We start from the raw sequence: 45,767 nt of genomic DNA, 5'->3' as shown, positions 1-45,767 counted from the left end.
CCGTTTTGTGTGATCTTCCATTTCACATTCTTGATTTCTGTATTTCCTAACACACTGCCATCTCCATCCACTACCACGGCTGCATAGGTAAATGGTGTCGGATCATTGGCCATTAAGGAACCTTTTGGGTCAACAAACAGCACTTTATTCTGAATGTGATATTTTGAGGTATCCGCAGTAAAAGAAACGGAGTGTGCTGCGTCAACGGGAGCATCACCTTTGATGGAAAGCGAAATTTGTAGACCTTTTATAGCCCTATGACTTGCCAAAGTTGCCGTTAGTTCTCCGTCGCCATTTGTCGTATCACCTTGAGATTTAAAAACGAGATCTTTATTTTGGCTTTCATCTTGGCCATTCTGCTTGATGCCCCATTTCACCTGAGAAATTATCTTATTTCTTACTGGGTTATTTTGGGCATCATAAACAACTCCTGTGAAGGTATAGTCATCATGACCATTGGCAATCAAAGGACCTTGTGTGTTAACTGCCAGTCGATCCTGAATATGATAGCTTGCAGAACTATCACCAAAACTCACTGTACCGACTTGCGTTCTAGCTAACCCATCCATTTGCAGGAATACTTTCACGTTTTTTTGTGGTTTGGCACTGACTAATTCTGCCTGTAATTGCCCTTTTTCGTTAGTTATCAATGTTTGTCCAGATTTCACCCAATTTAATCCTGATTCTTCACCAATTGGAGGTTCAGTTGTCCATTCAATATTACTCATCAAGACATTAGGTGGTAGTGGTTTATTATTAACCGTATCGTAAGTAATGACGGGAGTAAAAATATAGGGAGTTTTGTTGTCAGCAATAATAATTATTCCCTCAGGTTTAACCTCTTTTTCTTTGATGAAAAATGGCCTAACAATCGCTTCCATTGTCGTATTATGTGTTTGTTGCGGGTTACCATTTTCGAATACTTTAAAATTCAATGGATAAGTATTGATTGCTTCTGGATTCAACAGATATTCAGGAAAAATAATAATAATTTTATTTTCAGCATTCAGTGTGATTTCCCCACCATTTTGGATAAATGCATTATTTTTCAACCACTCAATTTTATAATTGGGATCAGAGTTTACTGAAATAACTTGTTCTTTATGGGTATATCCCGTAATGACGGAGGGCAAAGAGAGTTGTAAAGTGGGGCGCTTTTTGTGGTCGAGGATAATATTGTTATTTCTTTCCACTAAATCATAACGACTGCCTTCTAATGTCCGCATAGAGGCCACGTTTTCTGGTGATAATTGTACATTAAGAGGGACACCCAGTTTATAATTTAAACTTGCCAGGAATTGGGTTTCAGTATGTCCACTTTCTCCCTGTTTATAATCAATCCCCATTGTAAAGAGCGGGGCAGGGGTATAAGTCAGGCCCAACTTAGCCAAGCTAGGGTTTTTCTGTTTAGTATCGCGATTGAATAAGGTTACGTTATCGCCAAAATATTGCTCATAGGCCAGTTTAGCACCCAGATTGGGATAAACAGGGAGGAAAAACTCGCCATTAATGTCATAACCATTAGCAGGACGCTCATAATAATCTTGAAAATGCTGTGATTTTCTCCAATCATTTAATCCATAATAAGCATTGGCGGAAAGTTTAATATAATCTGCCCAGATTTCGCCTCCCAGCCCCAAACGTTGGTTTTTACCTGTTAAATCACGATCATAAAAAGTGTTCAGGCCATACATCCAGTTTTGGTAAAAATATCGTCCCCCCAATCCCACGTTAATGGTATTTCGGCTATCTTTATTGCGATAACCTAATTGAGAAAAGAGTAACCAATCAGTTTTATTATCGTAAATCGGTAACAACAGATCGACTGAAGTATTTTCTAACGTTCCTTTTTTATCCAAGCCAAAGTTAATTCTGGTCGTCCCAAATTGAGATAACCATTTTTGTACTTCGGAGGTAACGGTGCTATTGACTTTCCCTAAAGCGTAGGATTTTGCTTGCTCAGTCAATTCTGATGGAGAAAATGACAAAATCTTGCTGACTGTTCGGATATTATTGGCGATGAGATTTTCGGTCTTATTGTTTAAAGTATTGTTGTCCTTTTTTTTAAAAGTATCTGCTTTATTATCAATTTGTTGTGAGAAAGGGCTTTTTCCAGTTGGGTTGTCATCAGCAAAGGCATTTGTCACTGTTGATGGTATCATCAATGTATACAGGACAGAAAAAATAACAATGGCTCTACTGATATATGATGACATTTATAAGTACCTCAATGATGTTAATACTCACTCAGTCTGAGATTGTGAGATAATTTTCTATCAATGGTGATTTTGATTTCTTAAATAAGGCTAAAAGTATTCTTAGTATGATACTAGATAGATATTTGAAGTTTTGTCATTTAAAATAGTTATCAGCTGATAACTATTTTAAATGACAGATATACGTTGTATTGAAAATTGCATATTTTTGGATGTGTTCATTGAAAATAAGTGATTTTTCACGGGATAGTCTGCTTCATTCATTTCTCCCATAAAAACGTAAAACCACGCTTTAACTGCGAGGTTTTACGTTGAAAGTGGATGTTTTTCAATTTAATGAAATTTATCAGATATAATAATAAATAATTTATATCTCAAAAAATATTTTATAAGACTCTTCTTAATATATGTGAGAAATTATATCTATCTCCATTTATATCTCCAATAGCATAATCGATCAGTACCAGATGCCCACGGTTTTCTTCTGCCCAGTCATTAGGGATATCGATTACCATATTCTGTAGATTATCCACAGTTTGTAAATCAGTTTGAACCATTGTCTTACCTACTAGACGGACTTCTATCGTTTGTTCTGTGGTCATTCCTGAATAGCTCACGATAACTTGAATAGAGCCATCGTCATAATTATAAGCAAGACTGGGGGCAGGTAAATCCAGAGATTGTCCTTCAATGCTAAGATGCAAGGTTCCTGAAAATTCAACAATGTTATCCGCTGATCTTTCCACTGAGAACAGTACCTTCACCGTATCGCTGATGTTGTCAATAAATTCAAAACGGGGAACATAGAATGTCATCGGTGCAGCAACGCTGACTGTCTGAGGAGGGGTTTTATATATAATATCTTTGCGACGTCCTTTCCACAGCACACGAACAGTATGCCCGGGAGCCATATCGTCATAAACAGGAACATTGACTGTTAATTTATCTAATCGATAATAGTCATCTTCTGTCAATAATGTGCCTTGGTCACCTGTAGCGTTAGGAACACTGGGAATGTAATCTGATAAGCTAGACGAATTTTTGGATATAAGATTTATATTCACTGCTGGTGAGCTACGAGTATTGCCGTAGCTAGTTATTGTATATTGAGCCTGATAAGATCCATACTGAGAAATGTCATTTAAAACAAAGAGTAAATAATATGGAGACTCGTGTGTTTTATCAGGTGTTATAGTATATGGTATTGATTTTAGAACACCAGTTTGGTTACCAGATGAACAATCGCCATTTAAGCAAAGTTGACCAACTATTGAATCTCCAGTTTGCACATCATGATAGCTGGGGACTGCCATTAATAAATATTGAATTTCCATGGCGCGAAGATCGCTTATGCTAATGGTATTATTTCCATCTGCTTGTGGAAGGGTTGGTGGAGAAAGCGTTATATTTTCTGAAATATTCATTTTTTCCTCTTTTTATTAAATGTCAATTTTTAATTTTATTTTTACATTGTGTTTCAACAAAATGTATATTTTGAAGAATGCGGTTTATATAAAGTGTCTTTTTTGTTTTGTTAATTCAAATTTCTTTTTTTTATCAGCTAATAATTAAAAGTCATCAATAAATAATTTATTTTTTATTGTGAATAATTTATTGAATTATAAATCAAGGTTAATTCTTTTTACTAAAATATAACAAGTTTAATTAAAACATGATTAATCACGGCAATATCGCAAACGAGCGAACAGGAAAACCTGATGCATTTTTAGGTTTAGCGACGATATTGAATATCACTGCTCCACGTGTCGGCACTTGATCCAGATTAGCCAGAAGTTCTATTTGGTAGGTATCTTGTGCCAATACGTAATATTCACTAAATAACGCATTATTCTGCCTGACATCTTTGGCTGAGTCAGTATCAAAGGTTTCATGACCGATCGCCTTGATTTTCCGCTCTTCAAATAGGAATTTCAAGGCATCTATTCCCCATCCCGGGATTTGGTTATTTCCTTGTGTATCTTTATTATCCATTCTTTTCTGAGATGGCCAGCGCTTACTCCAGTCCGTTCTTAAGGCGACAAATGTATCAGCTTCTATGATGCCATGTTCAGCTTCAAATTTAACAATATCGTCTTTAGACAATGCGAAGTTAGGGTCTTGTTTGGCTCTTTCTGACTGGTCAATAACGATTAAGGGTAATACCAGCTCTTTCAATTCCAGTTCATTAAGAGTACGGGCATCAGGTACGAAGTGGCAGGGAGCATCAATATGTGTGCCATATTGTCCGGTGAAGGTGAAATTTTGCACAAAAAAACCATCTTTGTAATCAAATAGTGTTTTAAATTCTGCGGGTTCAAACATAAAAAAATGGGGAGAGTTTTTGTCAAAACTGTGAGTGAGATCAACCCATTTCTTTGATTTCAGTATGGTGAGTGCTTGCAGAATGTCGCTTGTCATAAACACCTCATTTTTGGTTTTTTATGATTAAACATTCATCATTTTTTGTTCGCAATGTGTTTATCAATTATCTCTGGACTCTGAGGAGAGCTTCACAAATTTAGGCTGTTTTATCATCGGATAGGGGCTGGGAGAATCCATCTTTCAGGTGTAATGTTAATATAAGAAGGCTCAGTCAATGAACACTCTTCTGTTGAGATGATTGAAGTAGCAATAAAAATCACAGGAGATTTTTGTTTATCAAAAAAAGGAATGGATATTTCTATTGTTTGGGTGTAGAGATGTCCCCAATCGGATAGTGTTATCGGTAACTTATCTTTTGCCAATGGATATCTGGTGATCAATATTGATGTCGCGTTGTATGGGTCAAGATATTTATTTTCTGCAGCAGCATGTTGTATGATTTTTTGTGCCACCCATGATTCATTTTTAGCACAATAATTCAGACTTTCATTGACCGAAGAAAACCCTATTTCAGGAATTAATAACATCGTAATAATAATGGATGTATTTGAATTTTTTATTAACATAAAATTTTTTCAATTAAAAATAATAAGTGATGATGATATCTCCTGTTGATTGCTTGAAAAAGTTTCTATTATCATTTTTAGGTTAATTTTTTGTTAAAAAATATATGAATTTTCTTGATTGTTTACCAATTATGAATAAAATAAAATGCCGAAATAGATTAACCGAAAAAGCGATGGTGACGAATTGACACCACCTAAAATGAAAACAAATGAATGAATGACACCGTTAATCAGTGTTATTATAAATAGAATTACTGGTGTCGTTATTATATTTATTTTGGTTCCGTCGTAGTTAACTCCATTTCATAGTCGCTGGCAGGAAACTGCCCATAAGTATCATGTAAAAGTTGTTTACAGCTTTCCTGTTTAATCAGATCGCTGAGTTCATCTAACCGTTTTCGCAACAATCTTTTAGTTTCTTTTTCATTATCCAAGACAGTTTGCAAAATTTTGGTTAATTGCTGCTGTAATGAAATAGGGGTGTCTGAATTTTCCGATAGAGAAGTCACCACTTCGACTGCCTTCAGATAAGTGATCTCCATGTCAATAAGTTCATCCCACTTTTCATTTCTGGCTAAATTAATCATTTGCTCACTTAAACTAAGGATCTGCTGATAAGCTGACAAAAGATCCATATCATTTTTCATTAAACAATATCCTGACTGGCGTTGTAATGAGGACCTATTTGCCGCCAAGAATCTGAAATCTCGGTAAGTAAATTAATCACTTCGGTAATAGCCTTTTCATCATTGCGTAAATTAGCATGGAGTAGGCGGCGACTCATATATTCATATAAAGCAAAGAGATTCTGGGCAATTTCGCCGCCTTTCTCGAAATCTAATCCCTCTTTGAGACCATTATCAATGATATTGATTGCCTTTGAAATAGCTAAACCTTTTTCCGGAATATTGCCCTGTTGCATCAGAATAATTGCGCGGCGTAGGGCGCTGAGCGCCCCATTGAACAATATCTGAATCAACTGGTAAGGAGAGGCATTCATAATTTCGCTCTCAAGATCTACTTGAGCATATAACTGGCTTGCCGAACGTTGATACATAATGTCCTTTATTATCTTAAAAGCTGGAATAGAGATGAACCTGTATTATTCAATGAATTGACAAGTTTACCTAATTCTGTAAATTGACGCTTATAGCGCTCTATCGTGGCATCAATATTATCATTCGTTCTTTCAACTTGCTTTTCAATTGTTTTCAGACGCTTGTTGATGCCTTCGGTTGCTGTGGCGATAGTCCCTTCGTGACTATCCAGCGTTTTCTTCAATAGATTATAAGTCTGGGTTGCAAAACCAGTTTTTTCACCATCTCCCATAAAGAAAGCCTTAACATTAGCCGGTTTTTCTTTCAGGTTCTTTTCCAGTTTTTCATTACTGATTTCCAGTGTGCCATCCAACTTTTGTTTAATACCCAGTTTATTTAGGGTGGCAATATCAGTAACATCTTGCGAAGCAAAAAGCTGGTGTCTTAGCTGGCTTTGAATGCTTTTTAATGTACCGTCACCGAGCAGATCGCCATTGTCTTTTGAAGCAGCCTCACCTTTTCCAACTGCATTGAATTTGGTCAGCGAGTCAAAGGTAGTTTGCAGTTCATTATAAGAATCAACCCACTTTTTGATTGCCTCTTTCATGGGTTCGATATCGTGGGAAACCACCAGTGTTTCTGATTTAACCACGTCTTGTTCTTCGGGTTTACCATCTTTTCCCGGAACTTGTTCCTTAACTTTTTCCGAAACCTTTTTCAGATTCAGCGTAATGCCTTCTGGCGCATCTTTGATCTCATTGGTCTGGCGCTCAATCGCAATGCCATTGACGGTTAATTTTGCATTGGCCGGAGCCATCATTTGTGTCATTGCACCGGAACCGCCACCTTTATCATCAGACTGATAGTTCAGCAGGCCATTCAGCGTATCATCACCTTGAACCTCAATCGTCATCACGGATTTTGTACCGGCTTTTTTGGAAGTCAGGATCAGATAGTTTTCATTATCTTTCCCTTTCATGATGTTGGCATTCACGTTGCCTTCTTTTTTCTTAATGGCTTCACGAATTTCAATCAGGGAGGTTTCATTATCTTTCAGGGAAATACGCATCGGCTCTTTTTCACCGGGCTGCGTGATAATCAGGGTACGGGTGCCTTTACCGGCTTCTCCCAGCGGTTTTTTTGCATCAGGAAATGCTTGGGAACTCAAAGATTGCGACTTTGCAAGCTGTTCGACAGTAATATCATAGTTACCCGGGCTGGCTTTCGAATCCGTACTCGGAGTAAATGTTTTATGATCTTCACTTGTTTTAGTGGTATTGAGTTTATCGAATTTTTTTAGTTCTTCGGAAGCTGTTTTAAGTTTTTCTAAACTTCCTTTCAACGAACCAAAACCGGTCAGTTTCGCTTTATAGCTGGTTTGTTGTTGTGCTAATGGTTCTAAACGTTTTCTTTCTGCTGCCTGAAGTTTATCCAGTATAGAACCCATATCCATCCCGGACCCGGCTCCTAATGAGGAAATGCTGGCCATATTGACTCCTTTATTAGTAAAGCATCACTGGAGAGGTTATCGGACTCATTTGGGAAAAGTTTACTGATAAAATGATTTTTTTGATGGACAGAATAATTGCTGAGAATAGGCGCTGTTTGGGTTATCGGGGCAAATAGCGAAAAAAATAAAAAAGTTTTTTCAAGAAATATTAAAGGTTCTTTTTAAGGGGCCGATAAAACTGTTGTCGGTGATGAACACCGTGAGCAAACAGGCTCAAACTAATTATATCGGCTTGATTTTAAAAAGGAACTCTACTATGGCATCAGTTATCAATACTAACTACTCATCTCTGCTGGCTCAGAACAATCTGACCAGATCTCAAGGCACTTTAAGTACTGCTATTGAGCGCCTGTCCTCTGGTTTACGTATTAACAGCGCGAAGGATGACGCAGCTGGTCAAGCGATCGCTAACCGTTTCACTGCTAACGTTAAAGGTCTTAATCAGGCATCTCGTAACGCAAACGACGGTATCTCCATTGCTCAGACTACCGAAGGTGCTCTGAACGAAATCAATAACAACCTGCAACGTATCCGTGAACTGACTGTTCAGGCACAAAACGGCAGCAACTCTAAGAGCGATATCACTTCTATTCAGGACGAAGTTAAACAGCGTCTTAGCGAAATCGACCGTATCTCTGAACAAACTCAGTTCAATGGTGTGAAGGTATTAAGCAAAGATAGCAAAATGACTGTTCAGGTTGGTACAAATGATAACGAAACTATTGCTATTGATTTGAAAAAAATTGACAGCAATGTTTTGAAATTGAATGAGTTTGATGCGACTAAATTTAAAAATCCTCTTGTTGGTAACGAATTAACTACTGTAAAAGTTACAACAGGGACAGGAGCAACTGCAAAAACAGAAGACAAGACGGTTGATACTAAAGCTATCGCTGATGCCAGTGATGTCAAAGTTTTCCAGAAACTGGATGCTAAAGGTGAAGTTGAAAAAGATAAAGTTATGCTTACCTATACTAAAAATGGTAAGAATTATACTGCTGAATCAACCATTAAAGATGGTGTAGTAGCAAAACCTGGTGCTGAAACAGAAGCAACTGTTAATGAACGTCCTCTGGACGCACTGGATAGCGCTTTGTCTACAGTCGACAGCCTGCGCAGTTCCCTTGGTGCGGTTCAAAACCGTCTGGAATCGACTGTTAACAACCTGAACAACACGGTTAACAACCTGAGCGCAGCGAAGAGCCGTATCGAAGACGCTGACTACGCAACTGAAGTGTCCAATATGAGCCGTGGCCAGATCCTGCAACAGGCTGGTACTTCTGTTCTGGCTCAGGCGAACCAAGTGCCACAATCCGTTCTGTCTCTGCTGCGTTAATTTTTATTTTCCAGTTGAGCATTTATGCAGGGCAACCTGCATAAACAACACTTATAAAATAAGGATCGGCTTGCCGATCCTTATTTTTTAGCCACTTTATGGCTATTGTCAGGGACAGCCTGAAACTTGCCAGTCATTTGGGCGGACAGCAAAAATTTCGCATAGGTGAAAAAGAAGGGCTTTTACTTCATTGTTCAAACGATTGTACCGGTTAGGGGATTGGATAATGGTATCCAGTCTCTTATCCAAAGGTGTCTGTTGTTGTGAGCGATTTGTATACCGCCGAAGGCGTGATGGACAAAAATAGCCTCTGGAAGCGCTATGTACCACTAGTTCGCCATGAAGCATTGAGGCTACAGGTAAGATTACCTGCCAGCGTAGAACTCGATGACTTGCTTCAGGCGGGTGGCATAGGCTTACTTAATGCAGTGGAGCGTTTTGATTCCATGCAGGGAACCGCGTTTACCACCTATGCGGTACAGCGCATCAGAGGTGCAATGTTGGATGAGCTGAGGAGCCGTGATTGGGCTCCGCGTAGTGTGCGGCGTAACGCCCGCGAAGTCACTCAGACCATCCGTAAACTTGAGCAAGAGTTAGGCCGTCCAGCCAGTGAGCAGGAAGTTGCTAAAGAATTAAAGATTAATCTGATAGAATATCGGCAAATACTGTTAGACACAAATAACAGTCAACTGTTTTCTTATGACGAATGGCACGAAATTCACGGTGAAAGTTGTGAACCAGTTATGGAGGAAGAGCATGAGAAAAATCCTCTCCAACAAGTACTGGAAGGTGATCTTCGTCAGCGGGTAATCGATGTTATTGAATCGCTGCCTGAACGGGAAAAGATGGTTCTGACGTTGTACTATCAGGAAGAACTGAATCTTAAAGAGATCGGCGCAGTGCTTAACGTGGGGGAATCCCGCGTAAGTCAGCTTCACAGCCAGGCGATAAAAAGGCTGAAGGCACGTTTGAATCCAGAGAAGTAACTTTTTGCTTATTTGTTTTTTGTTAAGACTATACACAGGGCTTTATCTCTTATGTCTGTTACAACACAAAAGAAACGGCCTCTCAGCCGTTACATTAAAGACTATAAACATAGTCAGACTCATTGTTTACACTGTCATAAAACCCTTGACCGTATTTCGTTAGTATTTAACGGTCAGGTCATCAATAAAGAAGCTATTTCTGAGATGACTGATTTGGTAGATGACAAAACCTGGAATGAGTTACAGGGTAAATTTGTAGCGTTATGCCGCTTTTGTAGTGAAATTTATTGCAATAGCCAGACTGATTATTTCGACATTATGTCCTTTAAGCAGTATTTGTTTGAACAAACGGAGATGAGTCATAGTACAGTACGTGAGTATGTGGTTCGTTTAAGACGTTTGGATGAATTACTGACTTCAAGTAATTATCCGGCTAATGAGTTTACGCCAGAAAAAATTCAGGAACAACTCAGCGAGAAACTATCTCAGTCTGCGTTCAGCAATTACAATATTGCACTGCGTAAATATGAACAATATCTGAGCTGGCAACAGAGCGGTCATTGATTAATTACGCCGATATATAAAGTTAGTTGGATTGAACAGATTCTAGAGGGGAATGCGATTGTCACGCATTCCCCTTATATTTCCATATTATTCTTACTTCTATATTTAATATGGTTATATGTTTATAGTAATTTAATCTTAATCACGCTTTCTAACCAATTCATGTTAAGCCATTTACTTTGGCAACATATTATTAGCCAATCGTCATTAAACTGGCATTACCGCCTGCCGCAGCCGTATTAACACTTAATGAACGTTCGTGTAGCAAACGTTCCAGCAGCAGATTGGTTTCACCACGGGCAAATCCCTGTACAGAAATAATTGGCCCTTTACGTTGTGCAATCACACCACAAACATGGCGCAATTGATCGCAATCTCCATGATAAATAACCGCTTCCATTGCTGTATCTTCATTCTGCCAGTCGTTGACCCAATGAATAAGCTGGCGAACCTCATCCGGTAACTGACGTTGCAAGTCTTGATGCAAGTCATCTTTCTCCCAGATGGCCTGACAGCCGACGGAAAGTACTGCCGCTAATTGTACCAGTACATCTTGCTCATTATCGGCTAGGCACAGGACATGACCACGAGGCAGCAGGGTGTAAGTATTGCGTTCTCCGGTCGGCCCCGGCAGTAAGCGAATTGTTCCCCCTTGTGCCAACAAGCTGTACTCCTGAATGACTTGGCTCAATGCATCATTATTCTGCGCGGTTGACCAGTCAGCCAGTTTGTAGAGAGGGGCACGCAAGGCGATACTCGCTTTGGCATCAAGCTCATATTCAGCATCCTGACGTTCCAGCGTCTGACTGACTGCATTGACCGGACGCTGTGACAGCAGGCGATAAAGATACAGCGGCCCGCCAGCTTTCGGCCCGGTGCCGGAAAGGCCTTCACCACCGAATGGTTGTACACCGACGACTGCACCGACCATATTGCGGTTAACATATAAGTTGCCGACTTTGGCTTTGCCAGTGACTTGTACGATGGTTTCATCGATACGGGTGTGAACACCCAATGTTAAGCCGTAACCAGAAGCATTGATTTGATCCAGCAATTTGTCCAGCTCATTGCGCTTGAAACGCACAACATGCAGAACCGGGCCAAAGATCTCTTTCTTCATTTCAGTAAAACTTTCCAGCTCAATCAGGGTTGGCTTGACGAAAGTGCCTTGTGGCCATTCCTGACTGTCAGCCGCATTTTCATGGACCGCCTGATAAATCGTCCGGCCTTTGGTGCGCATGGCTTGGATATGACGCTCGATTCCTGCCTTTGCTTCTGCATCAATGACTGGGCCGATATCTGTCGATAAACGCTCTGGGTTACCCATCCGGCATTCTGCCATTGCGCCTTTCAGCATGGCGATAGTTCTTTCGGCAACATCTTCCTGAACACACAGGATACGCAGGGCAGAACAGCGCTGACCAGCACTGTCAAAGGCAGAAGCAACCACATCTGTGACGACTTGCTCAGTCAATGCTGAGGAATCGACGATCATGGCATTCAAACCCCCGGTTTCTGCGATTAACGGCGTCGGGCGTCCTTGTGCATCAAGGCGACCGGCAATATTACGCTGCAATAAGTTGGCAACTTCGGTAGAACCGGTAAACATCACACCACGTACACGTTCATCACCGACCAGTAATGCACCGACGGTTTCCCCTTGTCCGGGCAATAATTGCAGGACATCACGAGGAATGCCCGCCTGATGCAGTATTTTTACCGCAACTGCGGCGATCAATGGCGTTTGCTCTGCGGGTTTTGCCAGAACACTATTACCGGCTGCCAACGCTGCGGCAATCTGGCCAGTAAAAATCGCGAGAGGGAAGTTCCACGGACTGATACAAACCACAGGCCCCAGCGGACGATGGGTATCGTTGGCGAAATCCTGACATACTTGGTCTGCATAATAGTAGAGAAAATCTACTGCTTCGCGCACTTCGGAAATCGCGTTATTGAACGTTTTGCCTGCTTCACGTACCAGAATACCAAGCAAAGATTGCAGGTTATTTTCCATCAACTCTGCTGCGCGAACTAAAATTGCTGCACGTTCTGACGGTGGAGTGGCAAACCAAATTGCACCTGCATCGGTGGCTGTATGCAACGCATGACTGACTTCCTGTTCAGTGGCTTCACGAACATAACCCACGATATCGGAAGGTCTGGCTGGATTATTTACAGGTTTAGCCGCAGGCAGTTCCCCAGAATGTTGATAATCATTGCCTAGCAGTGGTTCACTGTTCCAAATTTCCATTGACGAACTGAGCAGGGCACTGGAAAGGGAAGCCAGACGATGTTCATTGGAAAGATCTAATCCTGAGGAATTAGCCCGGTTTTTGCCGTATAAATCGTGAGGCAGAGGAATTTTCGGATGTGGCAGGCCGATTTGACCTTCGGTCTGTGCCAGTTCCTGTACGACTTTTACCGGATCAGCCACCAGTTCATCAATCGGCAGGGAAGTATCAGCAATACGATTAACGAATGAAGTATTGGCACCATTTTCCAGCAGGCGGCGTACCAGATAGGCTAATAACGTCTCATGTGTTCCCACTGGCGCATAAATACGACATGGGCGGTTAAGCTTGCTGTCAGCGACTTTGCCGACGACTTGCTCGTAAAGTGGTTCGCCCATGCCATGCAGGCACTGGAACTCATATTGCCCCGGATAGTAGTTCTGCCCGGCAAGATGATAAATTGCAGATAAAGTATGGGCGTTATGGGTCGCAAATTGCGGATAGATCAAATTTGGTACGGAAAGTAATTTGCGGGCACAGGCCAGATAAGATACATCGGTATAGACCTTGCGGGTATACACCGGATAGTCTTCCAGCCCATCAATTTGGGCACGTTTGATTTCGCTATCCCAATAAGCACCTTTCACCAGACGGATCATCAATCTGTGGCGACTGCGCTGTGCCAAATCAATAATGCTGTCAATCACAAAAGGACAACGTTTCTGATAAGCCTGAATGACAAAACCAATGCCGTTCCAACCTTCCAGTTTCGGCTCGAAACAGAGTTTTTCCAGCAAATCGAGGGAAATTTCCAGACGGTCGGCTTCTTCCGCATCAATATTGATACCGATGTCATACTGACGTGCCTGCAAAGTCAGGGAAAGCAAACGTGGATAGAGTTCATCCATAACACGCTCATACTGGGCGCGGCTATAGCGTGGATGCAGGGCAGAAAGTTTGATGGAAATTCCCGGTCCTTCATAAATGCCACGACCGTTTGATGCCTTGCCAATGGCGTGTATCGCTTGCTGGTAGGAAACCATATAGGCTTGGGCGTCTTCTTCGGTCAGTGCCGCTTCACCCAGCATATCATAGGAATAACGGAAGCCTTTTTCTTCTAACTTGCGAGCATTGGCAAGGGCCTGAGCGATGGTTTCGCCCGTAACAAACTGCTCCCCCATCAGGCGCATTGCCATATCCACACCTTTGCGCACTAATGGCTCACCGCTCTTGTTAATGATGCGGTTTAGTGAGTTGGATAATTTGTCTTCATTGTGAGTAGATACAAGCTTGCCGGTGAACAGTAATCCCCACGTTGCCGCGTTGACAAACATGGAAGGGCTTTGTCCCAAATGGGCCTGCCAATTACCGTTACTGATTTTATCGCGGATCAATGCATCACGGGTTGCTTTATCGGGAATACGCAGTAAAGCTTCGGCAAGACACATCAGTGCCACACCTTCCTGTGAAGAGAGAGAAAATTCCTGCAACAGGCCCTGCACTATTCCGGCACGACCGATGCCTTGTTTTTGCTGGCGCAGCTTTTCAGCGATGGAGTAAGCGAGCTTGTGAGTCGCCTTGGCTTGTTCCTCAGGGAGCTGAGCGCGCTGTAGCAGCATAGGAACTGCTTGTGTTTCGGGCAATCGATAAGCCGAGGTAATTGCAGAACGTTTCACCGATTGGGGTAAAATATGCTCGGCAAAATCCAAAAATGGTTGATAAGGCGCCTCAATTGGTGATTCTTCTTCGGAAATCTTTTCTTCTTTGCTATCCTGCCTCGCTGATATTTCTGGGATCTTTTCCTCATTTTCCAGACGTTCAAGATAATTAAAGATGGCTTGCTTAATCAGCCAGTGTGGTGTGCGTTCAATTCGTTGTGCAGCAGCTTTGATACGATTACGCGTTGCTTCATCGAGCTTCACGCCCATAGTGGTACTACCCATTCTCACTCCTTAATAGGTAAGACTTAGCTAAGTTGCATACAATATCTTCCATGTTGCAACTTTGTGCAACTTTGGTAAAAGCAGTTATTCTAAATTTGTGAAATTAATCTTGTTTTTATTATTCCTTTAGTGAACATTATGGATAAAAATCAAATATCTGATTGATATATAGCGTTTTTTAATTTATTACCTAAATGTGAGGTAAAACCGACTATTTAATGACAGGTACAACTTTTGGAATGATAAATGTGATTTAGTAAGCGTTTTTTATAAAAATCTCAGTTAATTAGTTGTTAAAAATGTTTTAACTAAACTAGGATAGAATGTAATTTTAAAATAATTACACACGAAAATAATACATCCAGAAACTAATTTCATCTTTAGGTACCGTTCTCGCTATACCTGATAGGACAGGCCAGACACCGAAGCCGATTACTCTGGAGTATAGGTAACATTATTTACGCAAATGACACATTTGCAGATACACGATTTATAAAAACACTATGGAGAAGAACCTGCATGACAGTAAATTCACCAATGCTCATTACCTTCATTGTCTATATTGCCGGAATGTTATTGATAGGCTTTATGGCTTATCGTTCCACCAAAAATTTTGATGACTATATATTGGGTGGCCGGAGATTGGGCAGTGTGGTAACGGCATTATCTGCTGGCGCTTCCGATATGAGTGGCTGGTTATTGATGGGATTGCCGGGGGCGATTTTTCTCTCCGGTATTTCAGAGGGTTGGATTGCGTTAGGTCTACTGATGGGCGCGTACCTGAACTGGCGATGGGTTGCAGGCAGACTGCGCGTACATACTGAAGCGAACAATAATGCACTTACGTTGCCAGATTATTTTACTAACCGATTTGAAGACAAGAGCAAAATCCTGCGTATCATTTCCGCACTCGTTATCTTGATTTTCTTTACTATTTACTGTGCCTCGGGGGTTGTCGCTGGTGGTCTGTTGTTTGAAAACACTTTTGGCATCAGCTATGAAAAAGCAATTTGGTTAGGCGCATTGGCAACGATTGCTTATACCTTCCTCGGTGGGTTTCTTGCTGTGAGCTGGACAGATACTGTTCAAGCAACTTTGATGATTTTCGCGTTGATTCTGGTGCCTGTCCTGATCCTGTTCAAAATAGGGGGAGTTGACACGGCTGTTAGTATTATCGAAGCAAAAAATCCCGAATATTTAGATATGTTCAAAAATCTGAATATCATTGCCATCGTTTCTCTGTTGGGATGGGGCTTCGGTTATTTTGGTCAACCACATATTCTGGCTCGTTTTATGGCGGCAGATTCACACCAAACTATCCATAAAGCCCGTCGCATCAGTATGACTTGGATGCTCTTGTGTCTTGCGGGTACAGTGTCCGTTGGTTTCTTTGGTATCGCATATTTTGAAATGAATCCAGAGCAGGCCGGGCCGGTATTGCAAAACCGTGAACGTATCTTTATGGAGCTGGGTATACTTTTGTTCAATCCGTGGATTACGGGAATATTGTTGTCAGCGGTGCTGGCTGCGGTTATGAGTACATTGAGTTGCCAATTGTTGGTTTGTTCCAGTGCGCTGACCGAAGATTTTTATAAAGCATTTATACGCACTAAAGCCAGCCAAAAAGAATTGGTATGGGTTGGCCGCATGATGGTCTTGCTGGTGGCAATCATTGCAATTGTGATCGCAACTAACCCGGACAATAAGGTTTTGGGGCTGGTGAGTAATGCTTGGGCGGGGTTTGGTGCGGCGTTTGGTCCTGTAGTTCTGATTTCGGTACTGTGGAAACGCATGACCCGCAATGGTGCATTGGCAGGTATGCTGGTGGGAGCTATCACTGTACTGGTATGGATGGAATTCCATTGGTTTGAACTGTACGAAATCATTCCGGGCTTTATCTTCGCGACTATCGCTATTGTGGTAGTGAGTTTGCTAGGAAAAGCACCTAGCCAAGCGACACAGCAGCGTTTTGACGAAGCGGAAGCACATTATAGAACTAAGTAAATTGTAATAATAATAAGCCTCTGATTATTCAGAGGCTTATTATTTTATTCATTTAAGGATAAAAAATTAATTTGTTTTATGATTAGGAATTAATTTTAAACTAATAAGACAAAAAAACCCGTGATGGGGCTTAACTTAATTAGTTCGGTTAATTACCTAACACTTCTTTTATTTCCTGCATAACTGTTCTGCAACTCTTTAGCCGCCACAAAAATAACCTCAGATTTAATCATGGCGTTTCCACCACTGAAAGCCGCATCCACATCATTTTCAATAGTGAAGTTGATGAATTCAGCCTCCTTTTCTGTCAAAGCAATCTTTTTCTTGCTACTGGATGAGTTGGAAGAAACGGAAACATCTCCCTCTGTGAATTATATATTTAAGCATCTAACATCAAGTTTTGTTAGTATTTTTCCATATAGCTATCGTGTAATTACAAAGTCCTATTTAGGGTTTAACCTGCTGTGGCGGTTTGTTTTTTACTTGATATTTTCTTCATAATCGTTGAGACGATAATTGCCAATACAAAAAAAATAATATGGAAACCAGTATAGAATCAATAAAGCCCTGTGCCATTTTCAGCAAAATGCCAATGATATCTTAAATAAAATTTCATGAGGGAATATGTATGTCGATTGATGCGTTTGTAGCGGAAAAAATAATCCTCAAGATATTTTGCGGAATAATTTATTTAGATACATAAAATCAACGAAAACAAAAACAACTTGATAACAAATACCATCGTTATGAATCAATTTGTTGATTTATAATAGGAATTATTTTGTTAAATAACAATTGATAAGAGTTATTATTTTGATAATAATTATCAATTCTACTCGGTGCCTTTAGATTATTTTGACTAACTGATTGACTGTTTTGTAGAGGGAATGACCAACTTGCAAGAGCAGTTTTTGACTTAAATTTTCTGATCTCAATATGGGTTATTACTCGTTATTAAGACGCCTTGTTTCTAACAACGTGAGAATGGGATCACGTAATGGGTAAATACTTTAGATGAGTTCTAAGCCCGGTTGTGAGTTTTGCAGATGAAGGATTGAGTTCTCGCTCAGACGGGCTGATGAATTTGTCATGATTATATTTAACGTGTTGTAATAAATAAAGTTTATCAATAGGACAGTAGGGTTTTTTAAGGAGAATTAACATGCCTAATAATAGCTACCAATCTCTGCTTGTGTCAGCGCAGACGACTTTTAAAGAGATGCAGCGGAAACCGGATATCAAGGTGTTGATCCAGGCTATTAAGAAAGGGTTCAGCGAAAGTGGTCATAAGTGGACCCCTGAGCTGATCAGCAAGCAGAAAATGCTGGAGCAGGCGTTGGAGAAAGACGCTTATATGCACTACAGCAATGACAGGCCAGAGGGTATCAGTGGCCTTAATGAAGGTGAACAACAGTCATTTGTCAATTATATCAAAGCACTGTCGGCGCGTACCACGACGGTCGATATCTTGGTACAAGGCAGCGAGAAGATGGCCTTGTCTTCTCAAACCGATGCTGTTCTGGGCACTGCCGATGCTTTCCGGATACTTCCCAAGGATTTCAAACAACGCCATAGTACCCGCTCCAGGATTGGTGCGAGGCTAACCATCAACGTTGACAAGGCACATTTCAAGTCGCTTGCCAATGCGTTGACCCAATTGTTCAATGATGACAATCGTGGCTGGCTGGAGCAGGCCAAAATCATGGGGCCGAAAAATCTGGGCCGCCGTACCGACCAAGCCGTGATCTACCTTTCCAGCGCAGGAGTCGAGCATGCTCATGCTATCGGCCGTAAGCTCAGTGAATTACTGCCGGCGACAGCCTTTGTCAAACATACCCCGATTGGCATGTATCACGTGAGCAAAGGTATTTCTTATTCTGAAACGGTTGAAGGTGAATCGAACAGTCATGGTCAATCCCGAGCACGACTGATTGCGGCGGCAGGTACAGAGTCCTTTCTCACCGATACTCCGATCGAGAAGACCCTGACGAGAACCTTGCAGAAGCGAGGATACGATGTATCCAACCCAGCATTGCTGGCGCAAGCGGTACGGGATCGCAAGCTCAAGGGGGGATTAGTGCCTATGGGGGGTGGAACCGAGTCCCGCGAAGGCAGCGCCGATATCCAGCGGCTTGCCACCGATCCAGTATCGTTCGCTGAATCCAACACCCTCAGCGCCGAAACATTGGTTAGAGCGGGGCGACTCCCGGCAGAGGGGCGCGCTCAGTTGGTGAAGGTCAAGACAGGTTTATATGAAGTCGAATACACTGATCTAGGCACGAATAATATCGCTGAGGGCAGCGCGAACAGCGTACCAGCGTATTTCCTTGGCTATAACGGCGCAAACCAGGCTAATGCGTTGCCTGCCTATGTGGATATTCCTAAGCAGGCGGTTCCGGGGAGTTTTCTGTTCACTGGATCATTGTCGGGATGCTCGATTGTGGTGACCAACCTTGATGACACAACTTATCGCGTCTACCACGATGGTCGAGTTAATAGTTCGTTGCTGTATGACAATGTGGTCATGGCAGTGGACTATAAGGATTATCAAGTAGCCGGTACTGCTGAAGGCCTTGCTGCGGCTTACATGCAATACGTTAATGATGAATGGCAACTGGTGTTCCAGCGTCAGGAGTATCAGCGAGATGGTCATATGCTCTGGCCGAAGCTGCGCAGCGGCGAGGAGCCACTCTCAATTCAGGCCGCTGATAGTCAAGTAACAGCCCATAGTCAGGCCCAATTCACTGATTACCGTGAAAAGATCCACCAAAAACTCAAAAAGGTCGCTGCTCAGTTCGGAATATCAGTCGAAGGGATCTCTGATGGTGTATACGAAGAAGGAGAGTTTTCTTCTCATCATTCAGCGATTGCCGCATGGATTGGGTTGCGTGATAAGGTTCAAGCCAAAATCACCGCCGACACTCAGTCGTTAGTGGACAAACGAAGCGATCTCTATAAGAGCCGAAACAGTACCAGAGACAGTTCTCAGCTTGCCTTGATTGACCAACAGATAAAGCAGCTCAATATCACGCTGGAATTCTACAAAGAGCAATACGATTCAGTTTTGCGTGAAGTGTTCTCCGTCGAACAAAGCTGGTTATGGCAGCAGATTAAAGCCAAAAGAGGTATCGATGCCGTGTTGCAGATTAATGATACCTCTATTCAGGGCGGCGGTCAGGAGCACAACCTCAGCTTTGGCGAACGTTATGCTGTCATCGAAGCTTATCAGCGAAGGGAAGCGAATACTGAGTTTACTGATGGTTTGCGCAACTTTCAGGATGTCAGCATTCCAGGTTTTAACGATAGGATGTCGGCTCTGGAGATGAAAGGCTTGTTTTTTGACAGTCAGCTTACTCCTAAGCAACGAGGTGCCTTAATCAGTCGCATTACGGAGGCTAGTCAGGCTGAATACATTGATAACGTACTGAAGAAGACAGCGGTATTCAGCGAAGATTTTCAGCGTGCCGGAAGCATCTTCAGCCATCTGGTACCACAAGATTTCTATCTGTCATTGGTCGGAGACGTATCTGGCGGCCGTTGCTATCCTTTGGTCAGGGCCATGGCAGTGGCACTAGCCAGCAATGGTGAGACAGGTATCAACAGTCTGGTGGAAAAACTCTTCTTGGCCGCAGCTTCCCCTCAGGAAGGCAGTTCCACACTGCTAAAAAACAGTCTGGTAAAACTGCACTCCAATGTTGAGGCTGTGCAGGCGTCAACGATGCGAGGACAGGTTACATTATCCGAGGTTGTTTCCCTGCTGAAAAAATCGGCTGGCACCTCGACATTCGCGCTCAATACCCGAAATCACGCCATGATGGTGGCATCTACTGTTGGAGCGGAAGGGCGGCGTTACTATTTCTATGATCCAAATGTCGGAATTTTTGCATTTGACAACACGGAAAATTTCTCCCGTGCCATGGTAAAACACTTAGTGAAACGCAACTTGGCCGTTCATTATGGTGCCCTTGGCAGTAAGTTGGCCCCCGTCTTCAACTTGGTGGAGATCGATCCTGTCAAGATGGCAAAAGTATCGGTGGGCAATGGGTTGGATGTTGCTGACTTAACCCGTCCCGATGAACTGGCCACTGTCATAGAACAACGGCAGTGGGTCAAGCAAACGGTCAATGCCCAAGAGAAGATTGCCGAGGATACCCAGTTACACACCACCTTGGTTACCCTTGATGCTGAGCAGTGGGGAGCAAAATTCGACAAAGCCATTACAGAGCTTGTCCGGGAAAATAAGCTTGACCCGCGTTGGATGCCGGTGATTGGCAATGTCAGGGAACAGAGTGAAGGCCACTATCGCGTCCAATTCATCAATCGCGATAACCTTGAGGAAATGTGGATAAGCAGCAACGATGATACCTTTGTCGAATTCCGCCATTTTATCGATGAGCACATGCGTACTCTGGGTCAGCACTTCACCCTTGAGCGCGGGCAGATAAGGCATAATGGCGGTGTCGGCGAAGCAGCTCCGATTGATGGGCTGAACGCTGGGTTTGCGGTACAGACGCTGATCCAGTGGTTTGCCAACAAGAACCGCAATGATGCGGAACATGGGATCTCTTCGCCAGATCTGTCCACCGCACTCAAGATCCACAGTTACCTTAACTACGCTCAAATGGCACTCAGTGGCGTGAACGATGTGGCTAAAGTGACCAAGCTGGTGCGTACAGCGTTGCGCGGCGAAGTGGTGGGTGCCGAAACCTCACTCAAGGAGTTTTCTTCAGCCTTGGCTCATACCGCTAACGAAGGCATAGGCTTGCTTTTTGGTGTCGCCTCTGTTGGGTTTGATGCCTATGAACTCGCCCATGCCGAAACGGATACACAGAAAGCGGTATTCGGGACTCAACTGGCGTTCGATTCTGCCAGCTTAGTGACTGGTGCCGCCGGGACAGGTGCCGGACTGCTCGGTGCCTCGACGACTGCGGCAGTCCTCGGTGGTGCTGGAGTACTCCTTGGCGGACTCGCAGTGGGTTTTACAGCACTGGCTCAGGCTTTTGGTGCGGTCGCCGAGGATGCCAAGGCAGTGGGTCGTTATTTCAATATGCTCGACAAGGCCTATAAGGGCAATGGCTATCGCTATGATAGCGAGAAAGACGTGTTGGTGCCTCTGGCCGGGGCGGTGATCAAGACTTTGGATCTGCGTAATAAACAAGTGAGCTTCGATAGTCAGTACATCTATCGTACCCATTCTGGCTCTACAGGCTCGGGGAAAATCAATTATTTCTTCTGGATCGGAGACTTCCCAAGGATGGTTCACGATCGCAGTCAAGCAATCGAGGTGCGCAGCGGGATCGGTTATAAGGAGGATTCCCATAAACTCGATCACAGTGACAGCAACGTGCTGATCTTGCCGGGTACACCCAAATCCTTCATTAAGTACGAATATATGCAGCTTCCGGGCGCAACTACGCGCCAAGATGCCGGTTTCGATGTGATCCGCAGGCTCGAAAAGGATAAGCGCTTCGACTATGATTTCTACATTTTTCCGGGCGAGGTTACGATCCGCAGGATCCATCAGGAGTATGTAGCAACACCTATCGAAGTTGTGCTCGACCAGAGCAACAGGAAACTGATAGTGCCGGAACTCCCCAAGGAACTCTATGGCTACCTACATTACGAGATCAAAGGCGCGGGTGGAGAGTACCTGATCGGACTGAACGAAGGCACCAGCGTGAAGCTCATGAGCGATGTTCTCAAACCGGATGGCTACCTACATTATGAGGTCAAAGGCGCAGAGTACCTGACCGGACTGAACGAAGGTATCAGCGTGCAGCTCATGAGCGACGTTCTCAAACCGGACGGCAGTAGCACTATACCGTCGCGCTGGATCATCGATAGCAGCCAGCTTGACAACGATACTATCAAGGTTTCGAAAAACCGACTGGAAATCGGCGGGGTGGTGGTCGAAATCGACCCATCCCAGAACGGACAAGTGCTGGTGGTCAACAGCAAGAACGAGATGCGCGAAATCGACTTCTCCAAACTGACAGCAGAAGTGGTGAGCGAGGATGCGAGCAAGTGGCAAGTATCCGGTCAGCAAATCGAGCAGCATCTGAGTGATCTGGCCAAAGCGCACCGGTTGCACGGGCAATATGTGGTGGTGGAAAACTACAAACACAATGGCCGAGATGTTGGTCAAGCCTTTTACGACGTGGCTAAGGAGCGGATGATATTCACCGACACCACCCACGAACAGGCCAAACATGCCCAATTGGGGGCGGTGATGGGTGATCATGCCTATTTCTACGACGCCGACAACGCGGCGGCGTGGCGGGTAGACATCGTCACCGGACAGGTCGAAGCGCAGTTTATGCCATGGTTCAACGATAATGCGGGCAAGATCAGTCGGCTATGGCAAGAAGGGGATGCTGTTTATCTGGCACGCCATTATCAGCTGAAAGGGAGAGAAGCTGAACTGGGTTATCGGATCTTGGATGACCGAATGGAATTAGTCAGTGCGGTAGGTGATGATGAGTTGCTCCAGCATTTGGCCAGCACCGACCGACATGGTGATGTACTCGGGGCGATACTCCAAGGCTACGAGAACAATAGCACACAGCATGAGATGTCGACGTATACGCTGGGCGCACGGCAGATTCAACCGACTCGTGCGGAACTGATCACGGTGTTCGGTATGGATGCTGCTGGCGTGGCGCACCGCTACTGGATACGTACCAACGACGGGACGTTGATCAAGCCGAATCTGGTGCCACCAGCGGATCATACCTTGTACTTCGAAGCGCATGAACAAACCCGCAGCGCCTGGCAGATCCCGGCCGATTTGGTGTTGGCGGGTAGTATTTCCGGCCTCGCAGGTAAGGAAGTGTTCTTCTTCTACAGCAAGGAGAAGAAGGTTCTGTTCCGTCAGGAAGGCCCTGGGCAGACTGTTCTTGACGCCAGTCATCCCACAGCATTGCGCGTCATCGCTCCACCATTGGCCAACGTGGTCAACCTGAATGGGAGTTTGCTTGCCTTCACTGAGGATGGACGTGTGGCTCAACTCAATGCGCTGGGGCAGCTTAGCTATGAAGCAGTCAATGAACACTGGCTCAAGGGACATACTCACTGGTGGCAGGATCTGGCCAGAGTCACCGAAGGCGGAGCCACTTTGGCAGTATTTGGAGTTAAAGGCATCGATGGCAAGAGTCAACTGCCGGTATGGTATCACAACGGACAAGTGGTAGTGGCTTCAGCGGCATTACAGGATAAATCGTTACAGTTTCTGGGATTCGAAGCGGGTGGCACCTCCGCGCGACTCTTCGAGCCTGCAAGCGGTAAATTATATCTCCAGCCCGCCATGGCCGCGAATGCGTTGGCTGCCGCCTTTGGCTCCGACTATGTGCTTGACGCTTCAGTACAACTTCCTGTTGCCAGTGAGTTGACACCTGAGTTGTCTCTCAAGGAAGTACAGCAGGTTGATGTCGGTATGCGCCTGATCACAATCAAGGGCGAGATTTTGTTGCGGGCCAATAATGGCAAGTTGCGGTTAGTTGGCGTTGACAAAAAATGGCAGCAGAGCAACGTGACCGACCTGCCACAGGCACTCACTAAACTTGCCGATCAGTGGCATGCCGAAGGGGCGCTGACCTTGCAGAGTAGCAGTATGCCAAGTTGGTTTGACGTTGGCAGTGGTCAGATATTTGTAGGCAATGGAATTACAGCCTCGGACCATCTGAGTTTTGTAGGAGCCAATGCAAAAAATAAGACGGGGTATGTGTATAACCAGACGACTCAGGAACTGTACTGGCTCAATAATGGCAGGGTGAGAACACTCAATAAACTCAAAGGAGTGGAGCGAATTGATTCATCTTTGTTACTGCAAGGAGGAGAGGCCGCTGACAATCTGACGCCACCGATCATTGACGGTGTCGATAGTCTGGTGCTGTACGGGGGAGCCAATCACGATACTTATAAATTCACTAAGGAAATGTGGGATCACTATCGTACGGTGATTATTGATAATAACGATCCGGAGCAAACTTTGGATCGCCTGTTCCTACCGATAGCTAATCCGGAGAGCGTTCTGGTGAGCCAGCGCAATGATGATCTAATGTTGACCGACTCCAGCAACGGAACGGCATTGGTGGTGCGTCAGGTATTTGGCAGCAAGGCCAAGGCTCATCTGCATATTAATCTGGAGGGAGCCTCGTCGGCGATCAACGTGGAACACCTAGTCAAGAGCTTAAACAAACAGAATGACACTCAGAGCACTAATAGCATGCTGATGGATTTATCCTGGGCCAGCAGGCAACCAGCCAAACCTGCCATTGCAGCTGATGCAGTTGCTATTGTCTCAGAAGCAGAAGGGGCAAGTCTGGGAAATCTGATTGGAGCAATGGCCTCATTCCCTGATGTTGGTAGTGTTCACGGGAACCCGCTGCAAAGCCTTCAGCCTGTCAAGGTCGAACAGCCGCTTTTGTTGCCTAATTCCAACTTTGTCATAATGTAAGTACAAGCACAAGAAACAACAGGAGGGGTTAAATGCCTCTCCTTTTTCTGTACATTGAATAGATCATCAATATTTCTTAGAGGAAGATCCTGTAATAGATGTGCGATGCGTACAGAATACAAAAACACCTTTTTATCGGAGTATAATTCGTGAATAAAAGTAATACTGCCACTATTCGTATTTCAGCAAAAGCCATCATTATTTGCAAAGACCAGATTCTACTCGTCAGATATAAATCGGATTCAGATGAATGGTATACCCTTCCTGGTGGGGGACAATTGTTTGGAGAAACATTGACTCAAACATTGATTAGGGAGTGCCTTGAAGAGACGACATACAAGATTGAACCTGCACGGTTGGTATTTGTTAGGGAATATATAGGAAGCAATCATGAATTCGCTGAATTTGATAAAAACGTCCATCAAATCGAATTGATGTTTCTTGCTTCGCTTGCCGATAAAAATCCCGATATTCATAACCTAGATATTAATGCGGATCGGGATCAAATAGGTGCTCAATGGATCAGTTTGGGGGATGTTATAAACCTGCCATTATTTCCTGCGGTTCTACGCCCCTTGATTGTAGAAAAGCATTTTTCCTCTGGTTCTCCTGTCTATTTAGGGGATGTGAATTAAGACTGAACGATGAAAATTTGTATCATAGGTTTATCTGGGGCAGGGAAGTCAACGATCTTAAAAAATTAGCGGATGAATTCAATGTCTCTGCATATAAATTTGACGAAATCTAAATGTTGAATCCCAAACGCAATACGTGCTTGATTGAATTTTATACTTAAATGTACTGACTCCTTGTTTTCAATACGATGATTGGTAACCAGTATATATTCACCTAGTTCTTCATTGACGAATTCTGGCATAAATTATTGATCCTTGATTTTTTCTGTCTTAGAAAAAGAACTCTGCTTATGTTTATTGCAGCCCAACATAAAAATGAATATATCGAAACTTATAATGGTTACACAGTGATGTACAACTCTTATCTTGTACATGAGAAATCTTCTCAGGGGACAAAAAGGGGCATTGACCAAAAGGCATAATTAAGCCACTCGTTATAAAGTGGCTTAATTGACTGATTTAAAAGTGCAAATTTGGTGGGTCGTGGGAGGCTCGAACTCCCGACAAACTGATTAAGAGTCAGCGGCTCTACCAACTGAGCTAACGACCCCATACGATTAATTATTCTACTGCGAGAATAAGACGTCAATAGACGATACCCATTTTTTTATCAAGTAGAATAAAACATAAACAATTGACCTATCCTCCTATCGGCTGAATTGTAACCGTCCTGTTTTTCATGTGAAATCCTTCTGTTAATACTGCAGTTGTCTATGTCACAATGTTCCCTTAAACACAGCTTGAGGGTATTAAGGCCATGCTGTGAGAATAAATTGGATACAACTATGGAAGAAAAAATACAACCCACTCACATTCCTGAAACTGAAGGTTCACATCTACAGCGAGGTCTCACCAACCGGCATATACAGCTAATCGCGATTGGCGGAGCCATCGGCACTGGTCTGTTTATGGGATCAGGAAAAACCATTTCCCTTGCGGGACCGTCGATCATTTTTGTTTATATGATCATCGGGTTTATGCTGTTTTTTGTTATGCGTGCAATGGGAGAGTTATTGCTTTCCAATTTGCACTATAAGTCGTTCAGTGATTTCGCGGCAGATTTATTAGGGCCTTGGGCCGGTTTTTTTGTGGGCTGGACTTACTGGTTCTGTTGGGTCATTACAGGTATTGCTGATATTGTCGCCATCACCGCTTATGTTGGATATTGGACTCCGAATTTTCCAGAATGGGCTACTTCGCTCTTGTGCGTATTGGTACTGCTGACCCTGAATCTCGCGACGGTAAAGTTGTTCGGTGAACTGGAGTTCTGGTTTGCCATGATCAAAATCATTGCCATCGTTGCGTTGATTGTTACAGGAGGCATCTTGATTGGTATCCACTTCCAATCCCCTGCTGGACATGTTGCCGCGTTTTCTAATGTCTGGAATGATGGTGGCATGTTTCCAATGGGTTTAAGTGGTTTCTTTGCCGGATTCCAGATAGCGATATTTGCTTTTGTCGGTATTGAGCTGGTAGGAACTGCTGCAGCGGAAACTAAAAACCCAATGAAATCTTTGCCAAAAGCGATTAATGCCATTCCAATCCGCATTATCACGTTTTATGTTTTGGCCCTGATTGTAATTATGTCTGTCACGCCATGGCGGGCTATCATTGCGGATAAAAGTCCTTTTGTGGAATTGTTTGTCTTGATTGGGTTACCTGCCGCAGCCAGCATTGTCAATTTTGTGGTTCTGACTTCTGCGGCATCTTCGGCAAATAGTGGGGTATTCTCGACCAGTCGGATGTTGTTTGGTCTGGCGAAAGAAGGGGATGCACCAAAGCAGTTCAGTCGTCTGTCCCGCCGTTCGGTTCCTGCATCAGGATTGATTTTTACTTGTCTGTGCCTCTCTTTTGGCGTCATTTTGATTTATTTTATTCCTGATGTCATGCGTGTTTTTACTTTGGTAACGACTGTTTCTGCGATTTTATTTATGTTTATTTGGAGCATGATTTTATGTTCCTACCTAGTTTATAGAAAACGTCGTCCAGCTCTGCATCAGGCATCTGTATACAAAATGCCGTTTGGTATTGTGATGTCTTGGATATGTTTGGCTTTTTTTGCGTTTGTCTTGGTTTTGCTTTCCTTGCAGCCGGATACTCGTCAGGCATTAATCGCCACACCAGTTTGGTTCATTATTTTGGTGATTGGATTTCAGATTGTGAAAAAGCGTAAAACCCGTCTTACTCAATGAGTAAGGAAAAATTCCATTAATTAATTATTGATGGCCCAAATATTGGGCCATTTTTTTCATTCCATCAAAAGTGTACCTTGATGGAATCTGAGCTGCCATTTTCCGCATGAAGATAATTGCCAAATTGATGAACGCAGTGCTTGATTAAATGGAGTGCCGGTTTCATCCATTTCATGAGATTGATAAGTGAGTAAAACAATATCTGAACTCAGGAAATCCATGGAAAAATTCTGTGAGAAAATTGTGGAGACAGTTTTTATTTCTGTAGTTAATGCGTCGAACACTATTTTTTTAGTATAAATGTAGCCTGATTTACTGATTTCCAGAAAATTATCATGTAATACAGAACAGAGCCAATCAGCATTATTTCTTTTTTCAGCATGAAGGCTGATTTCAAGGCATTTGAGTAATTCAAAAATAGCTAATTTTTTCTGAGTCATATAAACTCCAAAGAAGATAAGCTGCGTAAAATAATAACAGAAATTAATGCCATATTATTTTTAATAAATGTCATAACACTCTATTTACATTTGTTTTTTTATCAGGTAATTATAAAGAGGTCAAATTAAAAAGGAGTGCATATGGAAATTATAATCAGGGCGGCTGAATCTGAAGATGCTGAGCATTATCAACGAATTTATAGTCACCCAGATGTTTACTCTAACACATTGTACCGTCCGTGTCCCTCACGTGAAATGTTGCGGGAACGTTTACAACAAATTAAGGCTCAGGGTGATATTGAGTTTGTTGCTGAAGTAAATAGCAAGGTAGTGGGGACACTGGGGTTATTTACTCATGCTAATCCAAGGCGTAGACACGCGGTAGGTCTTGGTATTGGTGTTGATGCAGCTTATTCTGGTCAGGGGATAGGTGCAAGGATGATGGAGTTTGCGATTGATTACTCATTCAACTGGTTGGGCTGTATCAGAATTGAGCTGGAAGTATTTGCTGATAATGAGAAAGCAATAAACTTATATAAAAAATTTGGATTTGAAATGGAAGGTATTCGGTGCATGCAATCGTTAAGAAATGGCAAATATTGTGATGTTATGGGAATGGCCTTAATCAATAGTCGATTAATGTAATATATTATTATGTCTTATGATAATAAGGTGAACAGTAGATAATAAAAGCATCTATCTTATTTTCACTGATATATGTTTTAAGAAAAAATAGACTTTTTCATGAAGATCATGAGAATAATTTCTTTTTTTATCAGAAATGATAAGAGGGTTATATGGAAGTTATAATTAGATCGACTGAACCTGAAGATGCAGAATGTTATAAAAAAATTTATAGCCATCCGGATGTTTATCCTAATACATTGCAACTTCCGTGTCCTTCACTAGATATATGGCGGGAACGTTTGCAATTAAATAAAGCACAAGGGGATATTGATTTTGTTGCTGAATTAAATGGAAAAGTTGTGGGAGTATTGGGATTATTTACGCATGCTAACCCAAGACGAAAACATTCTGTGGGGATTGGTATTGGTGTTGATTCATTTCATTCTGGCAAGGGTGTAGGTTCAAAGTTGATGGAGTTTTCGATTGATTATGCATTCAACTGGTTAGGTTGTATCAGGATTGAGCTAGAAGTATTTTCTGATAATGAAAAGGCAATCGCACTGTACAAAAAGTTTGGTTTTGAGACTGAAGATATTCGTCGTATGGAAGCATTAAGAAACGGTCAATATTGCGATATTATGGGAATGGCCTTAATCAATCATCGATTTCATGCTAATGATACAGGATGTTCCGCTGGAGACGGGTAAATATTTCCAGTTGTAACCCGCGAATATTAGTTCACACCAATTATGCAGTAATCATTGAAAATGACTTTATTTACATAAAAATGCTGCTATTGTGATAAAATTCATAACTACGTCAATGTGCTTATGAAAAGATGCAAGGGGCTAAAAAAAATGAATACATGGTCAAAGATACTGAATAGTAAAGTTATCGGTTTCATTGTAGGCATTGTTTGTGCTTTTTTGTTTGGTATTAGCCATATAGCAAGTGAAGAAGAAGCAAAGAAGTTAGCCAAATAGAATAAATTTATTTTGTAAAGTAGCCTCGTATTTGCGGGGCTTCTCTGTTTTGTTTGACCACATCACCTCGATTTGAGTTCCTGAACTGTAAAGGCAGAGAGGGCAGAACGATATGGCTGTATGAATAACCAATAAGAATAAGATTATATTAGCAACGAGGGTAAATATGACTATATGCTGCAATGTAGGATAATATGAGACTCTAGGTACTGTATGAGCAGCTACCCCAATCTGAAGTATGATAAAAATTATTGAGTTCGGTGAACCGATTAAACGGCCACCTTTAATCAAAGGGCAAATACACAGAATTATTTACAGGGTCATGATTTACAGACTCTATCTTGAGCACATCCCTTATGCACCGGGTTATCGCCAGCTGCCTGTATTGTAAAACTTATTTTTATCTTTATTTTTTCTATTCTCTTTATCCTGTTTCTGCGTTAAGTGCAAGATAGCTGTATGTTACCAGCATATTTTGCACTTAGTATAACAGTCATCAGTTTTTTAAAAAATTTACTCCAGTTTGTCCTGAAAGCTTATCCTTATTTTGCAAAACAATATCTGCTAAAAAATCTGCGACTTTTCGTATTCTTGGTGAATGGGCCAAATCAGACTGAATCACAAGCCAGATGGGTTTATCTATGCCTAAATCACGTGAAATACAGCAAAGCCCAGCGCTATTGGCTGCAATATGAGGTAATACGGCTAATCCCAGGCCGGCGCTCGCTGCTGCAATTTGACCAAAAATAGATGTAGTTGAGATGGAAAGCGAGCGGCCTTTTAGATTTTTTTTAAGCCAATTAACTGAAGGTAGCTGTGAATGCTCATTTGTCCAACCAATAAAATGAGCATCATCGTATTCACCTTTAAATATACCGGGGGAGCAGGTTGACAAATAATCTTTGCTCCCATAAAGGCCAAAGCCTAATGTTCCCAGTTGGCGAATATTAACATGGCCTTGATCTGGTCGGATGATGCGAAGTGCTAAATCAGCATCACGGCGATGAAGATTAACAGAGTAAATATCAGTCGTGATCTCCAGCATCAGATTTGGGTAATTTTGTTGTAACACAGGTACGTTTGGCATAATTAAATAGTTGGATAATGCCTCTAGTGTCGCAAGGCGTACCGTTCCCGCAATGGCTGCCCGTGTATCAGCTTCATATAGAAATGAACTTGCCGCTATCTCCATAGCTTTGGCTTTTTCCAGTAGTTCCATACCATCTTCAGTTAGCCGATAACCCGCCTGATGCCGGAGAAATAGTGGCATACCAAAAGTTGCTTCCAATCGTTCGATTTTTCTCGATACTGTTGCTACTCCAATACCAAGGACTTCAGCAGCCTTACTGATAGTGCCTGTGCGCGTTACTACCAAGAATATTCGAATGTCATCCCAAATAAGTGATTGCACGATGCGTTTTCCATTTATGAAAAATTGATTACCAATATTGTCTAAATATTTCAATTTTGAAAGATGTCACAATTATTTTTGCGGGAAGTTACTCAGTTTGGTGTGTAACTAAATCAAAACTAAGGTAATAGATATGAGAACATCACCACAGTTAGCTGTTGTTCTAACGTTAATTGCAACATTCTTTTGGGGATCAAATTTTCAGGTAACGAAATTTGCGCTTGCAAGTTTGCCACCGTGGACAGCATCTGTTGAACGTTTTTTCTTTGCGGTTATCTGTATTTTCATTTTTTTTGTATGGAAAGAGGGGGTTAACGGCAATGTTTTGAAACAAAATTGGAAGGCATTTATTGTTCTCGGTGCGATTGGTGTCGCTGGATTCAACGGAGCATTTTTTGTTGGCTTGCAAAGCACTAGTCCGATCACGGCAGCACTGATTGTGGCAACAACGCCCATCACTACTCATATTTTGGAAGCTATCATATATCGTCGGTTACCTGAATTTATACGTATAGTCGGCATGATTATTAGCTTATTGGGTGTTGCTTTGGTCATTACCGATGGTCAATTGATTTTGGGTGGTGCGATTCAGGCGGCAATAGGCGATATCATTATTTTTGTAGGAAGTCTTGGCTGGGCGATTTATACGGTAGGAACAAGGGTATTTGTCAGCGATGCGACGCCATTGGCAACAACAAGTTGGACGATGCTTTTTGGCGCAATCATACTGGCGTTTATTGCAATGTTTGTTGAGTCACCAATCACGGCATTTTCAGCCGGAACACTTGAAAGCCATTTAGCCTGTATCTATATCGGTATTGGTGGTTCAGCTTTTGCCTACCTTTTTTGGAATATGGGTATTGCGGTTCGAGGGGTAGGGAAAACGGCAATATTTTTTAATTTTATTCCAATTTTTGCACTCGTTATACAAATAACGATGGGAATTATACCTAGTTTGGTACAGGTTATTGGAATAGTGATCACTATAATAGGTGTGCTCTTGGGGCAGGGAGTTATTACGGCAGACAAGTTATTCAAAGGAGTTTCAAGAAGATAATAAACATTGCTTTTTTAACAGCATTATAAGTTTTTTTTTCAATAATCTGACATTATGTTGATTAAAAATTAGAGGATACCGATATGGACAAAAAAATTATAGAAATACTGCAATACGAATTGAAAGCAGGAACTGGTGAAGAGTTTCACAGCATAATGATGGAAATCAGTGTTCCATTGCATAAAAAAAGAGGAATAGATGTCGTAAGTTATGGCAGCTCATTGCATGATCCTGATTCATATTATCTGCTCCGTGCTTTTGATGGCTTTGATGAGATGCATGAAATGCTGACTGAATTTTATAAAAGTAGTGATTGGATCAAAGGCCCAAGAGTGGGCATTATCGAGAGAATTGATAAAAGCGTCAAATCGATAATTGAGCTTCCGGCACTATCTATTGATGCTTTGCGCGTACGTCAGCACTGAATTGAAATATGAAAAATTTGTTGTCATCAATCTTATCTGCTGATATTCAGATAATGATCATTGATAAAAATAAAAACTAACATACAATCACCATGATAACTAATTTATTAGTGGAGGTCTCAGTATGGAAAAATTTACTGATAAATTAATTAGTCTGGATCGATTTATTCTGCGGATACTGCGCTTTTTTTTACATGCATTTATTATTTTTCTGATCGGAATTATTCCCGGTGTGTTAGGTTTTTTCTTGATTGAAAGTCATGCCATACCTGATGCAATATTGAATTCTGTCTCAATGATAGGGACTCAAAACCTGCATATTGAGCCTGTCAGTACACTGGGTAAATATTTTGCAGCCATTTATGGTTTATTTCTTCAGGCTATCTTTTTTATTGCTATTGGGATGGTAGTGACACCCTTTGTACATCGGATACTACACAATTGGCATATCGACGACGGTGACGACGAGGAAGAAGAGAAAGAGAAAAAGGAGGATAGAGGGCGTAATCAGAATAAGTAATTTAGACTTACCACTTATTTTGCTGATCTGCTAAAGATTAGTGAAATACTGTGGTAGATATGGCATTTTTAGTGAATTTAAGTAGTGGTAATATTCAATGTCAGATATAAGGTTTTGTTCTATATTATAAATTTATCTTGAATAGAGAATAAAATGATAAATCAAGGTCGTTGTTTATGTGGTGCAGTGGGAGTAAAAACCACTCAAAGTATTGCTGATGTCAATGCATGCCATTGCGAAACATGCCAAAAATGGAATAGTGGTCCATTTTTATCTGTGGATTGTAAGGATGATCTACAGTTAGAAGGAGCTGAAAATATTTCGACATATTCATCATCAGAGTGGGCAGAGCGATCCTTTTGTAAAAAATGTGGTACGCACCTTTTCTATCATTTACATCATCCCAGCTCTTATTATGTTTCGATAGCATTGTTTGATCATAATCATGAAAGTAAACTGTTTCGCCAAATTTATGTAGACAGTAAACCAAAGTATTATAATTTTGTTGAAAAGACACCGATGCTGACTGAACAAGATATTATTAATTTATTTAAATAATTTACCAATATGGGGAAGATATTCCCCCCATATTTTGTGGGTTAAAATAGGTTGTGATAAATATCATATTTATATGTTGTTTTGAAAATATATGATGAAGTCATTCAGTCAATATATTTTATAATGAATAGGGTGGCTGGAATGATTTAGTTTGTTGATCTGTAACAATTTTCTTTCTGTTTTCTACTAATGTTAGTATAATCCGCTGTCTAATCAAAAAGATCTTGGTATTACTCGGGAGAGGATGTTACCTTCTTTCAAATTATCTTATGAAAATCAAAAAGATAAAATTAGCATATCCGCTTGGTTTTGGATCTTATTAATTTATCACTGTTTTAGTGGATATTACGTTAGTGGAGATGTTGTTTGATTAATGTTTTATTAGTTGATGATCATGAACTGGTTCGCATTGGCGTCAAAGGCATTCTTGATGATGTAAAAGGGATCAAGGTCGTAGGAGAAGCCGATAGTGGGGAGGATGCGGTCAGATGGTGTAGATCAAACAGCACGGATGTTGTCATTATGGATATGGGTATGCCGGGCATGGGAGGGTTTGAAGCTGCTAAAAAAATCATCCGTTATTCGCCTGACACGCGGGTGATTATTTTAACTATCTGCACTGAAAGTTCCTTGCCTACGAAAGTGATGCAAGCAGGGATTAGAGGATATTTAAGCAAGGCAGCAACTCCTCAGGATATGATCAATGCGATTCGGGCTGTTTATGCAGGGCAGCGTTATATCTCCCCTGATATCGCCCAGCAAATGGCGCTCAACCAGTTATCACCCCAAAAAGAAAACCCGCTGGATGAGCTTTCAGAACGTGAGTTACAGATTATGACAATGATAACTCAAGGCCGTAAAGTCAATGAGATCTCTACACTGCTTAATCTGAGCCCAAAAACCGTGAATAGCTATCGTTATAGAATGTTCAGTAAACTAAATATCAAGGGTGATGTAGAATTGACGCATATAGCAATACGCTGTGGGTTACTGGATTCGCAGAATATGCTAAATCACGGCGGATAAGATGTAATGGGTGATAAATAGTGGCAGAGCAATTTGATTCAAAAATATTTTTAAAAACAGTCACCAGTCAATCCGGTGTCTACCGCATGTATGATATGGCTGGCACAGTGATTTATGTTGGTAAAGCCAAGGATCTCAAAAAGCGTCTGTCCAGCTATTTTCGAACTCAAGTCAGCAGCCGTAAAACAGAATCACTGGTAAAAAATATCGTCCAGATAGATGTTACCGTCACCCATACAGAGACAGAAGCTCTCTTGCTCGAACATAACTACATCAAGCTTTATCAGCCTCGCTACAATGTATTGCTGCGGGATGATAAATCTTATCCTTATATTTTTTTGAGTGGTGATATTCACTCTCGCTTAGCGTTATATCGTGGCGCTAAACACGCGAAAGGCGAATACTTCGGACCATTTCCTCATTCTCATGCCGTGCGTGATAGTTTGGCTTTATTGCAAAAATTATTTCCTATTCGTCAGTGCGAAGACAGTGTGTACCGCAATCGTTCTAGACCTTGCCTTCAATACCAGATTGGTCGCTGCCTTGCCCCTTGCGTTAAGGGATTCGTGACGGATGAGGAATATCAGCAGCAAGTCCAGTATGTCCGCTTGTTTCTGGCAGGAAAAGATCAGCAAGTATTGACTGAGCTGGTTAGTAAAATGGAAGAAGCAAGCCGGGAACTAAAATTTGAAGATGCAGCTCGTTATCGCGACCAAATCCAAGCCGTGCGCCAAGTAACTGAACGGCAATTTGTTTCTGGGGAAGGCGATGATCTTGACGTGCTCAGTGTCGCTTTTGAAGCTGGTATGGCCTGTGTCCACGTCTTGTTTATTCGTCAGGGAAAAATATTGGGTAGCCGGAGTTACTACCCTAAAATTCCTGCTGATACGAAATTAGATGAAGTGGTACAAACTTTCCTCGGCCAGTTTTACCTTCAGGGAAGCCAAAACAGGACATTGCCGACAGAAATCTTACTGGACTTTGCATTATCCGAAAAAGAACTGTTGGAATCATCACTTTCAGAACTCTCTGGCAGAAAAGTTCATATCCAAGCGCGTCCAAGAGGGGACAGGGCGCGTTACTTAAAACTGGCACGAACTAACGCTGCAACAGCATTAACTACGAAGCTCTCTCAACAATCAACAATTCATCAGCGATTAGAGTCATTGGCTTCATTTACAGGTATTGCAAAAATCCGGCGTATGGAGTGTTTCGACATTAGCCATACGATGGGAGAACAAACAGTTGCATCCTGTGTTGTTTTTGATGACAACGGCCCTGTACGGGCGGAATATCGCCGCTATAATATTACGGGGATCACTCCTGGAGATGATTATGCGGCGATGAATCAAGTCTTGCATCGTCGATACGTTAAGGCTATTGATCAGACCAAAATTCCTGACATCATCTTTATTGATGGTGGCAAAGGGCAACTTGCACGGGCTATCGAAGTTTTCGGTTCTTTGGAGGTTGAATGGAATAAAAACCATCCTAAGCTGATTGGTGTTGCAAAGGGGAGTGACCGTAAAGCGGGATTGGAAACCTTGTTTTTTGTCGCTGAAGGAGAGGGAATTGCACTTCCTCCCGACTCACCTGCATTACATGTTATTCAACATATTCGTGATGAATCTCACAATCATGCGATCACAGGGCATCGCCAGCGTAGAGAGAAAGTGAAAAAAACCAGTACACTAGAATCGATAGAAGGTATTGGACCAAAACGTAGACAAATGCTACTAAAATATATGGGCGGATTACAGCCTTTAAGCAACGCAAGTGTAGAAGAGATCGCAAAAGTGCCTTCTATTTCTTATGCACTGGCAGAAAAAATCTATAATGCATTGAAACACTAAAATTATTGATGCACCATATTATAAACTTTACATGGCCAGATAGTTACTAAGCATTATGCAATTAAATATTCCAACATGGCTTACTCTGTTCCGTATTGCCTTAATTCCATTCTTTGTTTTGGCATTTTACTTGCCATTTCAATGGGCACCGATGTTGTGTGCCATTATTTTTGTTATTGCCGCTGCAACCGATTGGTTTGATGGTTTCCTTGCGCGCTTGTGGAAACAGACAACACGCTTTGGCGCATTCCTTGATCCGGTAGCGGACAAAGTCATGGTTGCTACTGCATTGGTGCTGATAGCAGAACATTACCATACATGGTGGATTACATTACCTGCTGCGACAATGATTGCCCGCGAAATCATCATATCCTCTCTGCGTGAATGGATGGCTGAGTTAGGAAAACGCAGCAGCGTAGCTGTTTCTTGGATGGGAAAAATCAAGACCACTGCACAAATGGCTGCATTGCTTGCTTTACTATGGCGTCCTTGCATTGAACTTGAAGTGGGTGGATTCATCTTATTATATGCAGCTGCAGTACTGACGTTCTGGTCAATGTTTCAATATTTGAGCGCTGCATGGGTTGATTTGCGTGAAGGTTGATCGAAGTGACGCAAAAATCAGCGAATGAATGGATTTTATAAATAATTGTGTTGACTCACTTCGTGAAATAAGTAGAATGCAACGCATCGAACGGCACATGAGATTTGCAAAACAAGTTAAGCAAATCAAGAAGTTCGAAGAAAGCGGGAATAGCTCAGTTGGTAGAGCACAACCTTGCCAAGGTTGGGGTCGCGAGTTCGAGTCTCGTTTCCCGCTCCAAAAAAGGCGCGTTGGCAGAGTGGCCATGCAGCGGATTGCAAATCCGCCCACCTCGGTTCGACTCCGGGACGCGCCTCCAGATTTAGCCCAGGTGGTGAAATCGGTAGACACAAGGGATTTAAAATCCCTCGACCTTTAGGTTGTGCGGGTTCAAGTCCCGCCCTGGGCACCAAACATAAGTTTACTAACGTCTACTCTAGTAAACTAAATCCTAGAAAGACCTGATAAATCAATCAGGTCTTTTCTTTTTATGTCTACTTTAGTCCATTGCAATCAACATGCACCACGGGGCATAATCTGGGGCACCTACACTTCTATTTTTAAATGTGCCCCTAAAAAATGAAACTAAACGCACGGCAAATCGAAGCAGCAAAACCCAAAGAAAAAACCTACAAACTCGCTGATGGTGGCGGACTCTATTTGGAGATCACCTCACGCGGCTCTAAATACTGGCGGATGAAGTATCGCCGCCCTACCGATAAGAAAGAAGACCGACTGGCTTTTGGGGTTTATCCTATAGTGTCTTTAGCTGATGCACGGGCTAAACGAGATGAAGCCAAAAAACTCATAGCTCAAGGCGCTGACCCCAAAGCAGAGAAAAAAGGGGCACAAGCCGAATCAAAAGGGGCACCTCCCTTTGAACAAGTTGCCCGTGAATGGCACGCCAGCAATAAGCGATGGAGTGAAGATCACAGCAACCGCATTCTGCGTAGTCTTGAGCACTATATTTTTCCTCATATTGGCAAGCTTGATATCTCCACGTTAAGAACAAGCCAACTTTTAGCGCCTATCAAATCCGTTGATGCCGATGGTAAACACGATATCGCTCAGCGATTACAGCAGCGTGTTACTTCCATCATGCGATATGCTGTCCAGAATGATATTCTTGAATTTAACCCAGCAAATGATATGTCTGGTGCTCTTTCTACAGTAAAAGCCAAACATCACCCAGCTCTCCCTCACGAACGCTTACCTGAATTCCTTACCCGACTTTCTCACTACCGCGGGCGTTTGATTACCCGAATTGCCGTAGAACTGACTTTATTAACGTTTGTCCGTTCCAGTGAGTTGAGATTTGCCCGTTGGGAAGAACTTGATCTTGAAAATGCAGTCTGGAAAATTCCCGCCACAAGAAAACCCATTGAAGGCGTTAAATTCTCTGAACGTGGCATGAAAATGAAAACCGAACATATTGTGCCGTTAAGTCGTCAGGCCGTATCTCTCTTTAAAACCTTGCAGGGTTTGAGTGGTGAATGTGAGGTGATGTTTCCTCATGACCATAATCCGGCAAAAGTCATGAGCGAAAGTACCGTAAATAATGCCTTACGCGGTATGGGATACGACACCAAAACAGAAGTTTGTGGTCATGGATTTAGAACAATGGCGCGTGGTGCGATGGGCGAATCGGGATTATGGAACGATGATGCAATAGAACGTCAGTTAAGCCATGTGGAAAGAAAAAACGTCCGCGCTGCGTATATTCATACATCTAAGCATCTGGACGAACGGCGGCTAATGGTTCAATGGTGGGCTGATTATCTGGATGCAAATAGAGAAAAATATATAACTCCATATGATTTTGCTAAAAAAGGTCGGAAATAATTTCATCTGGAACTATATATTGCGTATCTGAGACATCAGGTAAATATAATATCTTATTAAGGTGTGCTGGCTAATTTTATACCAGTCCGTAGTATCGTTACGGGCTGGTATATTTTCCATCGTTAGTTTTTTATAACTAAAAATAGTTAATAATCAAAATAATAAGATGTAACACACTCTTTGTATGAAACGGATTACTATTCCAATGTGATGATCTCACATTGGAACTTCGGTTTAATTATCCCTGTTCTAATAACGTCTAGAAACATCAAATATAGATAAGTTAACAGGGAAAACCACATGTCAATAATTACCACACCTAAAGAAAGTCTTATTCGTTTATCAGAAGTTCAACGCAGAACAGGTTACAGCAAAGCGTGGATCTATAGACTTATCGGAGAAGATAAATTCCCAAAACAAATCAAAATCGGCACTCGCTCAGTTGCTTTTCTTGAATCAGAAGTTGATGGTTGGATAGATCAACGTATAGCTGAATCTCGCGGCGTGGTAGCACAATGAAAGCAAAAAAGGGTAGTACAGTGAATGCTACCCTTAACTTGCTATCTTTTAGAGAGTTAGTTAACTATCAGATTTATTATTGGTTGGTTCAGCCTTTTGGCTCTACACCCAGTCTTTCTAACTCTTTGCGGCCTAATGTTTTTAACCAATTACCTAAAGTCATTCCTGCATCGGACGCAGCATCTTCAAATTGTGCTTTTAATTCTGGTGTTATTCTGATTTGGAAAGTGGGAGACAAACCTTTTCCTTTTTCAGTTTTGTCTCTTTTTAAGATTGACATGTACGTACGTAACCTTATAGCATGTGATTTATTATGTACGTACTTTATCACGGTGTATGTACAAAAAGAAACGCCCCCGAATGATATTGACCGTATCAAACGAGGGCTAACCACCAACGATAACTACAATATCGAGGTAGCTATGTTTCAATATACCTTTCTAACTGGAAAGGGCAAAGCCCGTTTACCTAAATTCTTCCCTATGTACCTTATCTCCATTCTGGAGGTGAGCCATGTTTAAGCTCATTATCACAACCACAAATCAGCATACTGGCGAGATAAAAAAAGAAACAATCCGTTACAAATACAAGACATTGCGCGGAGCAGAGAAAGCCGCCATGCGTATTCGCCATTCTTGCATACCAGATAATAAATCTATCGACATTGAAATAGCCAGAACGTACGAACGTCGAGCGCCTATTTCACTTACTCAGGCTATGCACAACACGGGGCTGGCAACTTCTTTATTCTACGTCATTCTTGAAAAAGCCAAGGACGAATGCTCTATCGATTTAAATAACCTGATTGCGCTGGCCTGTGATATCAATCAGGACGTTTACCATGCGCTTCAAGCGGCTGTTTACGAGGAGTAAAGCATGAGTCAATCATCTTCATATGGATATAAAGCCTATAAAAACAGCGCAGAAATAAGCCCGATAGACGTTATCCGAACAGTGAAACAATCCGCCATGAATCACTGGCAGAGCCTGTTACCCGCTTGTGGTGTGGATGTTCCGGCAAAGGGAAAACATGGCGTCTGCCCGATATGCGGTGGCACTGACCGTTTTCACTTTATAGATGATAACTATCACGGCGACTGGCATTGCCGCCAGTGCGACCAACCCAATCATGGTGACGGTCTGGATTTAGTAGCGAGAGCCAAAGGTATCACTATCCTGACCGCAGCTAAGCAAGTTGCTGACGTGCTGGCAATGCCACTACCTGAACCGAAACCAGTTAAAGAGCAGCCTCGAACAGTAAAACCCATTGCGGAACGGATCGCGCTGCTGGTGGCAAAATCGACAAGGGGAGAATCTCAGTATTTGGTGAAAAAGGGGCTGCAATGTCCCAATCAGCGGGTATTGCAAGATGGCTCTCTATTACTGGTGACTCAGACACTAGATGGCACAATCACTGGTGCACAAATCATCAAGCCTAACAGTGAAAAACGCCTTGTTTCCGGTACGCAGAAGAAAGGGAGCTTTATTCCGGTATCTGAAATTACCGGAATGCCGGACACCATCATCATTACCGAAGGTTACGCGACAGCGCTGACCGTTAGCCAGTTACATAAAGGCGTGGTGCTGGCTGCGATTGATGAAAGTAATCTACTGAATGTTGCCGAATTGGTCAGAAAACAGTGGCCTGAATCGAAAATCATCCTTGCCGCCGATAATGATTGGCACTCACAAGGCGAACGGGACAAAAACGGCAAGCTCAAAAAGAATGTGGGCAAAATAGCGGCAGAAAAGACCGCTAAAGCGGTTAATGGCTGGGTAACGTTACCGCCAACGGAATATAAAGCCGACTGGGACGATTATCGCCAGCATCACGGCATAGAGGCAGCAAAGCAGGCATTCGGCAACGGATTATATGAGGTTGGGGAGAAAAAACTCATGGAAGCAGAAGCGGCAGTGATCCACGAAACTAAGCCCAAAAAGGCCAATAATAATCTGGCACAAATGGCAGCCAGTCAACGCGGGGCATTATTGGTTGAGCATTACAAAAAAATCGCGGTACATGCTGAAAGCGAAGCGGTTTATCACTATAACGGTACGACATGGGAAACCCTTTCAGATAATGAGCTGCGTCGCGCAATGGTGGCAATCTTCGACCAGCACGACACCCCGTACAGCCCAAACGGGATCAATAACGCTATTTGTGCCCTGAAATTGCAAATTCCGGTCATTGGCGAACAACAGTCGGATTTAATCGGGTTTAGTAATGGCGTGTATGCGTTATCGACACAACAATTTACCCCACACCAGCCGGAACACTGGCTAATGAATCATAACGGCATTGCATTCACGCTGCCTGCTGTCGGTGAAAATTTGCCAGACCATGCCCCCGATTTTTACCGCTGGTTATCCCATGCGGCGGGTCAGAATGAAAATAAGATGAATCGCATCAAAGCTGCCTTGTTTATGATTCTGGCAAACCGTTATGACTGGCAGCTATTTATTGAAGTGACAGGCGAAGGTGGCAGCGGTAAAAGCGTGTTTACTTATATCGCTACCTTATTGGCAGGCGAACATAACACCGCCAGTGGCAATATGAGAGCGCTGGATGAAGCCAGAGGCCGTTATCAGTTTGTCGGCAAAAGCTTAATTACGCTGCCCGATCAGGTTAAATATGTCGGTGAAGGGGCAGGCATTAAGGCCATTACAGGCGGCGACCTGATTGAAGTTGACGGAAAATACGAGAAGCAGTTTTCAACGATTATTAAAGCCGTGGTATTAGCCACCAATAACGAACCGATGAGCTTTACCGAACGCAATGGCGGCATTACACGGCGGCGGGTGATATTCCCGTTTAATATTCCGGTCAAAGAGTCCGAGAAAGACCCACAATTGCCGGAGAAAATCAGTCGGGAACTGCCTGTGATTATTCGCCACTTATTAAACGAATTTGCCGACCAGAATAAGGCTAAGCAGCTACTACAGGCGCAACGCGATTCTAACGAAGCATTAACAGTGAAAAGTCATTCCGATCCGCTGTATCGCTTTTGTGGTTATTTGGTGTCTGTCAATGATGCAACTGGGATGAAGATGGGCAATAAGAACATCAGCCCACGCGCACCGAGAATGTATTTATATCATGCTTATCTTTCTTTTATGGAAGCGCACGGCTTTGAACGTCCGCTGACACTAACCAAGTTTGGTGAGTCCATTCCCAAGATTATGCTGGAGTACCGAAAAGAGTACCGGAAAGTGCGCACCAAGAAAGGCTATTCCTATAACGTTGAGTTATCGGAAGAGGCCGAAGAATGGCTACCCTCTGTGCCTGAATGTCGAGACTTTAAATCACCTGTATAAAACTTTTGGCTTTAGGTCTACATTCTATACACCAATTCAAATATCTAACTGTATTTAAAGGTAAATAATAGATGTATAGTTATTTTTTAGCTATACATCAACTCTACATTCTCTTCATTAATCTAAAAAGTGGGTGAACAGATGATACAGTCAGTGAATATCATGTTAATTGCATCAAACCCAGATGTAGCAAGGCTTTCAGGGTATTGTGCAGAGGGTGCATAACTGAGGGGGTGAAAAAGATTTTCAGGGGGTAGGAAACAAAAGCTTTTTACCAGTATTTAGATACAGCACCATGAGCTTTTGCATTATAGAGTTCCGATAGTTTTCGGAGTTCTACTCATAGATTCACATTATGATAAAACTCCCAAAATGTTATTTAGTAAGAGTGCTAAGTAACGAGAACATAAGGGGCAAAAAATGCAGTAATGGTAACACGGGACTTTTTCATACAGTTTCGACCCTCTCAGATACATTATAATCATATGAGAGAATACTTCGGTATTTAGAGAGGATTACCTTATAGCAACGAGATACGATAAATTAGAGCGAAATTATGCCAGCATATTAGCACTGGCATTTATCATTGTCTGGTTACTCATGTGAATTGATTTATGAACATAAAGCATCAACACCCATTATTCATTCTCATCAATAATTCTGTCTGGCGCATAACTTATAACAGGCCCCATAGCCATAACCAACCGATTCATAAAATGATGCGCGGCCAAGGCATACTCATGAGTTCTATAATTGACAGCACTCATTTTTTTACCTTCATGCTCTGCAAATCCTGTATATTTACAAAGCTCTTTATCAACTATATACAAGTGTTTGATTTTATTGTTAACAACTCTAATTTCATTAATTATATCATAGGACGGAAGGGATTCTAAATCTATCCCTACCTCCTTAGATAACCTCTTCAATTCATTCCATTTATATGGCATTTCTTTTCTACTCTCTTCCATGATCAAAATTGCTCTTTTGACGTGCTGTTCAATAGTTGCCCATAAATGAATTATTAAACCCTCATCAGCTATTTTTCTGGCATTTAACAATTCACAAACCCAGTCAAAATTCTTAAACCCTAATCTGGCATATTCAATTTTTTCTTCATCCTGTTTATCAAGAATAGAACTGAACATTCCGCCATACTCTTCATCGTAAAGAGCAAATTTTGGTCCAATATTCTCAGCGTTTATGTTATATTGATGCAATGCATACCTGTTGAAAATAATGATATCATCGACCCTATTTTTGAAACTCTTCAGCAGGAGTGCTCTTTTTTCCCTTAGTGAATTTTCTTTCTCATTTTGACAGTCTTTTTTTTCTGGCCCAGGAAAATCACAGAAATCATCCACTATTTCTTTAATTTTAGGGTTATTATTTTCGATATTTTGTGTTAAATACTCATCTAACGTGGGAATATGACCAACTTTTTCTATTTTCATTATTTTTGATTCCATTTCTATATTTAATAAGTAGATGCGGAGATAAGTGTAATGTGATTAATAATCATAATTATTGACATGCAACATAATGTTTCTTATGTAATTCTGCAAGTTGTTTAGCTTCAAAGATACCAAGAATGAAACTTGGCCCTTGATATGGAGATATGTTTAAATAACTTTCCAAAATAGCGCTACACCTCATGCACTCATAATTACATGTATAACAATGAGTTGAAGGATCCTATGTGTAGCATGATTATGAATTGTTATTTAACATTAAAAAATAATATTCGACACTATTCATTTCAGATCCCTTTGATATTTATAATTATCTCGATTGTGATACCCAACAATTAATATGTCTTAATTTCTAATAAATATCGGCAATAAAAAGAAATATAATATCTTTATTTTCTTTTTTGCAGGATTATATATTCAAATGAATAAAATTATTGCATTTGTAAAAAACATTATTGTGTAACCCTCTATCATAAATAGATAACTTTATATTATTTTTCATGGTGTTAAAAATTACAGCTAATTTAACTCGACTATATTTTATATAAAAACGCCATGAAAAAATTACTCGAACTACGCCAACAAAAATCCGATTTAATCCACCAAATGGGTTCACTGCTTACCAAAGCTGAAAATGAAAAACGCTCACTGAATACCGATGAAGGCAAACAGTTCGACGAACTGCGTAGCCAGTCCGACACCCTGAATACTGAAATTGCCCGTTATGAGTCTTTGGCTGATGAAGAACGCAGTCAGGCAAAGAGCCAGCCGACCAGCAAAAAACTCAGCAATGATGAATTACGCCACTATGTTCTGACTGGTGAAGCTCGTTCTCTATCTACGGGCGTTCCGTCTGAGGGCGGCTATACCGTTATTCCTGAACTGAACAAACAAATCATGCAGCAACTGACTGATGAGTCAGTCATGCGCCGGATTTGTATGGTGAAAACCACACGTAGCAATGAGTATAAACAGTTGGTTTCTGTCGGTGGCGCAGCCGTAGTACACGGGGAAGAAGGTCAGGCACGTAGTGAGACTGCTACGCCGAAGATGGAAGAGGTCAGCATCAAACTATTTCC

35 protein-coding genes, 4 tRNA genes and 1 pseudogene are annotated in these 45,767 nt (G+C 42.1%); 26 read left to right on the top strand and 14 right to left on the bottom strand.

The features are described from left to right. From FE394_RS13315 to fliD, 7 genes are all read right to left on the bottom strand, one after another. On the bottom strand, nt 1-2,216 hold a 2,216-nt coding region (locus FE394_RS13315; protein WP_319926860.1), incomplete at its 3' end, for an inverse autotransporter beta domain-containing protein. Nucleotides 2,217-2,602: 386 nt separating this feature from the next. Next, a complete protein-coding gene (locus FE394_RS13310) occupies nt 2,603-3,640 on the bottom strand; it encodes a hypothetical protein (RefSeq protein ID WP_319926859.1) in 1,038 nt (345 codons plus the stop codon). Between the two features lie 256 nt (nt 3,641-3,896). Continuing rightward, nucleotides 3,897-4,634, bottom strand: a complete 738-nt coding sequence (locus tag FE394_RS13305) for a cyclase family protein (protein ID WP_319926858.1) — start codon at nt 4,632-4,634, stop codon at nt 3,897-3,899. A gap of 113 nt (nt 4,635-4,747) precedes the next feature. Further along, nucleotides 4,748-5,164, bottom strand: coding sequence for a hypothetical protein (locus FE394_RS13300; protein WP_319926857.1), 417 nt, complete (start codon nt 5,162-5,164; stop codon nt 4,748-4,750). Nucleotides 5,165-5,436: 272 nt separating this feature from the next. Then, nucleotides 5,437-5,811 carry a flagella biosynthesis regulatory protein FliT gene (fliT, locus tag FE394_RS13295; RefSeq protein WP_319926856.1) on the bottom strand — a complete coding sequence of 125 codons (375 nt, stop codon included), beginning with the start codon at nt 5,809-5,811 and terminating at the stop codon, nt 5,437-5,439. Beyond that, nucleotides 5,811-6,221 carry a flagellar export chaperone FliS gene (gene fliS / locus FE394_RS13290; protein WP_319926855.1) on the bottom strand — a complete coding sequence of 137 codons (411 nt, stop codon included), beginning with the start codon at nt 6,219-6,221 and terminating at the stop codon, nt 5,811-5,813. Before fliS ends, fliT begins: the two co-directional genes overlap by 1 nt. A gap of 11 nt (nt 6,222-6,232) precedes the next feature. Next, nucleotides 6,233-7,690, bottom strand: coding sequence for a flagellar filament capping protein FliD (fliD, locus tag FE394_RS13285; RefSeq protein ID WP_319926854.1), 1,458 nt, complete (start codon nt 7,688-7,690; stop codon nt 6,233-6,235). A 277-nt stretch (nt 7,691-7,967) separates the two neighbouring features. Here fliD and FE394_RS13280 point away from each other — a divergent pair, with 277 nt between their 5' ends. The 3 genes from FE394_RS13280 (at nt 7,968) to fliZ (ending at nt 10,597) form a co-directional block, all read left to right on the top strand. Continuing rightward, on the top strand, nt 7,968-9,047 hold the full coding sequence (locus tag FE394_RS13280; protein WP_319926853.1) for a FliC/FljB family flagellin: 1,080 nt from the start codon (nt 7,968-7,970) through the stop codon (nt 9,045-9,047). Between the two features lie 263 nt (nt 9,048-9,310). Further along, entirely contained in the window at nt 9,311-10,033 is a 723-nt protein-coding gene (locus FE394_RS13275) for an RNA polymerase sigma factor FliA (RefSeq protein WP_319926852.1), read from the top strand. 51 nt (nt 10,034-10,084) lie between these two features. Continuing rightward, nucleotides 10,085-10,597, top strand: coding sequence for a flagella biosynthesis regulatory protein FliZ (fliZ, locus tag FE394_RS13270; protein ID WP_319926851.1), 513 nt, complete (start codon nt 10,085-10,087; stop codon nt 10,595-10,597). A gap of 193 nt (nt 10,598-10,790) precedes the next feature. Here the strand turns inward: fliZ and putA are convergent, their stop codons facing one another. After that, nucleotides 10,791-14,771, bottom strand: a complete 3,981-nt coding sequence (putA, locus tag FE394_RS13265) for a trifunctional transcriptional regulator/proline dehydrogenase/L-glutamate gamma-semialdehyde dehydrogenase (RefSeq protein ID WP_319926850.1) — start codon at nt 14,769-14,771, stop codon at nt 10,791-10,793. Between the two features lie 519 nt (nt 14,772-15,290). Between putA and putP the strand changes: the two genes are divergently transcribed. Then, complete coding sequence (putP, locus tag FE394_RS13260; RefSeq protein WP_319926849.1) at nt 15,291-16,775, top strand: sodium/proline symporter PutP; 1,485 nt, start codon at nt 15,291-15,293, stop codon at nt 16,773-16,775. 152 nt (nt 16,776-16,927) lie between these two features. Here the strand turns inward: putP and FE394_RS13255 are convergent, their stop codons facing one another. Further along, on the bottom strand, nt 16,928-17,086 hold the full coding sequence (locus tag FE394_RS13255) for a hypothetical protein (RefSeq protein ID WP_319926848.1): 159 nt from the start codon (nt 17,084-17,086) through the stop codon (nt 16,928-16,930). Nucleotides 17,087-17,937: 851 nt separating this feature from the next. Between FE394_RS13255 and FE394_RS13250 the strand changes: the two genes are divergently transcribed. Continuing rightward, on the top strand, nt 17,938-25,230 hold the full coding sequence (locus FE394_RS13250) for a TcdA/TcdB pore-forming domain-containing protein (protein WP_319926847.1): 7,293 nt from the start codon (nt 17,938-17,940) through the stop codon (nt 25,228-25,230). A 149-nt stretch (nt 25,231-25,379) separates the two neighbouring features. Beyond that, complete coding sequence (locus tag FE394_RS13245; protein ID WP_319926846.1) at nt 25,380-25,865, top strand: NUDIX domain-containing protein; 486 nt, start codon at nt 25,380-25,382, stop codon at nt 25,863-25,865. A 474-nt stretch (nt 25,866-26,339) separates the two neighbouring features. Here FE394_RS13245 and FE394_RS13240 read toward each other — a convergent pair. Further along, nucleotides 26,340-26,415: transfer RNA gene (locus tag FE394_RS13240), tRNA-Lys, on the bottom strand. A gap of 235 nt (nt 26,416-26,650) precedes the next feature. Here FE394_RS13240 and cycA point away from each other — a divergent pair. Further along, the gene (gene cycA / locus FE394_RS13235; protein WP_319926845.1) at nt 26,651-28,057 is read left to right on the top strand and encodes a D-serine/D-alanine/glycine transporter; all 1,407 of its coding nucleotides are present in this window, start codon (nt 26,651-26,653) and stop codon (nt 28,055-28,057) included. Between the two features lie 56 nt (nt 28,058-28,113). Here the strand turns inward: cycA and FE394_RS13230 are convergent, their stop codons facing one another. Next, nucleotides 28,114-28,497: a nuclear transport factor 2 family protein gene (locus FE394_RS13230; protein ID WP_319926844.1), complete on the bottom strand. Its 384-nt coding sequence runs from the start codon at nt 28,495-28,497 to the stop codon at nt 28,114-28,116. Nucleotides 28,498-28,638: 141 nt separating this feature from the next. On the opposite strand from FE394_RS13230, the gene FE394_RS13225 reads away from it, so the two are divergent. From FE394_RS13225 to FE394_RS13215, 3 genes are all read left to right on the top strand, one after another. Next, a complete protein-coding gene (locus tag FE394_RS13225) occupies nt 28,639-29,142 on the top strand; it encodes a GNAT family N-acetyltransferase (RefSeq protein WP_319926843.1) in 504 nt (167 codons plus the stop codon). A 152-nt stretch (nt 29,143-29,294) separates the two neighbouring features. Next, nucleotides 29,295-29,831, top strand: coding sequence for a GNAT family N-acetyltransferase (locus FE394_RS13220; RefSeq protein WP_319926842.1), 537 nt, complete (start codon nt 29,295-29,297; stop codon nt 29,829-29,831). A 150-nt stretch (nt 29,832-29,981) separates the two neighbouring features. Then, a complete protein-coding gene (locus tag FE394_RS13215; protein ID WP_319926841.1) occupies nt 29,982-30,107 on the top strand; it encodes a hypothetical protein in 126 nt (41 codons plus the stop codon). A 496-nt stretch (nt 30,108-30,603) separates the two neighbouring features. Here the strand turns inward: FE394_RS13215 and FE394_RS13210 are convergent, their stop codons facing one another. Continuing rightward, entirely contained in the window at nt 30,604-31,572 is a 969-nt protein-coding gene (locus FE394_RS13210; RefSeq protein ID WP_319926840.1) for a LysR family transcriptional regulator, read from the bottom strand. Between the two features lie 79 nt (nt 31,573-31,651). Here FE394_RS13210 and FE394_RS13205 point away from each other — a divergent pair, with 79 nt between their 5' ends. The 12 genes from FE394_RS13205 (at nt 31,652) to FE394_RS13150 (ending at nt 39,901) form a co-directional block, all read left to right on the top strand. Then, nucleotides 31,652-32,575: a DMT family transporter gene (locus FE394_RS13205; protein WP_319926839.1), complete on the top strand. Its 924-nt coding sequence runs from the start codon at nt 31,652-31,654 to the stop codon at nt 32,573-32,575. 83 nt (nt 32,576-32,658) lie between these two features. Beyond that, nucleotides 32,659-33,000 (top strand): NIPSNAP family protein, encoded by a 342-nt coding sequence (locus FE394_RS13200; protein ID WP_319926838.1) that lies wholly within the window; start codon nt 32,659-32,661, stop codon nt 32,998-33,000. Between the two features lie 124 nt (nt 33,001-33,124). Next, entirely contained in the window at nt 33,125-33,520 is a 396-nt protein-coding gene (locus FE394_RS13195; protein ID WP_319926837.1) for a hypothetical protein, read from the top strand. Nucleotides 33,521-33,676: 156 nt separating this feature from the next. Continuing rightward, nucleotides 33,677-34,078, top strand: a complete 402-nt coding sequence (locus FE394_RS13190; protein WP_319926862.1) for a GFA family protein — start codon at nt 33,677-33,679, stop codon at nt 34,076-34,078. A gap of 366 nt (nt 34,079-34,444) precedes the next feature. Further along, nucleotides 34,445-35,104 carry a UvrY/SirA/GacA family response regulator transcription factor gene (gene uvrY, locus FE394_RS13185; RefSeq protein WP_319926836.1) on the top strand — a complete coding sequence of 220 codons (660 nt, stop codon included), beginning with the start codon at nt 34,445-34,447 and terminating at the stop codon, nt 35,102-35,104. A gap of 20 nt (nt 35,105-35,124) precedes the next feature. Continuing rightward, a complete protein-coding gene (gene uvrC, locus FE394_RS13180; RefSeq protein ID WP_319926835.1) occupies nt 35,125-36,957 on the top strand; it encodes an excinuclease ABC subunit UvrC in 1,833 nt (610 codons plus the stop codon). 55 nt (nt 36,958-37,012) lie between these two features. Then, nucleotides 37,013-37,561, top strand: a complete 549-nt coding sequence (pgsA, locus tag FE394_RS13175; RefSeq protein WP_319926834.1) for a CDP-diacylglycerol--glycerol-3-phosphate 3-phosphatidyltransferase — start codon at nt 37,013-37,015, stop codon at nt 37,559-37,561. Nucleotides 37,562-37,704: 143 nt separating this feature from the next. Continuing rightward, nucleotides 37,705-37,780, top strand: a tRNA-Gly gene (locus FE394_RS13170). A 5-nt stretch (nt 37,781-37,785) separates the two neighbouring features. After that, nucleotides 37,786-37,859 (top strand) — tRNA-Cys (locus tag FE394_RS13165). Between the two features lie 6 nt (nt 37,860-37,865). Beyond that, nucleotides 37,866-37,952 (top strand) — tRNA-Leu (locus FE394_RS13160). 167 nt (nt 37,953-38,119) lie between these two features. After that, entirely contained in the window at nt 38,120-39,382 is a 1,263-nt protein-coding gene (locus FE394_RS13155) for a tyrosine-type recombinase/integrase (RefSeq protein WP_319926833.1), read from the top strand. Between the two features lie 300 nt (nt 39,383-39,682). Then, the gene (locus FE394_RS13150) at nt 39,683-39,901 is read left to right on the top strand and encodes a helix-turn-helix transcriptional regulator (RefSeq protein WP_038239587.1); all 219 of its coding nucleotides are present in this window, start codon (nt 39,683-39,685) and stop codon (nt 39,899-39,901) included. 88 nt (nt 39,902-39,989) lie between these two features. Here the strand turns inward: FE394_RS13150 and FE394_RS13145 are convergent, their stop codons facing one another. After that, nucleotides 39,990-40,181: a hypothetical protein gene (locus tag FE394_RS13145; RefSeq protein ID WP_071822489.1), complete on the bottom strand. Its 192-nt coding sequence runs from the start codon at nt 40,179-40,181 to the stop codon at nt 39,990-39,992. 233 nt (nt 40,182-40,414) lie between these two features. Between FE394_RS13145 and FE394_RS13140 the strand changes: the two genes are divergently transcribed. From FE394_RS13140 to FE394_RS13130, 3 genes and pseudogenes are all read left to right on the top strand, one after another. Further along, complete coding sequence (locus FE394_RS13140) at nt 40,415-40,774, top strand: hypothetical protein (protein WP_319926832.1); 360 nt, start codon at nt 40,415-40,417, stop codon at nt 40,772-40,774. A 96-nt stretch (nt 40,775-40,870) separates the two neighbouring features. Then, nucleotides 40,871-43,216: a primase-like DNA-binding domain-containing protein gene (locus FE394_RS13135; RefSeq protein ID WP_319926861.1), complete on the top strand. Its 2,346-nt coding sequence runs from the start codon at nt 40,871-40,873 to the stop codon at nt 43,214-43,216. Nucleotides 43,217-43,738: 522 nt separating this feature from the next. Continuing rightward, nucleotides 43,739-43,822, top strand: a pseudogene (locus tag FE394_RS13130) (IS5/IS1182 family transposase); the annotation flags it as partial. A 32-nt stretch (nt 43,823-43,854) separates the two neighbouring features. Here the strand turns inward: FE394_RS13130 and FE394_RS13125 are convergent. Next, complete coding sequence (locus FE394_RS13125; RefSeq protein ID WP_319926831.1) at nt 43,855-44,670, bottom strand: hypothetical protein; 816 nt, start codon at nt 44,668-44,670, stop codon at nt 43,855-43,857. A 573-nt stretch (nt 44,671-45,243) separates the two neighbouring features. Here FE394_RS13125 and FE394_RS13120 point away from each other — a divergent pair. Next, a partial coding sequence (locus tag FE394_RS13120) for a phage major capsid protein (RefSeq protein ID WP_319926830.1) occupies nt 45,244-45,767 on the top strand: 524 nt, incomplete at its 3' end.

This window comes from Xenorhabdus littoralis (assembly GCF_033949345.1).
In the GTDB taxonomy this organism is placed as follows: Bacteria; Pseudomonadota; Gammaproteobacteria; order Enterobacterales; family Enterobacteriaceae; genus Xenorhabdus; species Xenorhabdus littoralis.
This window is presented reverse-complemented; position numbering and strand designations above follow the sequence as displayed.

What these genes read in the sequence shown, in the direction of transcription:
- fliT (WP_319926856.1), bottom strand. Translation starts at nt 5,811, where the DNA reads ATGAAAAATGATATGGATCTTTTGTCAGCTTATCAGCAGATCCTTAGT.
- FE394_RS13215 (WP_319926841.1), top strand. Translation starts at nt 29,982, where the DNA reads ATGAATACATGGTCAAAGATACTGAATAGTAAAGTTATCGGTTTCATT.
- FE394_RS13310 (WP_319926859.1), bottom strand. Translation starts at nt 3,640, where the DNA reads ATGAATATTTCAGAAAATATAACGCTTTCTCCACCAACCCTTCCACAA.
- FE394_RS13230 (WP_319926844.1), bottom strand. Translation starts at nt 28,497, where the DNA reads ATGACTCAGAAAAAATTAGCTATTTTTGAATTACTCAAATGCCTTGAA.
- fliS (WP_319926855.1), bottom strand. Translation starts at nt 6,221, where the DNA reads ATGTATCAACGTTCGGCAAGCCAGTTATATGCTCAAGTAGATCTTGAG.
- FE394_RS13280 (WP_319926853.1), top strand. Translation starts at nt 7,968, where the DNA reads ATGGCATCAGTTATCAATACTAACTACTCATCTCTGCTGGCTCAGAAC.
- fliZ (WP_319926851.1), top strand. Translation starts at nt 10,085, where the DNA reads ATGTCTGTTACAACACAAAAGAAACGGCCTCTCAGCCGTTACATTAAA.
- FE394_RS13195 (WP_319926837.1), top strand. Translation starts at nt 33,125, where the DNA reads ATGGAAAAATTTACTGATAAATTAATTAGTCTGGATCGATTTATTCTG.
- FE394_RS13205 (WP_319926839.1), top strand. Translation starts at nt 31,652, where the DNA reads ATGAGAACATCACCACAGTTAGCTGTTGTTCTAACGTTAATTGCAACA.
- FE394_RS13200 (WP_319926838.1), top strand. Translation starts at nt 32,659, where the DNA reads ATGGACAAAAAAATTATAGAAATACTGCAATACGAATTGAAAGCAGGA.
- putA (WP_319926850.1), bottom strand. Translation starts at nt 14,771, where the DNA reads ATGGGTAGTACCACTATGGGCGTGAAGCTCGATGAAGCAACGCGTAAT.
- FE394_RS13155 (WP_319926833.1), top strand. Translation starts at nt 38,120, where the DNA reads ATGAAACTAAACGCACGGCAAATCGAAGCAGCAAAACCCAAAGAAAAA.
- pgsA (WP_319926834.1), top strand. Translation starts at nt 37,013, where the DNA reads ATGCAATTAAATATTCCAACATGGCTTACTCTGTTCCGTATTGCCTTA.
- FE394_RS13250 (WP_319926847.1), top strand. Translation starts at nt 17,938, where the DNA reads ATGCCTAATAATAGCTACCAATCTCTGCTTGTGTCAGCGCAGACGACT.
- FE394_RS13150 (WP_038239587.1), top strand. Translation starts at nt 39,683, where the DNA reads ATGTCAATAATTACCACACCTAAAGAAAGTCTTATTCGTTTATCAGAA.
- FE394_RS13145 (WP_071822489.1), bottom strand. Translation starts at nt 40,181, where the DNA reads ATGTCAATCTTAAAAAGAGACAAAACTGAAAAAGGAAAAGGTTTGTCT.
- cycA (WP_319926845.1), top strand. Translation starts at nt 26,651, where the DNA reads ATGGAAGAAAAAATACAACCCACTCACATTCCTGAAACTGAAGGTTCA.
- FE394_RS13140 (WP_319926832.1), top strand. Translation starts at nt 40,415, where the DNA reads ATGTTTAAGCTCATTATCACAACCACAAATCAGCATACTGGCGAGATA.
- FE394_RS13305 (WP_319926858.1), bottom strand. Translation starts at nt 4,634, where the DNA reads ATGACAAGCGACATTCTGCAAGCACTCACCATACTGAAATCAAAGAAA.
- FE394_RS13220 (WP_319926842.1), top strand. Translation starts at nt 29,295, where the DNA reads ATGGAAGTTATAATTAGATCGACTGAACCTGAAGATGCAGAATGTTAT.
- FE394_RS13225 (WP_319926843.1), top strand. Translation starts at nt 28,639, where the DNA reads ATGGAAATTATAATCAGGGCGGCTGAATCTGAAGATGCTGAGCATTAT.
- FE394_RS13300 (WP_319926857.1), bottom strand. Translation starts at nt 5,164, where the DNA reads ATGTTAATAAAAAATTCAAATACATCCATTATTATTACGATGTTATTA.
- FE394_RS13125 (WP_319926831.1), bottom strand. Translation starts at nt 44,670, where the DNA reads ATGAAAATAGAAAAAGTTGGTCATATTCCCACGTTAGATGAGTATTTA.
- fliD (WP_319926854.1), bottom strand. Translation starts at nt 7,690, where the DNA reads ATGGCCAGCATTTCCTCATTAGGAGCCGGGTCCGGGATGGATATGGGT.
- FE394_RS13135 (WP_319926861.1), top strand. Translation starts at nt 40,871, where the DNA reads ATGAATCACTGGCAGAGCCTGTTACCCGCTTGTGGTGTGGATGTTCCG.
- putP (WP_319926849.1), top strand. Translation starts at nt 15,291, where the DNA reads ATGACAGTAAATTCACCAATGCTCATTACCTTCATTGTCTATATTGCC.